Source organism: Acinetobacter sp. Li1LvA2 (assembly GCF_056156705.1).
The window spans coordinates 57,672-115,342 of sequence record NZ_JBSICF010000009.1 but is presented as its reverse complement, the minus strand read 5'-3'; the positions used below and the strand labels follow the sequence as shown (position 1 = coordinate 115,342).

The window sequence follows — 57,671 nt, the reverse complement described above, 5'->3', positions numbered from 1 at the left end:
CCGAACTTAGCAAACTCATCTAGCAATATCATGCGATGTTGCTGAACACGTTTTGCCTCATCATTAACATGTAAAGCCAGATTAAAGCCAGACAGCTCATGTTGATCCGTTGCTAATGCTAAAGGATGTTGAACACGTGTCTGTCCTACATATACGCCTTGAGGTAAACCTTGAACAAATTCCATATACGCGTCCTTAATATGCAGCGTTTTCTGAACGTAACACATCTACTAAATGCGTAAAATCTTCAGGCCACGGCGCTTCAAATAGCATTTCTTCACCAGTACGAGGATGTTTTAAGCCCAATTTAGCTGCATGTAATGCTTGACGTTTAAAACCACGCAAAGTATCAATGAGTAATTCAGATGCCCCTGCTGGTACACGTACACGGTTCATATAAATCTGATCACCGATCAGTCCATAACCGATATAACTAAAATGCACACGAATCTGATGAGTTCGGCCTGTTTCAAGACGAGCTTGTACACGAGTAAAATCTTTAAAGCGTTCTTTTACATTGTAATGGGTCACAGCATCACGCCCGCCCGGTAAAATCGCCATTTTCACACGGTCAACAGGATGACGTTTGATCGGTTCATCAATCGTACCGCCAGCAATAATATTTCCATAAACAACTAGGTCATATACCCGGTAAACCGATTTATTTGCCAACTGTTTACTTAAAGAAAACTGTGCTTCAAGGCTCTTGGCAACGACTAATAAACCGCTTGTATCTTTATCAATACGATGTACTAAACCCGCACGAGAAAGTTCCGACAATTTTGGGAAATGATAAAGCAAGGCATTCACTAAAGTTCCAGAACTATTGCCTGCCCCTGGATGTACAACCATGCCTACTGGTTTATTAATGACTAAAATGTCGTCATCTTCATAAACAATATTAAGTGGAATATTTTCAGGTTGACTTGTGGTCTGTGCTTCGAGCTCAACTTCGAGTGTAAGCAGCTCTGTCCCTTCACAACGGTGCTTCGGCTTGACAATGTTACCATTCACCAACAGATGGCCATCCTTCAACCATTGTTTAAGCTTTTCACGTGAAAACTCATTCCACACCAAGGCCGCAACCTGATCGATACGTTGTCCCAGATAGGTTTCATCTAACTGAACTTGCAACGATAAACGTGTTGCAGTTGTATCAGAAGTATGGTTATCTGCATCCTCAGAATCTTCAAGTAAATTGAAGTCGGTTTCAGATAAGTTTGTGTTTGAAGATTGTGCTGAAGTCATTTGATCATTGAGATAAAAGTGGTTTAATAGCGCAATTGTAGCTCATTGCCCAACATAACAGAGGAGTTTTTATGTCGCTACCACGTTATAAAATTACGATGCTTGCCTTATCTTTAGGTGTAGCGTCTGCATTTGTGGGCTGTAGCAGCAATCCAAGTAAAAAAGAAGTGGTCGATAGTGGCCCACAATCTAGTGAACAAGCTTACTTCGAAAAGGCCCAAAAGTCGCTTGACCGTGGTCAATATCTTGATGCGACCAAGTCTTTAGAAGCAATCGATACTTATTATCCGACTGGACAATACGCACAACAAGCACAACTTGAACTTCTATATTCAAAATTTAAACAAAAAGATTATGAAGGCGCGATTGCCTTAGCAGAACGTTTTATTCGTTTAAATCCTCAACATCCAAATGTAGATTATGCTTACTATGTTCGTGCTGTATCGAATATGGAGCAAAACTACGACAGTTTGATGCGCTATACATCTCTGCAACAATCTCATCGTGATGTGAGTTATTTAAAAGTTGCTTATCAGAACTTTGTTGATTTAATTCGTCGTTTCCCAAGTAGCCAATACTCTGTTGATGCTGCTCAGCGTATGAAGTTCATTGGGCAAGAACTTGCTGAAAATGAAATGACTGCTGCACGTTTTAACGTTAAACGTAAAGCTTGGATCGCAGCTGCCGAACGTTCGCAATGGGTAATTGAACACTATCCACAAACTCCTCAAGTTCCAGAAGCATTAGCGACTTTGGCATATAGCTATAACCAATTAGGCGATAAAGCGACTTCACAACAATATATTGAAGTTTTAAAGCTGAATTACCCTAACTTGGTGAAAAAAGACGGCACAATTAACATGCGTGCTGCTCGTAAAGAAGGTAACTGGATTAACCGTGCGACTCTGGGTATTTTCGGTCGTGAATCTACGGCTGCAACTCCAGAAAGCACAGCTGAAGCAGAAGCTCCAAAACGTGGTTTCCTCAATCGCGTAAGCTTTGGTTTAATTGGTAATTCAGATAAAGAAGAAACTGAAGAACCAGAAAAAACAACTGTTGAAGCTCCAAAGTCAGAACGTAGTTGGACAAATCGTTTAAGCTTCGGTTTATTAGATAAACCTGAGCCACAACCAGCAGAAAATACAACTGTTGCTCCAGCTGTTAGCTCTACAGATGTATCGACTGACACTCAGTCAGATGATGCAACGCAAGGTACTAGCGACGCTGCTCAATAAGTTACAAATTTTAAAAAGCACCAATAAACAGGCAAGTGATACCACTTGCCTGTTTGTTTTTATAAAATATTAAAATATTTATTGTGTAGATCTTGCCTCATCATGTCAGAATATTCTGACTCACTCTCTCATCAGTTTTAATACGGTTATCTGAATTATGGCAATTCCACAACATACGATTGATCAGATTTTAGATCGCACAGATATTGTCGATCTGATTGGTCAACGTGTGAAATTGAAAAAGACGGGACGTACATATTCCGGCTGTTGCCCTTTTCATCAAGAAAAAACGCCATCATTCCATGTCTATCGCGACAAGCAGTATTATCACTGCTTTGGTTGTCAGGCTAACGGGAACGCGATCCGTTTTCTTATGGACATCGATAACCGAAATTTTATAGATGTCATGAAGGAGTTATCGAGTAGCGCTGGAGTCGAACTACCGAAAGATAATACTGAAAATAAAAAGCTATCTTATACCCGTCAGGTTACGAAACCACCAGTTGCTAAAACAAATACGGCGGAGCCTGTAACTCCAACTCCACAACAACCAATTGATGAAAGCTATAACACGCTTGAACCTGTATTTTTTGATGACCCATTTGCTCAGTTTGAGCAGCCTTTTAGTTTTGATGAACCAGTTCAAGAAGGTAATTTATATGACTTACTGGAAAATGTTGCTCAATTCTATGAGCACCAATTACCTAATAGTCAAAAGGCAAAAAACTACTTTAAACAACGTGGCTTAACTAATCAGACTATTCAGTTTTGGCGCTTGGGCTATGCACCAGAAGACTGGCAACACTTAGAAAAAGCTTTTCCGTATGATATTGATGGTTTAAAACAACTTGGACTTATTCGTTCAAGCGATAGTGGTCGTGATTTTGACTTATTACGTGACCGTGTCATTTTCCCGATTCGAGATCCTAAAGGCCGCGTCGTTGGTTTTGGTGGACGTGCCTTAAATGATGAAATCAAACCTAAATACATCAACTCACCTGACTCAGAGGTCTTTCACAAGAATCAGCTACTTTACGGACTTTATGAAGGTAGAAAACTTAAGTCTAGCGACTGGTTAATGGTTGAAGGCTACATGGATGTCATTGCACTTCAGCAATATGGCATTACAGGGGCTGTCGCAACTTTAGGGACTGCAAGTAATACAGAACATCTTAATATTTTATTTAAACAAAATAGCCGGATTACCATTGCTTTTGACGGTGATGCTGCGGGTCAAAAAGCAGCACGCAGAACATTAGAAATTGCTTTACCACTTCTCAATGATGGCCGTGAACTCAAATTTTTTGTTCTACCAAATGACCACGATCCGGACTCTCTTATCCGTCGTGAAGGGCTTGAAAATTTCCAGAAACTATTACAACAGGCCCCTCTTTTGTCTGATTTTGTGTTTGCCCATTTAACAGGTCAGCACGACATTAGCACTCCTGAAGGCAAAAGCTTGGTCATGGGTGAACTCAGGGAACTAACTGAACTATTACCCAAACAGGGCTCTTTTCGTTATTTACTTAATCAATCTTTCCGTGAAAAACTCGGACTAGGTAAACGTTTTACCCCACAAGTTAGTCACGATGCATCGTTATCATTTAATATTCAAACGAAAGATGAAGACTTTGCTGTCGCAATTTTGATGAACCATCCATTCCTTTATATTCATTTTGAAGGATTACGTGCCTATATTCCCCAAGATGAGTTATTGGCAAAAATATTAGCAACTTTAAACCGTATATTTGATGAATTGCCTGATGACCAAGAGCTAGCGACTTATTATGTTTTAGGTGCATGCAGCAGTTATTGCCATGAAATTGCAGATATTATGCAAAGAACCAATATACAGGCATTAACTCAAGCACCTGAAGTGGCTGACAAGTTAGCTCAAGAATATGCGTTAGGCTTAAAAGAAAGATATTTACGTCAAAAGCTTAAGTCACCGATTTCTCTGATTGAATCAAGAAATCTAAGGCAGCAACTCAATGAACTAACCAAACAGATTAGCTTAAGACTGTTATCTTAATGTTTTGGCTTACGCTCATGATCAAAGACATCCTGTAAATGCTGTTGTAGCCATTCTAAATAATCAGGATTTTCTGCCTTGGCAGCTTCGCGTAGCAAAATAGATGTCGGATGCATAAGCTTTTGCGTCAAACGATGCGCGAATTGCTGTAATACTTGTTCAGCATTTTCACCATGATGCAAAGCCTCTAATGCGTGCGTAAGCTCTTGTTGACTAATTTCTTCACTATGTTGGCGGTAAGCATGAATTGTACTACCTGCCTCTTTAACTTTTTGATGAGTAATAAGCTGGGTAGCTAACTGATTAACCATAACTTCTGCTTCAACAGCGGCCTGACGTCGTTGAGCAAGGTTTTCATCAATCACACTTTGTAAATCATCAACCCCATACAAATAGACCCCATCAAGCGCTTCAACTTTAGGATCTATATCACGAGGTACAGCTAAATCAACCATTAACATTTGTTGATAGCGACGTTTCTTTAATGCAGCCTTAACATCTGGATAGGCAATAACTTGATATAAGCTACCAGTACAACTCGACACAACATCAGCACGATATAAGTTTTCAGCCAATGCTGAAAAATCAATAATTTCAACTTCAACTTGATGTGAAATCTCTTGAGCCAATTGGTCAGCACGCTCACGGCTACGGTTACAAATAATAATTTTGGCAACACCCATTTCAGCCAGATGCTTAGCAACCAAACTATTCATTTCACCTGCTGCAACGACCATTACAGTAAGTTTTTCGGGCTTACTAAAGACTTGTAAAGCTAATTGTGCAACGGCATACCCCATCGAAACGGCATGACTACCCACTGCCGTTTCGGAACGTACACGTTTAGCAGCATAAAAAGCATATTCAAAAACACTGTTTAATTCAGGAGAAACAGTTTGAGCTTCTTTAGACAATGCTAAAGCACTTTTAACCTGCCCTAAAATTTGCGGCTCACCTAACATGAGAGAGTCAAGACCACTCGCTACTCGCATTAAATGTGTAATTGCCTGCGTGTTCTCGTAACGATAAACATGATGAATTAAGTGCTGTACATCAATATTATTGGCATCGGCTAACCATTTTAGAAGGCTTTCAGCATTTTCTGCCATGGCATACACTTCTGTTCGGTTACACGTCGAGACGACCACCAAATCCTTTAAGTTCTGGTGATGGTTTTGTTCGGCAAGCAAACGACTTAATCGCTCTGCATTGAAAGCAATTTTTTCGCGGAGTTCGACAGAAGCTGTTTGATGGTTGACACCCAATGCAAAGAAAGACATATCAGATCATCATTTCGCTAAATTTATGCTATTGTGCAACATCGGTGTCATAAAAAGCATTACTTTGGATCAATAAAAATTGCGTCAAATGAATAGCCGTATTAATTTTAACGGTGCTTCGATAAGACAGTATTCTACCACATTCTTATTGTTAGGTAGCATGTCCTCGCATGTCTATGCACGTCCTGTGCAAGAGACCTATGCCGTGCATTCATTTGATCAGGCCTTAGAACAAACTATGGTCGCTGAATTTGCTCTGGCTTATGATGATATTCCTAACGCTTTGCACAATTACACAGTCCTCGCAATTAAAAGTAACTCTACTTCAATTAAACAGCGAGCTTTAGACGTTGCTCTTGAATATAATGACTTACAAGCCGCTTTAAATATTGCTACACATTGGGTAGCTCAAGAGCCTAAAGATGTGCCAGCTTTATTCTATTTGTCACATATTGCTTTAAAAACACATGAATACCAGCTTGCCGCTGAAACATTAGATAAAATTTTAAAAATAGATCCGACTGCTGATTTAGAACAAATTTTAGCAAGTATTGCTCCGGAAAATGCTCAAGATCGAGATGTACTATTAACAGCTTTACGCTCTAGTGCTGAAAAAGACAACCCTTCTATTTTAGCACTCATCGCCAACTTAGAAGCCCAAAATGGCCAATTGGAATCTGCTCTAACCAACATCAACAAGGCATTACGCCGACGCCCTAAAGTGACGAGCTTTATTTTAATGAAAGCGAACCTACTCATTGCTCTTAGCGATCAAGAAGGTGCGCTTAAATGGTATGCAAAGTCCAGCCGTAAATATAAGAAAAATTTAGATATTCGTTTAGCTGAAATCCGCTATCTCATTCAAATTAATCAATCTCAACTTGCGTTAGAAAAGCTCGAAAATGTTATAGAAGCTAATCCTAAAGCTGAAGAAGCATTATTTATTGCAGGCTTAACCAGTATCGATTTAAAGCAATATGACAAAGCAGAACAATATCTTGTTGATCTACGAAACTCTGCAAAATATCAAAATGAAGCCTATTACTACTTGGCAATTAATGCAGAACGTAAACAACATTATGAAACCGCAAAAGCTTACTATCGTTTAGTTGATGGCAGCTTATATGTCGTTTCCAGACGCAATCTGATTGCAATATATGATAAACAAGAAAATTTACATGATGCTTTACGGTTCCTCACGCAAGAACGCGTAAATTATCCCCAACATGCAAGTTTCTTATATCAAGCTCAAGCTGAAATCTTAAAGAAAATGGGCAATAAAAAAGCTGCATTAAATTTATTAGATGAAGCGATAAAGAATTTACCCGATGATCCGGAACTCATTTACGCAGAAGTTTTACTACTCGATCCATATACTGACCGAGATAAACTCGACAAAACATTAAAGCAATTATTACAACTTGAACCTAACAGTCCAACTTACCTCAATGCATATGCTTATACACTAGCCCTACAAAACCGTCGGCTAAAAGAAGCACGTCAATATGCAGAGCAAGCTTTAGAATATGCGCCGGAACAGGCCTCAATTCTTGATACGCTGGGCTATATCGCATTTTTGCAGAATGATTATGAAGCCGCGGCAGAGGCTTTAGGCAAAGCCTATGAACTTAGTCACAATATAAATATTGGCGTTCGCTATGCTAAAGCATTGTATATGCAAGGATCATTAACTCAATTTAGCGCTGTGTTACAACAACTGAAACAAAAACATGCCAATGATCCACAATTACAACAGCTTGATGCGTTAATTTTACCTACATCTGCAAAAAAGAGTTAAATATATGAGCAAATTTGCCCAACTGTGCACAGCGATCTGTGGATCAAGTGTATTATTTCTAACCGGTTGTCAGCATTTTACTCAACCAAAACCTGCGGTTACCCAGCAAGTTCAAGATGAAAAACACTTTAATTTACAAGGTAAAATCGGGGTTCGCACACCACAGCAAACTGGTAGTGCTTTTTTCACATGGGTTCAACAACAAGATAATTTTGATATTGAATTAAGCGGTATTTTAGGTGTAGGAAAAACCCAAATTCAGGGCAAACCCGGTGAAGTGAAGTTAAATAGTGCGAAAACTGGATTAATTACTGCTGCCTCTCCAGAAGAGCTTTTAGAGCGTGCAACGGGTTGGCAAGCACCAATTACTCATTTAACGAGTTGGATTTTAGCCAAACCCGCAACTTTAAGTGCTCAGATCAGTAAAGATAATGAAAATCGTGTAAACCAACTGATTGAAGATGGCTGGACTGTTAATTTTAGCTATGATGGCGAACAAACTTTGCCAAACAAACTGGTTTTAAAGCAAGCTCTTGCTGAAGATAAAGAAAACCGTATTACAATGGTCATCCAAAACCGCTAAGTCTAATTATATAAATCTATGATTCGAGTTCCTTCTCCAGCTAAGCTCAACCTGTTTTTGCATATTACAGGCCGACGCGAAAATGGTTATCATGAGTTACAAACCATTTTCCAACTTATTGATTTATATGACTGGATGATATTTACGCCGACTTTGGATGAACAAATCGAAATTGATGGATTGAGTGAAGTCAAACCTGAAGAAAACCTGATTTATCGGGCTGCTCAAATACTAAGACCGCATGCAAAAAAATTCTGCGGTCTACACATCAAAATTGAAAAAAATATTCCAATGGGTGCAGGTCTGGGCGGAGGTTCATCCAATGCTGCCACAACTCTGATTGTGTTAAATCAATTATGGGAATGTGGTCTAAATCAAGAACAACTTGCAGACTATGGCGTGAAGCTTGGTGCCGATGTTCCTATTTTTATTTATGGTAAAAATGCATGGGCTGAAGGTATTGGTGAACATTTATCATTCATAGACTTAGATCAAAAACAGTTCATTATTTTAAAACCTGATTGTTTTATCAGCACTCAATTGCTTTTTTCACAAAAAACATTGACAAGAGACTCTAAGACCACTAAATTTTGCGCCTATCAGTTAGAACCTTCTAATTTTGGAAATAACTTTGAGCCATTAGCTCGGCAGTTATACCCTGAAGTAGAAGAAGCAATGCGATATTTAGACCAGTTTGGTCAAGCAAAGCTTACAGGTACAGGTGCTTGTGTTTTTATTGAAGTAACGAATGAAATGAATATTGATGAAATTCTTAACCATTCACCTTGTAAATCTTACTTGGTAAATAGTTTAAAAGAATCTCCTCTTAATCATTTTAAGGTTACACGTTAGGGGCGTCGCCAAGTGGTAAGGCACCGGGTTTTGATCTCGGCATCCGTTGGTTCGAATCCAGCCGCCCCTGCCAACCTCACCTGTAATGATGATTATATTAGGGGCGTCGCCAAGTGGTAAGGCACCGGGTTTTGATCTCGGCATCCGTTGGTTCGAATCCAGCCGCCCCTGCCATCATATATATCATCGAATTTAGGGGCGTCGCCAAGTGGTAAGGCACCGGGTTTTGATCTCGGCATCCGTTGGTTCGAATCCAGCCGCCCCTGCCATTCTCTTATTTTAAAGACAGACTTAATTGCTATGCTTTTTGTTGATTAATCTTGACATTGCATTGCAAAAATATTAAAGTTCTGCCGCATTAGGGGCGTCGCCAAGTGGTAAGGCACCGGGTTTTGATCTCGGCATCCGTTGGTTCGAATCCAGCCGCCCCTGCCATCTATTTAATTACATACCAACCGCCAAGGGTGCTTCATGCCCAATCTTGTCGTTTTTAGTGGAAATGCTCATCCACAGTTCGCTCAAAAAGTCGTAAGTCACTTACATATCCCTCTAGGTGCTGCATCAGTCGGTCACTTTTCTGATGGAGAAATTTCAGTAGAAATTACTGAAAATGTTCGTGGTAAAGACGTATTTATCGTTCAGCCTACTTGTGCCCCTACCAATGATAACCTTATGGAAATCTTGGTTATGGCAGACGCTTTGCGTCGTGCAAGTGCTGGTCGTATTACCGCTGTTATCCCTTATTTTGGTTATGCTCGCCAAGACCGTCGTCCACGTTCTGCACGTGTACCGATTACAGCTAAAGTTGTTGCAGACATGCTTACCACTGTTGGTATTGATCGTGTCGTAATGATTGACTTACATGCTGACCAAATTCAGGGTTTCTTCGATATTCCAGTCGACAACATCTACGGTACTCCTGCTTTGCTTGCTGACTTACGTCAACAACAGCATGACAACCTTATGGTGGTTTCTCCTGACGTTGGTGGTGTAGTACGTGCTCGTGCCGTTGCCAAACAGATGGGTGACATCGATTTAGCAATTATTGACAAACGTCGTCAAAAAGCCAATGAGTCGCAAGTTATGCACTTAATTGGTGACGTTAAAGATCGTGATTGCGTTATCGTAGATGACATGGTTGATACTGCCGGTACATTGTGCAAAGCAGCTGATGCGCTTAAGCAATTTGGTGCACGCCGTGTAGTTGCATACGCAACTCATCCTGTACTTTCTGGCAAGGCTATTGAAAACTTACGTAATTCAGTTATTGATGAATTGGTTGTCACTGACACTATTCCTCTTTCTGAAGAAGCATTAACCTTGGGCAAAATCCGTCAGGTTTCTGTTGCTAGCATGGTTGCTGAAACGATTCGTCGTATTAATAACGAAGAATCTATCAGTGCGATGTTCGATAGTTTATAATACCGCAGCTTTTATGAACCCTGGCCTTGGCTGGGGTTTTCTATCACTAAACTGGTCGCAAGTTTAGTATATTTAAACTTTAATGAGGATTTACTCATGGCAAACTTCGTATTAAACGCTCAAGCGCGTGCTGAAGACAAACAAGGGAAAGGTGCGAGCCGCCGCCTTCGTCACGAAGCATTAATTCCAGCTATCATTTATGGTGGCAATGCTGAGCCTGTAGCTATTACTTTAGAACTTCGTGAGCTTGTAAAAGCTTTAGAAAACAATGCATTCTTTGAAGAAGTTGTAGAAATCAAAGTGGGCGACAAAGTTGAAAACGTTAAAATCCAAGCGTTACAACGTCACCCATCTAAAAACACTCCTATGCACGCTGACTTCAAACGCGCATAAGTGTTGAAAGGCGTAGATTAGTGTCAAATATTTCGCTAATTGTTGGTTTGGGCAATCCTGGTTCAGAATATGCCCAAACCCGCCATAATGCAGGCTTTTGGTTCATTGAACAGCTTGCTAATAAATATGGCATTACATTAAAAAATGATCCGAAATTTCACGGAATCAGTGGACGTGGTAATATAGAAGGACACGATGTCCGTCTACTTCTACCTACTACATTTATGAACCGTTCTGGACAAAGTGTAGTTCCATTTGCAAAATTTTATCAAATTGCTCCCGAAGCAATTTTGATTGCTCACGATGAACTTGATATGAACCCTGGTGTAATTCGTCTTAAAACAGGCGGTGGACATGGTGGTCATAACGGTTTACGTGACATTGTCCCTCATATTGGTCCAAATTTTCATCGTTTACGTATTGGTATCGGACATCCTGGCTCAAAAGAAAGAGTTTCAGGTCACGTACTTGGAAAAGCACCAAGTAGTGAACAAAGTCTGATGGATGCAGCAATTGATCATGCCCTTTCTAAAGTGAAACTACTTGTTCAAGGACAAGTTCCACAGGCCATGAATCAAATTAATGCATATAAACCCACTTAAATTGTTGAACAATCATGCTTGCTATCTTGCTTTTTTAGGAGCAAAATGCGCATCAGCCACTTTGCCAACCGCAAAAGCTAAAGATTTCACCATAAGATCTACCTCTTAGATCTACTCAGGAGACGCTAGCCATGCTATCTCGTTTATTAAAATGCAAAATTCACCGTGCAGTTGTAACCCATGCTGAACTTCACTATGAAGGTTCTTGTGCAATTGATGGCGTATTGATGGACTTAGCTGGTATTCGTGAATATGAAGAAATTCATGTTTGGAATGTAACCAATGGCAAACGCTTCACGACTTATGCGATTCGTGGTGAAGATAACTCTGGAATTATTTCAGTAAACGGCGGTGCTGCACATCAAGCAGACGTTGGTGATCTAGTCATTATTGCTACATTTGGTGATTTTACTGAAGCTGAAGCAAACATTCATAAACCACGTTTGGTCTATGCAAACCCAAATAATACAGTCAACCATACAGCGAATTGTATCCCTGTTCAAGTTGCCTAATTTCTTCTAAGAATAAAAAAGCCCGCATTGACGGGCTTTTATAATTTTATAAATCCTAAATTTTTCCTTCCCACCAGTTCTTTTGCTGTTTGCAATTTAATGGTTGAAGCCCCTCTCCTCGCAAATCAAACAGAATCGCCTCTCCTTTTGTATTTACCTTAAATTCAGCATACTTTGCTTTCTGATAGCATTGAGCTAGACCTTCGGCAAACAAGAAACTTCGTGAAGCAGGATATAAAGCCTGTAAACGATTTTCAGGATTTTTTAAAATTAAACTTTGCCCAACAAATGAATTGTTATTATCCAAAATTGTACGGACTACTCGATTTTGTGAATCCAAAATAACTTTTGCTGGAACAGAAGAATGATTAAAAATTACCTGATCTAGAGCCTCACTCTCACTTCCTGCAAGAGCTTTAAGCGATTGTAAATTTAACTCATAAGCCAGTGCCATATAGTCACCTTGTAAAATTGAACGAGGATCAACTGGTCTAAGTTCAATAAAAATACTTTTGCTATGATGCAAATGCCATTCGTTTTTTGCGACTAATCCTACAAAGATTAATATGGTGGTTAATGCAAGAATAAGAGAAAAATACTTTTTCATTCTTTCTCTCCTTCAATAAGACCATCTTTATTTTCACGATGAAGTAGCCATGACAGAGCCAAGAGAACAGCACCAGAAATAAAAATTGAGGCACTTTTGGCTAGAAAAGTTATTTGTAAGTTGTAGTAGAGCTGCCAGAACACTAAAACTAATACAGCCAAGCTAACTCCATAAACAATATAATCTTTCTTTTTTAATGCCCACGTTAAAATAATGAACAGGATAAAAATTTCAAAATAGCCAAGTGTAATAAGCAATATGCCAAAAATTAAAAAAGCGAAAAAAGTGATTCCCTGAAGTTGTCTATATAAATGAAAAACACTAAAGCAAAGTAACCAAACACTAGGCAGAAAATATAGAACCCACCTATGTTGATCTATCGAATTTTCTGGAACGAGTCCCATAAAAGTATCGAAAAAAGAAGCGACTAGAATGACGACTAGCACACATAAAAAAATACTACGCTCATATAGAGCTAGTGACTTTCTCTTAGGTAAGAGCACCAAACTAAAAACAAAATAATTGAGCAAAGTTAAATTTAAATAGGTTTGAGTAGAATGTATTGACCACAACGAATGGTCTAGTTGTAGCAAATAGACAAAAGCGATGCCATATGTAGCAAGCATTTGAATTAAAATGAAGAACCAATGCGGTTTAAGAAAATAACTGATACATAGAATAAAAATCTGTGCAATTAAAACCCATAGAATTTGATCTGTTTCTGAACCAAGATGAAATAAGAAAGCAGTCTGTCCACTAATAAATAAACAATAAGCAAATTGTCGAAGGAAATAGCTTTGTGATTTCTTTAAAAGAATAAAAGCTAATCCAACAAAAATAATTCCAATGACTAAAGAAATCGCCTCCCAAAACACTAGTGTAAAAGCTGCAAGTGCTAGACCTGCAAGCCAAGCACCAATTGCCAATGGAATGACATAAAAGCGGCTTTGACGAAAAATTTTTATTAAAAGATAACTAATCAGTGCAAACCAAATAAAAATAATGCCCGCAATTAGTAAAAAGATGAACTCATTAGAATCTTTAAATAAGTTATTAATCCCATCTACGAGCCATATTGTTGCCGTCACACCAAGAACAGCAGCCATTAAACTGGCACATAACTGATCGTCTTTTTTGAAGAAATAATAAAAAGCGATTAGTCCTGAAAAGAAAGCCGAAATCAGATAAGGAATATTTTCATTCGATAAATATTGAATCATTCCAATGATTGAAATAACGGCTAACCAAGCGATAAAGACAAACCTTAAAGCACGATATTTCTTTATACATATCCAAAATTCTATAAGGCTTAATAAATTTAGAATGAATAGGTATAAATACGGAAATTTTTCTGACCAAAAAGTCTGCTTAAAAAATAAAAAAAGTGTAAGTTGGCTGGTAATACAAATTAAAGCGAAGATGCCAATATTCGGGCGGTATAACCACGGTAATAAAAGCAATGTCCAAATTAAAAAAAGCAAATAACTGTCTGCCCCAGTTTGATAAACTTGTCCAATTACAGCCAGACTTAGGCCTATCATCAAACCACAAACGCTATATAAGGTCTGCCTAACCCCATCACTTAAAGTATCTTTTATGCTAAACCAAGCTGTGACAACTAATATAGCGGGCGGGATAGCGAGTTGAATACTGTCTGGAAGCATCAACCAGTTAGCAGCGATTAAGTACAGAATACTTACCGCCATAAATACATAACTAAAAATATGGAGATGCTGAATAAATGAGCTACTGGTAAGAGGGTAATCATCTCTTATGTGCATGAAACACCTATTTTATTTATAATTTTCTATAAAAAACATAGCATTCCATTTTCATATCAACAAGTAAGCTCTTGTTAAAAAGCCTAATTCTATTTATGAAAATACTTATTCATAAAGAAACTTAGCATTCTATAAAAGCATCTAGCCAATTTTATCAAGCGCGCTATAATAAAACCCATCGCTTCAGGGCGGGGTGTAATTCCCCACCGGTGGTAAAGTTAATTTTTATAAATAGATTAACAAGCCCACGAGCTTAAATTGTGTAATTTGAGCAGATTTGGTGAAACTCCAAAGCCGACGGTATAGTCCGGATGAAAGAAGACGACGAACTGGGATAAATCCGTTTTATTTCAGTGCCAGCCTGTTTTTACATCAGTCCTGAAATGTTCAACCGTATTTTTACGAGAGCGTTTCATTATGTCTAGCTTAATTCAACCAGAACTTTTTTTCTCAGCCCTCTCTCCTGCTGAGCAGCGCATTCAACAAGCATTAGAAGATATCCGTCAAGGCAAACCTGTATTGGTTATGGATGACTTTGACCGTGAAAATGAAGCTGATCTCATTGTTGCAGCCGAAACGTTAACGGTAGAAACAATGGCCCGCATGATTCGTGATGGCTCGGGTATCGTATGTTTATGCCTTACAGAAGAGCTAGCAGATCATCTAGAACTACCACCAATGGTTTCTCAAAACTCAAGCCAGTTTCATACCGCTTTCACAGTAACCATTGAAGCAGCTCAAGGTGTTACTACAGGTGTTTCTGCTAAAGACCGTGTTACTACCATTCAAACTGCAATTAAAGATGGTGCTGTACCAAGCGATCTTAATCGTCCAGGTCACGTTTTTCCATTACGTGCACGTAATGGCGGAGTGCTTACTCGACGTGGCCATACTGAAGGAACAATTGATCTCGCAAGACTAGCCGGTTTAAAACCTGCTGGTGTGTTATGTGAATTGACTAACCCAGATGGCACTATGGCATCAGGCATTCAAGTTTTGGCTTATGCGCAAACTAATCACTTAACTGTGATTACCATTGAAGAACTTGTTCAATACCGCCAACAACATGGTGTTTAAATAAAAAAAGGTTTGGCTTTATATCAAAGCCAAACCTACAAATTAGAATTTAATAATATTTAAGAAACTTTCTTTTGTGCTGCTACTTCTTCAACATAGTCCAAGAGTTCAGAGAATTGATTAATCATTGCTTTTGGCTGTGCTTGAGCAAGCTCCTCTGCTGTTCCATAACCATAAGTCACAGCGACTGCCTCAATACCATTATGACGTGCACCTAAAACATCATATTGACGGTCACCTACCATTAAGCATTCTTCTGGGTTTAATTGCTCATGCTCAAGAATATAATGAATGAGTTCAGCTTTATTGGTGCGCTCACCTGTCAATTCACTGCCATAAATATGTACAAAATATTGGCTTAATTCAAAATGATCTAAAATTCTTTTCGCATAAATCGTTGGTTTAGCAGTGGCAACAAATAAACGATACCCTTCTTTTTTCAATGCATTAAGTGTTTCTGCAACAGATGGGTATACTTCATTTTCAAATAAGCCCGTAACTGAAAAACGCTCACGATAAGCGAGTAGAGCTTGCTCAGCTAAAGCATCATCTTGAGTGGCCAACAATTTTGCGAGTGAAGGTTTTAAGGGTGGGCCAATGGTCCAGTCAATATTTAAATCGGCAGCCAATGGATAGCCTAGTTTTTCCATTGCATAGCGAATTGAAGTATGGATACCAACTTTTGGGTCTGTTAGGGTTCCATCTAAATCAATAAAAATATGTTTTATAGCCATTCAATCACTAACCCAGTAAAGTATTTAATTCAATTGGTCGAGAGTTTAATCAAACTCTCTTATACTAACGTAAATTTAAATTGAAAAGGAAATAACCGTGCGTCCAACCGTACTTTGTTTCTCGGGTTTAGACCCTTCAGGTGGTGCAGGTTTACAAGCTGATATTGAAGCGATTGGACAAAGTGGTGCTCATGCAGCAATTGCATGTACAGCGCTTACCATCCAGAACTCACAACAAGTATTTGGCTTCGAAGCAACCTCAAAAGAACTCTTATTAGCTCAAGCCAATGCCGTTGTTGGTGATTTACCAATTAAATGCGTTAAGTCAGGCATGCTTGGCACTACAGATAATATTGCTGCTCTAGCTGAATTTCTTCGCGCACATCCTGACTATCAATATGTACTTGATCCAGTTTTAGTGGCAAACAGTGGTGGCTCTTTAGGTGATCAAGCAACTCTTGTTAAAGCATTTGTTGAGCTTATTCCCCTAGCCACTATTATTACTCCCAACACGGTCGAATTGCGTGCTTTAACAGGTACTGATGACTTAGACCAAGCAACCAAAAAACTTTTTGAAATGGGTGCTAAAGCTGTATTAGTTAAAGGTGGGCACGAAGATACACCAGATCATATTAAAAATAGTTTATATATTAATGGTGAACTTGCAGCGAGTAGTAGCTGCCCCCGTCTTGAAGGCGAATATCATGGATCAGGTTGTTCATTAGCTAGTTTTATTGCTGGTCGTTTAGCTTTAGGTGATTCTTTAAAAATTGCAGTTCAGCATACTGAAACATGGTTATTCGGTGTTTTAAAGAATGCTGACACTCCAGTGCCAAATGGGCAAAAAATACCAAAAAGATTTTAAAAAGAAAAAAAGGCGCCAAAAGCGCCTTTTTTATTACCCTCAATTATTGAGGAATACGTAAAACCTGTCCAGGGAAGATCTCATCTGGATCTTTTAACATTGGTTTATTTGCTTCAAAGATTTTTGGATACTGATTTGCATCCCCGTAAAATTCTTTCGCAATTTTTGAAAGATTGTCACCAGATTTCACTGTATAGAATTTACTTTCCGGTTCAGGAGTTGCAACAGTCATCTGGTCATCTACTTGTGCCACATGATCAATGTTTCCAACAATAAGAATAATTTTCTCTTTATCTGCTTGGCTTTTTACCTGCCCTTTAATAATTGCAGTATCTGTAGCACCATTATAGGTTACAGATAAGCCCTCTACCCCTAAGCCTAAACTTTTAATTAAACCTAATAATTTATTTGCAACTTCTTGTGCAGAAGGTTCTGCTGGTGTTGCCGGAGTTGGTTGTGGTTCTGCAGGAGCGGTATTTTTCTTACCAATACCTTTTACAAAATCAAAAAGACCCATCTTTTAGTCCTCATATTATTGTTTATAGTAAAGTCATTAAACTGACCTTTATTGTTATACTTCAAAAAAGTTATGCCTCTGCTATCAATTGAGGTTGATCTTGTAAAAATATGTATCTCTTAATTTTTTTATCAAATAAAAAAAGCCACCTTCCGGTGGCCTTCTTTTTTATTCAGCAATATGCGAATTAACCAAGTTTTTTAGTTACATAGTCAATTGCAGATTGAACTGTAGTGATTTCGTTAGAATCTTCATCAGGGATAGTGATGTCGAAGTCATTTTCGAAAGACATTACAAGCTCAACTAAATCTAAAGAGTCAGCACCTAAGTCATCCATAAAAGATGCTTCGTTTTTAATCTCTTCAGCTTTAAGACCAAGTTGTTCTGCAACCGCTTGTTTAACGCGTAGTTCGATATCGCTCACAGGAATTCTCCTCATTGCTTGTGGCGTTTGATTTGCCACTAGTTTAATTGAATATAAAAATTTTTAAAAGTTTATACGTCAGCCTTAGGCCATGTATAAACCACCATTTACATGTAATACCGTACCGGTAATGTAACCTGCTTTATCACTTGCAAGGAAACTCACCGCATTTGCGATATCTTGTGGCTCACCTAAACGATTTAAAGCCACTTGATCACTCATTTTTTTGCGAATGTCTTCACTAAGTGCATCTGTCATTTCTGTTGCGATGAAACCTGGTGCCACACTGTTCACAGTGATTTGGCGGCTACCCATCTCTTTTGCAAGACTACGGCTAAACGCTTCAATACCTGCTTTTGCAGCAGAGTAGTTCGCTTGGCCTGGGTTTGCAAAGTGCGCAACAACAGAACTAATATTAATAATGCGGCCAAAGCGCGCTTTTGTCATACCTTTAAGCACACGTTTAGATAAACGATATACAGCTTTAAGGTGAATGTTGAGAATGTCATCCCAATCATCTTCTGACATGCGTAGCAATAGATTGTCTTTCGTGATACCCGCATTATTAACCAAAACAAGCACAGGGCCATAGTTCTGTTCAATATGAGAAACGACTGCTTCAATCTCATCGAGATTACGCACATCGAGAGCTAAACCTGCACCTTGCTCACCAAAGCTTTCACTTAACTTTTGTGCACCAGATTCAGATGTCGCAGTACCTACAACAAAATAACCGTCTTGAATAAGTTGCTGGGCAATTGCAGCGCCAATGCCCCGACTCGCGCCCGTTACTAATGCAACTTTGCGTTCTTGTGTCATGCAATTTTTCCTTCTGCCACTAAAACAGCATTTAGGGCATCTTCCATTTTACTCTTGCTATCAATCGCAAAAGCTTTTTCTATATTTGGTAAACGCTTCGCGAGATTACTCAATACTGTACCAGGACCACACTCAACAACGTAGTGAATACCTTGGTCTTGTAAGAACTGCATCGTGTCTGTCCATTGTACGGATTGGTACAATTGAGCAGTCAACGCCTGACGCAATTGAGCAACATCGGTAGCTATTCCCGCGTTGACATTTTGTATTACAGGTATGGTAGGCAGCTCAATGGCAGTTTGTTCCAAAGCTTCTGCAAATTTTTCAGCAGCAGGCTTCATCAATGAACAATGCGAAGGAACTGACACAGGTAAAGCAATTGCCTTAGCAGATTGCTCTTTTGCCAAAGCCATTACTTGTTGTACAGATGCTGTACTTCCGGCAATTACGACTTGGCCTTGTGAATTATAGTTTGCAGCTTCTACTGAGCCTTCACCTGACGCACTCACAGTTTGGCAAAGTTCAACCACTTTTTCATCAGCCAAACCAAGGATTGCAGCCATAGCTCCCTCCCCTTGAGGAACAGCGCTTTGCATGAGTTTGCCACGCAAATTCACGAGTTTCACTGCATCTGCCAAGCTCATAGATCCTGCAGCAACCAAAGCGCTGTATTCACCTAGAGAATGTCCTGCAAGGTACTTAGGTGCCAGACCACCTAAATCAAGCCATACACGCCATAAAGCGATACTGGCAGTTAATAACACAGGTTGGGTATTTTCTGTTTGGTTGAGACCTTCACCACTTTGCGCGATATGCCACAGATCGAATCCAAGCGCATCTGAAGCTTCCGCAAAGGTTTGCCCAACCCCACTAAACTGTTCTGCTAGTTCAGCAAGCATACCGACTTTTTGTGAACCTTGACCTGGAAACACAAACGCAGTTTTTGTGGCTAAAGCTACTTGTTCAAGACGTTTAGCAGACATAAGAAATCCTTTTTTGGGTTTTCACTCATTTCTGGAGCGGAAATTTAACATGTTATTTATATTTTTATAATTGCGAAAAACAACAAAAAAAGGGAGCTTTCGCTCCCATTTTTTCTATACTTAAGCATCACGCTTAATGCATATCATACAATTATTCAGCATCAGCTGCTTTAGCGAATAATTGACGACCACGGTAGAAACCGTCTTTAGTCACGTGGTGACGACGATGAGTTTCACCAGTTGCTTGGTCTACTGTTAATGCATTCTCGGTTAAAGCGTCATGTGAACGGCGCATGTCACGGCGAGAGCGACTTTTACGGTTTTGCTGAACGGCCATGATGGCTCCTTACAAAGATCGAAAAAATGGATCAGAACAAATTCAGTTGTCTTATCTCACAATTATATCACAAATTATGAGTTAAGTTTACCCTTCAAACCTGCCAAAATATCAAACGGGTTATCCCGTTTTTCTTCAACAACATTTTGAATGGTAGGTTGATGTTTATTTTCACAAGCATCATGCTTGGGAGATAAAGGCATCAACAATAACAGTTCATCTTCTAGTAATGCGAGCAAGTTAATCGAGGCTGGCGTATCATAATCGCCTTTCGTCGAAGACTCACTTTCACCTAAAACGATGAAATCAGCATCCTCATCCAAGCGCTCTATCAGTGACTCATCATCCACTAATGCAATATGAAAGTCTAAGACAAGAGGCATTTCAACAGGCTCCAAACAACGTTGGCACTCCATTGGAACTATCGTGTCCATATGACCATCCATCCACACAATGCGATGATATGCATCCATTGATAGCTTACAGTCTATGTTGATCAATTGGTTATCAATTGATCCAACAGCTTCACGAGCGATACGAGCAAAGCGAGACAAGGGCAGTTGACCTGACCATGTAAAGCCTTGTTCAGCCCATTTAAACGGCTCAATCTGTGCCGGAAAGGTATTTGCTGACATAATTAAGGCGGCAATTCTACAAATTCATCGGTACTCTGTCAAAGATTAAGATACAATTTTGCACTTCTTTAGACAGAACTCGGGGTAAATTAAGCAATGCACCTGTTGCAGCCGCAACCTGAAGTTAACACTTCATTACTCGTTTGCACCCATTCAACCCATCAGAACACTCTTGTACCTGACATAGTGCAACTCTCACCATGGTCAAGCTCAAAATCGGAGTCTGAGCAAGTCGATTGGCTTATTTTACACTTTAATCACTGGTTTTCCCACCATAATGTGACATTAGTTCATGGAGATTTTGAACCAGAATATTTCCCTGCAACAAATATAGAACCTGCCAAGATTCAATTTGCCCATGGTTTCTTTAATAGTGCCTTACATGAAATTAGTCATTGGTCTATTGCAGGTGAAAAAAGACGTCTATTACCAGATCTAGGATATTGGTACGCTCCCGATGGCCGTACGCAAGAACAGCAAAGTCTATTTGAACAAGTCGAAGTTAAGCCTCAGGCAATTGAATGGTTGTTTGCACAGTCTTTTGGTAGAAAGTTTAGAGTCTCGCTTGATAACCTGACAGGTGATGGTGGAGATGGCAAAATATTTAAAGATAATGTCTATGCTCAAGTACAACGTTACTTTTCAGGTGAAGCCAAGTTGCCACGTGATGCAGCAGCATTTATTGGTTTTATTTGCCAATGTACACGTTCAGGCCTAGCATTACAATTAAATGAATTTAAACGTGAACTCCTTGATTAATTGACAAAAAAACCACGTTAATTACTTGCATAGGTTGTTTAAAAAGCCTAATAATTATTTTAACACTGGCGTGATGGAGTCTCTAAAATATGATGCATTTACATGTACATCCTGAAAATCCACAGCAACGCCTTATTAGCCAAGCGGTTGAACGCATTCGTGCCGGAGATGTTGTGGTTTATCCTACCGATGCAGCCTACGCAATTGGGTGCCAAATCGGTAATAAAAATGCCATGGAACGTATTGCGCAAATCCGCGGTTTAGGACCTAAACATCAATATGCCATTATGTGCTGTGACTTATCAGATATTGCAACGTATGCAAAAGTTGATAATGCGACATATCGTTTATTGAAAGCCAATACCCCTGCTATAACGACATTTATTTTACCTGCAACAAGTGAAGTTCCTCGTAGGTTAATGCATCCTAAGAAGAAAACGATTGGCTTACGTATTCCAAGTAATCCAATTTGTCAGGCTTTATTACAAGAACTTGGTGAGCCCCTACTTACGAGTACATTAATTTTACCGGGCCAAGAAGATCCTCTAGATGATCCTTATGATATAGAAAATCAGCTAGATAAACGAATCGATGTATTTATTGATGGTGGTTTTGGTACTTTAACAAGCACAAGTATTGTCGATTTATCGGGTGAACATCCTGAAATTATCCGTCGTGGTATTGGCGATGTAAGTGCTTTTGAATAAGCACTTACAATTTTTACCAATAGTTTTAAAAAAAGTATTATCACTCAAAAAAATACTCTTTATTTATTTTGGATTTTTTTTACACTTTAGTCGTTAAGTAATTTATTAAAAGGCACAATTCATTTAGAATGATTTTCACTATCTGCTGTTCTTCTGTTTACAGCTCTCTTTGACTTGAATAACAAGTCTCATGCTTTTGAAAATTCGCGTGGCTTATAATCGTAATGAATCAATCACTTCATCAATCCATGGAAGACGCTCCACACATCCGTGTTTTAGATGAGTGGCATGACAAGATTCCTGAAGATCTCTATATTCCTCCTGCTGCATTTGAGATTTTGCTCGAACAGTTTGAAGGTCCACTAGATTTTTTAATTTATCTGATTCAAAAAAACGGTTTTGATTTAATTCACGTCGATATTGCGCCTATAGCAACTCAATATTTAACTTATATGGATAGTATGAAATCCTTAAATATTGAGCTAACCGCTGATTATATGGTGATGGCCGCTTTATTGGCAGATTTAAAATCTCGCCTGCTTTTACCAAAGCCAACAATCATCAGTATTGAAAAAGACCCTAAACAAGAACTTATTGACCGACTTGAAACCTATTTACGTATTAAACAAGCGGCTGAACGTTTGGGTCAAATGCCAATTCTTGAGCGTGATACATTCAGTGCAAATGTGAGCTTAGGTCATATTGCTCCGGTTTATGAAGGCTATGATATTTCAGCATTACATGACGCGTTGTTCTGTGTGTTTAACCGACCAGAACCTATTACGCATGTTGTGGCTCAAGAGCCTGTCTTACTAGAAGAACGCATTGCATATATTGAAGAGAAATTAGAGTCTGGTGACGTGTTAAGTTTTAAAGAATTACTCAATCCCCTGCAAGGTCGCATGGGAATGGTTGTTACATTTATGGCTGTTTTAGAGTTAACCCGACAACAGCGAATTAAAATTATTGCCTCAGGTATTGAAGCTCCGTTAGCAATTCAAGGATCTTCAATATGAGCTTTGAACAAAATAATACGGATTTGTCATTAGCTGACATTCACCACGAAGTCTTATTACAACTTGAAGCTATTATTTTTGCCAGTGAAGCGCCCGTTTCAATTGCCCGTTTAAAAGAAGCATTTAATAATCAATATAATAAACAACAGCTTCGTCAACTTTTACAACAGCTCGCGCTATTACAACATGGCCGATCTATTGAGTTGATTGAAACAGCGCAAGGGTTTCGCTTTCAGGTAAGATCTAAATATCGTAGTATTATTGCTCAAATTTGGCCAGAGCGACCAACAAAACTGTCGCCTTCATTACTAGAAACCCTGGCTGTCATTGCTTATCATCAACCGGTTACCCGCGCTGATATTGAACAAATTCGTGGTGTGTCTAATAATAGTCAGATTCTTAGAACACTATTTGACTGGAACTGGATTAAAGAAGCCGGTTTTAGAGATTTACCCGGAAGACCCGCGTTGCTAATTACAACGCCTCAGTTTCTGAATGCTTTTGGTCTAGCATCGCTAGGCCAATTGCCTCCCCTACAGAACGCCAAGGAAGCCTTTATGGCTCTCGATGCAAATGCACCGAAATCATAAAGAGGTGGACTGTTGATCATTATGTCTAAGGTTGTGCTGTCATGAGTGAAAAATTGCAAAAAGTATTAGCGCGAATCGGATTAGGTTCCCGCCGATATATGGAAGAGGTTATTGCCGCAGGACGCGTGAGTGTAAACGGTCGTGTTGCCCAAGTGGGTGAGCGCATTGAACCAGGCGATGAATTACGCATTGATGGCCGTAAAGTTCAGTTTCAAATTGAAGACGAAATTCGTCGCCGTGTATTGATTTACTATAAGCCAGAAGGCGAAATCTGTTCACGTAATGATCCTGAAAAACGCCCGACTGTATTTGATCATTTGCCACAAATTGCGAATGACCGCTGGGTAATGGTAGGTCGTCTCGATATTAACAGTACTGGTTTATTATTGTTTACAAATGATGGTGAGCTTGCTAACCGCTTAATGCACCCATCAAATGAAGTTGAACGTGAATATGCTGTTCGAGTTATGGGTGAAGTAACACCTAAAATACGCCAAAACATGGTAAATGGTGTAGAACTTGAAGATGGTCCTGCTAAATTTGAATCTTTCTCGGAAATCGGCGGTGAAGGTATTAACCGCTGGTACCAAGTTGTGGTGAAAGAAGGCCGTAACCGTGAGGTTCGTCGTATTTTTGAATCACAAGAACTTAAAGTAAGTCGCTTATTGCGTACGCGCTACGGTACAGTTATTTTACCACGCGAACTACGTACTGGCCGCTGGATGGAACTCGATAAAACTGACATCGATAATCTAGCAAAATCTGTTGAGTTAAAACCACGTCAAGGTACAGGTTTATTTGGTATGGCGAAACGTCGTACTGACCGTATGACTGAAAAGCCAATGGCTGCTCGTCGTGGCGGTTACTTACGCCAACAACGTCGTGATGAAGAAAAAGAAGCTCCGGCTAACACGGGTAACCAACGTAAATCGACTGGTTTTAACCGTGGTTCAAAGAAATTCTAAGATTGAATGATATAAAAAACCGCTCAAATTAGAGCGGTTTTTTTATAACTTTTTAACTTAATTCATTTTTTCCAGTTCAATCCATTCAGCCTCAGGGAAGTGAACTGCTAAATAATCTTTCAGATAATTTGAAGTATCTTGAGAAATTAATGGATCTTTTGATTCATCTTTTAAGTTATAAACCAATGCTTTTAATTTAAGTCCACGAGACTTAAGTGCTTCAAGACTAAGTAAAGTGTGGTTAATACTTCCCAAGCGACCCGAGGTTACTAAAATAACTGGAAATTGGTGCTGAGCGACATAATCAATAGTCAGCAGACTGCTGGTTAATGGCACCATTAAGCCTCCTGCACCTTCTAACAATACGATTTCAAAACGTTCTGCCAATGTTTGGGTCGCATTTTCAATTTTTTGAAAATCAATTTCTCGGTTATCTAGGCGTGTTGCTAGATGAGGCGAAGCAGGATAGCTAAAAATTTCAGGCATAGTGAGCTTGTCATGATCTTCTTGAAACCAGCCCTGACCCATAATTTCACGGTGCTTTTCGATATCTTCAGAAATATCAACATTACCTGTCTGAATGAGTTTTTGGGTAATCACTTTTTTACCCTGCTCAGTCCATAATTTTGCTAAAAATCCTGTTGCGTAAGTTTTACCAATTTCGGTATCAATCCCGCTCACAAAATAGATCTGGCCACTCATTTACTTCACTCTCCGGGCAATACAATAAATCGGATGATATGTTAGGGAATATCCTTCGGCATGCTTAAACCGATCATAATCTTGATAAAATTGTTGTAACGTTTGCTTAGTCCAACGGTGCTGAGCAGTTGCCGTTACACCTGTTGCTTTTAAATGCTGCAACACGGCTTTAGGCGAATCAAAATAGAGTTGAGTTTCTGACTCTGACAAATGAAAAATCTCAAAACCAGCCTGAATTAAGGCACTATTCCAATTTTCAACTGACCAATAACTTAAACCCTGTCCTGTTAGCTCTTTAATTTCTCTTAAATTCTGAGAGCCGAATGTTGAAAAGCATAACCAGCCTTGATCAACCAAAGCCTCATTACTATGCTTAAGCAAAAGCGGCAAATCTTGCATCCACTGTAAAGCTGAACCTGAAACAATCATATCGAGCTGCTGGGGAAACTCTAAAGTTTCAATGTCCCCAATTAACCATTTCAAATTTTCTTGAGAATTAAAGTGCTGCTGCACATCTGCATACAGGTCATTTAAAATTAACTCTTCAATCTGAAAAGATGCGGTAATAAGATGCGTTAAATTGCCAGAACCACAACCGATTTCAAAGACACGTAACATCTTACTCGAGCAAAACTGCTGGAGTAAACTCGTTAAATTTTGGCAAATTTGTTTTTGAACAATTGCATGCTCTGAATAGCTTTGCCCTGCTTTGGCAAAACGCTGGGCAACCAAGTTTTTATTCAAACTCACAGAAAACTCACCAATTCTTCAAGCTCATGTTGCTGTACCATTGACGTTAAAGAAATACGCAAACGCGAACTGTTTTTAGGGACTGTAGGTGGACGTACAGGCATTGCATAAAAACCACTTTCCTGAACGTGTTTCGCTTTATCAATCGCAGCCTGACTCTCTCCAACAATGACAGGAATAATATGGCTGGTCGATGGGCTTACATAACCCTTTTGCACAACAGCTTGTTGAAGATATTGGCTAATATTTTTTAAATGTTCACGCTGAGGTTGAGCAAGTAATACTTTTTGAAAAATAAAGTTTGCCCATGCCATCACAATCGGGGGCTGTGCCGTACTAAAAATAAGTGGGCGCATTTTATTAATGAGATAATCTTTAATAATTGGATCACAAATAATGTAACCACCAACTGCTGCTAATGCTTTACCTAATGTGCCAACTAAAAAATCAATTTCTTGAATGACATTATATTGTTCAGCACACCCCAAACCTTGCTGACCTCGCACACCAATTGAATGTGCTTCATCAACATACAACATGGTTTTAGCAAAATGTTTTTTGAGCTGGACTAATGCAGCTAAATCCGTTTCATCACCATCCATACTAAAAATGCTTTCTGTGACCACAATGATACGTTCAATCTTTTCATCATCATGATATTTTTGGAGAAGTTGTTCCAAATGCTGTAAATCGTTATGTCTATAACGCACATATTGCGCACCAGATAAACGGATCCCGTCAATCATGCTCGCATGGACTAACTTATCTGCCAAAATTAAAGTTTTGCTATCAGCAACAGCAGGCAAAATACCAATATTCATGTGATAGCCACTATTAAATAGCAGAGCCGACCGACCACCAAATGCTTGGCTTAGGCTATTTTCTAATTGTTCATATTCTTCAAAATTGCCCGTTAATAAACGTGAAGATGACGAACTAAAATAGCTTCTTTCTAGTGGATAGTTATCTAGAAATTCTTGGCGAAGATTGATATCAGCCGCCAACCCAAGATAATCATTTGAAGCCAAGTTAAGCATCGTTTTATTTTGAATCGTAATAAAACGGTCATGCTGCACATTTTGAGTAAAGTGTCTGAAGTTACCTTGTTGTTTTAACTCATCTAACTCGGCAGCAAAATGATTGAGCAATGACATCTTAATACGCTCCCTGCATCGTTTGCACAACCTCAACCAATTGTTCTAGCAAATCACTTAGCTCTTGTTGAGTGATGACATACGGTGGCATCACATAAACCAGTTTGCCAAAAGGACGAATCCAGATATCACGGTCTACAAATTGTTGTTGTAAAGTTTTCATATCGACATTAAAGGTAAGTTCTACGACACCAATTGCACCCAACACTCGTACATCAGCAACATAATCAAGCTGACTTAAAGGCGTTAAATATTGGCTAAGCTGCTGCTCAATTCGCTTAATATTCGCTTGCCAATCTTGCTCAATTAATAATTGCGTACTTCTCAAGGCAACAGCGCAAGCAAGCGGATTGGCCATAAAAGTTGGACCGTGCATAAATACCCCAGCCTCACCGCGACTAATGGTTTCTGCAACATGCTTTGTGGTTAAGGTAGCAGATAAGGTCATATAGCCGCCTGTTAAGCCTTTACCTATACACATAATGTCTGGCTCAACTTGGGCATGCTCCCACGCAAAGAGCTTACCAGTACGACCAAAACCAGTGGCAATTTCATCGAAAATTAAAAGCAGGTTATATTTTTCACAAAGCACTTTGGCCTGACGTAAATATTCAGGATGATAAAAACGCATGCCCCCTGCGCCTTGTACAATTGGTTCAATAATCAGTGCAGCAAGATTTTCATGATTTTGCTGAATAGCTTGCTCTAGCTCAGCAATATCTTCTTGGTTCCACTCTTGATGAAATTTGGTTTGCGGTGCTGCTACAAAAAGACGGTTTGGCAAACTTGTACCAAAAATCTGATGCATGCCTGTTACTGGATCACAGACAGACATCGCATTCCATGTATCACCGTGATAACCAGAGCGCGTAGTAATAAAATTTGTTTTTTGTGGTTGGCCTTGTGCTGTCCAAAATTGCACAGCCATTTTCAAAGCAACTTCAACGGCAACCGACCCTGAATCTGCATAAAAAATCTTATCGAGACTTGGGGGTGTAATTTTTAAAAGAATTTTACCAAGTTCAATTGCAGGATCATGGGTTAGCCCACCAAACATGATATGGGACATGTTCTGTAATTGATCTGTCACTGCCTGATTGAGTTCAGGGTGGTTATAGCCATGAATTGCACACCACCAAGAGGACATACCGTCAATTAAAGTTTTACCATCATCTAGTTCAATCGTTGCCCCATAGGCACGTTTCACTTTAAATGTGGGTAAAGGTTGGGTCATTGAAGTATAAGGATGCCAAATATGTTCTAAATCAAAATTATCGGTCATCCTATTTACCCTTTTACAGCAATTAAATCTCTCATTTAGCACATGTTAAACCTGTTAAGAATGAAAGAAAATTGCGAGATCAATCAAAGCTTATTAACTTTGCTGATGAATTGTTAAAAATTGGCAGATTTCTTCAATTGTTCGGTCTACTTCGAGGTATGGAAAAGCATGAGTAGCGCCTTTTAGCACTTTATAACTCATGTTTTCTGTCACGATTTCCTCAAATTTTTCGATAATTTTGCAAGGAATGACATTATCTTGCTCAGCAAAGAGGTGAAGTTGTCGGCCAGAATAGTTTTTTAAGTTATCTACCAAGTTTAGTTGTTCAAGCATTTGCAAACCTTCTATTAAAAGTTCATTTGAAGGCGGGCTTGCTATATTTTGTACGCTTATCCAATCTTGTTTAGCTTGGGTTGAGCCAAGTGTAATCAAATAATAAAAGCGCTTTAAAATGGCTTGCGGGTTCTGTAAAAAAAACGCTTTAAATTGACTAAATACATCAGTAGGCATTGCTGTTTGCCAATTGTGATTGGCAACGAAACAAGGGTTTGAAGCGAGCGTAATTAAAGTTTTTGTTTGCCCTGTTTGCTTGTAAAAAATATCAACCAGTTGAGTGGCTAACTGTCCACCTAAAGACCAGCCTATTACCACATCAACTTCATCCACTAAATCAAGCTGCGCTTGAAAGTTACACTCTAAAACATTAAAAATATTAATAAGTTGAGTTTCAAAACCCTCTTTTTCCAAATGCAATTTTAGAGATTGCAAAGGTTCCACGCCTACTCCCCAACCCGTAATTAATAAAATTTTATTTTGTAACTTCATATGCCTATCCAAAGCCGATTTTATAAAGATTATATAATAATATTGATTTAAAATATCCTTTAAAATCAATATTAAAAACAATTTACAAGTCACAAAATCAAGTATTTATAATACATTAATATTCTGAAATATATTGATAAATAAGACCTGCATTATTCATATTAAATATACAAAACTTTAATTAACTAAACATTGAAGCCAATCAAAAAACAACATACTCCACACTTCGCCTATAAATCCATTATGCAATGTAATTAATGTTAATACTTATGTTTTTTTATTAAAAGAAATGACTCATCAATTCATTTTAATGTTAGAAGAATAATTATTGATCAAAAAATATTGGGAAGGCTAATATGAAAAGTCAAAATACAATATCTGATGGGAGAGAAAAAGATACATATTTTGTTACACCCAATCATATTATAATTAATTTATCTTTAGATAAAAATTATTGTTTATTTTTGGATATTGATGGGACATTAGCACCCTTTCAAATTAATCCTGAGCATAGTTTTATTCCAAACACCACACTTGAAATTATAAAAAAAATTATTCAATTAAATATACCTGTTATTGCTGTAACAGGTCGTGATGTCAATACAGCTAGTAAACTCTTATATCCTATTAAAGTTCCAATTGCGGGCTTGCATGGTTTAGATATTTGTCTTAATTCAGCTCATTATATTCGGCCAGATTTAAGTCAGATTAATTTTAAACAATTAAAACAAGATATTCAAAAATCTTGCGAAAAATATCCCGAGTTATTAATTGAGGACAAAGGTTATTCTATTGCTTTACATTATCGTAAAAAACCAGATTTAGAAAATCACGCTATTAATATTATGCAACAGATTAGCTCTGATTATCCTCAATTAAAATTAAATAAGGGGAAATTTGTTATTGAATTAATTCCTCATCAAGCTGATAAAGGTAAAGCAATTAAAACCATATTAAATCATCTTAATTTACCTTCTGTTTTACCCATTTTTATAGGCGATGATTTAACGGATGAATCTGGTTTTGTATTTATTAATCAACAATCTGGTCTCACGATTAAAGTGGGTTGTGGTGAAACACAAGCTGAATATAGATTAAAAGATATTGATAGTGTCGCGAATTTTCTTTTTTTATTTCAAAACAGAATAAAAAGCTTATATGTCAAAAATAGCCAAAATCAGAATGGAGAAAAAATATGTCTAAATTAATCGTATTATCGAACCGGATAAGTATGCCCTCAGGTAAAGCTTCAGCTGGTGGCCTCGCCGTGGCTGTACAAGATGCTTTGAATGATAGTAATGGCATTTGGTTAGGCTGGAATGGTCAGCAAATTACCGATAGCGAAGCGCCAGAGTTTGAACAAGCCTCTTCTCAAGGGATTGATTACATTACCTGCCCTCTTACTCATCAACAATATGCGCAATATTACTGTGGTTTTGCAAATAAGGTTCTCTGGCCAGCAATGCATAGTCGCGAAGATCTAATTGAATATGATGCGCAAGAATATAGCACTTACCAAAAGGTCAACCGTTTGTTTGCTGAAAAGTTAAAACAGCTTGCTCAACCTGAAGATCTTATTTGGATACACGATTATCACTTTTTTAGTGTAGCGCGTTACTGCCGTGAATTAGGCATGCAAAATAAAATTGGTTTCTTTTTACATATACCATTTGCTAGTCTCAATATCTGGCGCAAAATTCCAGTGGGCCGAGAATTAATTCAAGACTTGAGTCAATATGATGTTATTGGTTTACAAACCCAAATCGATCAAAATGCATGTATGCAGACTTGTCTAAACTTACTCGAAGCTCAGAAAATACAAAGTAACAGTATTAGCTACAAGAAACGTCAAATATTAATTAAGTCATACCCAATTGGTGTTCAGCCCGAAATTATACAAAAGCAAGCCCAACAAGATTTGGCGACCTCTTCTGTGTTTAATTTTGAGGAAATACCACGTCAAAAAACAATTATTGGGGTTGATCGTATTGACTATTCGAAAGGTTTGCTCGAAAGATTTAATGCATTTGCAACCTTTTTGGAAACCAGTCCTGAATATCATGGTCTAGTTCGTCATCTTCAAGTTGCAATACCTTCTCGTACCGATATTCCAGCTTATCAGCGTTTATTCCAACGTTTTAAAACTAAGCTCGAGTTAATTAACGAAGAGTTTGCCCATGAAGACTGGCGACCGGTAGATTGCTGCTATGACACGGTTCAACACCATAATCTTATGCACATTTATCGCCATTCAGATATTTGCTGGATCAGTTCACTACGCGATGGTATGAACTTGGTCGCTAAAGAATATATTGCAGCCCAAGACCCAGAAAATCCGGGCGTACTCATTTTATCTAAATATGCTGGTGCTGCTGAGCAGATGTCTCAAGCCTTGATTGTTGATCCGCAAGATAGAGCAGCGATGATGGATGCTTTAAAAATGGCTTTAGAAATGTCTAAAACTGAGCGTATTAATCGTTACCAGCAATTGATAGAAGGTTTAACATCATCTGATCTTACCCATTGGCGAAATAATTTCTTGGATGATTTAGAAAAGACTCCAACTCTACTGACGAAGCCTCAGCGATTATTACAAGATAATTATCAATCGATCTATCAAGTTTTATAAATCTAAAAAAGAACATCGAGAAATTTAATTTCTCGATGTTCGCTAGAGAGTATCTATTATTTATAAATTAATTTGTCTTTATTAATGTAAAACGGTTAAGTAAAGCAATGACAAATAGCAATACAGCTACGCCTGTTAAAACAGTACTTAAACCTGTCCATTCACCAATTAAACCAATTAAAGCTGGGCCGCTTAATGAACCTGTATAGGCAATCGTTGATACTAAGGAAAGTGCAGCTGCTTTTGGCATATTGTTTTGTCGACCAACCCGAGAAAACATCACTGGCACAATATTAGAACAGCCTAGTCCTAACAGTGCATAGCCTAATATAACCACTTGCCAGACTGGCGCAGTCACAATAATAGCCATACCAATCGCAGCCCCAATTGCACTATAAGTTACAATATTCTTTTCGCCCCATTGCTTAAGCAAGACATGACCTGCAAAACGTCCAGTGGTCATGCTAAGTGCAAAGAAAGTATATGCGAGACCAGCAAAAGCAGGGTTAAGCTGATATTTACTTGTTAAATAAATACCACCCCAGTCCATTGCCGCACCTTCAGATAAGAAGGCAATAAAACACATCATACCAATAAGCAAAATAATGCCATCGGGACGATAGAATTTTTTCGGTGCTTGCGTTGTATCTTCATGTGGCTGTTCATCCTGTTCAAAAGACGTTAAACAAGATGGAATCGCAACACCACCAATAACAAGTAAAATCATAACAACTGATAATGTACTCATTAATGGAGAAAGCCCTACTGCCAATAGTGCTGTCACAAGCATAGCGCCTGTTAAGCCACCCAAACTACACATTCCATGGAAGCTAGACATAAGAGCTCGCAAGCTATGCTTTTCTACAACCACTGCTTGTAAATTGATGGCCACTCCAAGACATCCTGCTGCCGATCCAAAGACAAACAATGCTACAGCCATGGTCACAATGCTGCTCCACATCGTAAGACTAGGCAATAAGACCATTAACAGCATCAATGCTAAAGCAATTAATGGACGACATCCCCAGCGCTTGACTAAAGCACCTGTCGCAGGCATAGCAATCATTGAGCCAATACCCATACACAGCAAAAGTAAACCAAAATCGGCATGATTTAAGTTTAAACGCTGCTGCGCAAAAGGAATAAGAGGTGCCCAAGCTGCGGTCGCAAAACCTAAGCTAAAAAAGCTTAGTCGTGTTGCAAGACGCTGTGTGCTTAAGAGAGTAGCTGTGTCTAAAACAGCAGGTTTGGTAAATAACATATTTCGCGAACTCACCATAAAATCATTGGCGATCCATACCAACCGATTTCCCATAGAAAAACCCTTGCCTCATTAAATTTCTAGGCAAGGGTTTTGTTGGCGAAATTATATCCAATTCCATAAAAAAAACAGGGGGTGTGATACAATTTTTCTGACTTTTTTGTAACTGCCAAAGCCTTATATAGTAAGGCTTTGAATATGTTCAATTTGACAAAATTAACATTTAAGCGATGAGTTAGTTTTATTAAAATAAGCCCATAAAAAACCCAGCTTAAGCTGGGTTTTTTTATTAAATTTGAGATTGAATATAGTTTTGTAAGCCAATCAACTCAATTAAACGTAATTGCTTTTCTAACCAGTATGTATGGTCTTCTTCAGTATCTGATAATTGTTGACGTAACATATCACGGCTAATGTAATCGCCCTTCTCTTCACAAAGTTTGATCCCAGTCGCTAACTTTTCACGAACATGATATTCAAGCGCCAAATCAGCTTTTAAACAAGATACAACGTCTGTACCAACGTTGATATCTTCACGGTGCATGTTTGGTTTAGCACCTAAAAATAATACACGGCGAATGATCGCATCAGCATGAGAAGCTTCTTCTTGCATCTCATGATCAATACGTTCATAAATTTTATTTAAGCCCCAATCTTCATACATACGAGAATGGATTAGATATTGATCACGGGCAGCCAATTCTCCGCCAATGAGCATATTTAAATAGTCTATGACTTCTGGATTGCCACGCATAATAAATCTCCTATCGTATGAGAACTATTATGGGCAATCTTAAAAATGATTGCAAAATAAAAAATAGTTAAGTTTATGATTTTTATCAAATTAAAATGAGAAACATACGCATTTGCAGTTTAAGTTATTTAAATTTCCTGTGCAAAAAGAAACGCTTGTCTGATTTATAAGTTCAAACAAGCGTTAAAATATAACTTAAACCATCAATTTATAAATTTGTAACTAAAATCAATGGTTCTTATTTCGGTAGACCTATTCGCTTAAAGTCTGCCCGTAGCTCGCCATAAGTGATAAGAAATCAGTCTCATTCATAACAGCAATACCAAGTTTTGCTGCTTTTTCTAATTTCGAACCAGCCTTCTCGCCCGCAACCACACATTTAGTTTTGCTTGATACACTACCGCTTACACGCGCACCTAATGCTTGTAGCATTTGAGTCGCCTGATCACGGGTCATTTGCTCTAATGTGCCTGTTAACACCCAGCTTTCGCCATTTAATGGCTGGCGTGTTGGTGCAGTCGGTGCATCCCAATGAATTCCTGCTGCAATTAAGCGATCAAGCACTTCAATGTTGTGCGGTGCCAAGAAAAAGTCAGCAATCCACTCTGCGGTAATATCACCAACATCTGGGGTTTTCTTTAAAGCTTCAATATCCGCAGCTTTAAGCGCTTCTAAAGTTTGGAAAGTATTGGCCAACATTCTAGCTGTTGTTTCACCCACCCCACGAATACCTAAAGCATAAATAAAACGAGCAAGCGTTGTCTTCTTACTGGCTTCAATGGCATCAATCAGATTTTGTACCGATTTCTCACCCATTTTTTCAATACCGAGTAAAGTCTCTCGGTGCTCATGCAAATGGTAAATGTCGGCAACATCTTTAAGTAAATCGAGATGCAATAAAGACTCTACCCAGCGGTCGCCCAGACCTTCAATATCGAGAGCTTTACGTGATACAAAATGGCGAATCGCTTCAATTCGCTGTGCAGCACAATAAAGTCCACCAGAACAACGTGCTAAAGCTTCTCCTTCAGGCATAACTACAGGAGAAGCACAAACAGGACAACTTTCAGGTAAATGTACAATTTCAGCGTCAGGTGAACGGAATTCTGGCCAAACTTTTTCTACTTTAGGAATAACATCGCCCGTACGATAAACGCTAACCGTATCGCCAACACGCACATCTAGACGATGGATTTCACCAATGTTGTGTAAAGTTACGTTGGAAACCGTTACTCCCCCTACAAATACAGGGTTTAAACGCGCTACAGGAGTCAAAGTACCTGTACGCCCTACTTGCCAATCAATCTGATCAACTGTAGTTAATGCAGCTTGTGCAGGGAATTTATAAGCCGTTGCCCAACGTGGCTCACGACTTAAGAAACCAAGTTGTTGTTGTTGTTTTAGGTCATCAACCTTTACGACCATTCCATCAATTTCAACTTGTAGATCTGGACGTTCTTGTTGGATTTGTTCATAACGCTGCTGTACTTCTTGAATCGAATTACACAGATATTGACGCTCAGCAATTTCAAAGCCAAGTTGTGTGAGCCATTGTAGGCTGTCGTGCATGGTGGTTAAGCTATGATTTGGTTCGCACTGGGCAATACCATACGCATAAAACGCTAAAGGTCTACTAGCAGCAATATTCGGGTCAAGCTGTCTTAAACTACCTGCTGCGGCATTACGTGGGTTCGCAAACGTTTTCTCACCTTTTGCTTCCTGATCGGCATTAAGTTTTTCAAAGCCAGACTTTGGCATGAGCACTTCACCGCGGACTTCAAGCAAACGTGGAATTTCAAAATGATCTGAATGCAACACTTTAGGCAAGTTACGAATCGTTTTGACATTTTGAGTAATGTCTTCTCCAGTTTCGCCGTCACCACGTGTAACACCACGTGTTAACACACCGTTTTCATACCAAAGCGAAATCGCAAGACCATCAAGTTTTAATTCTACTTCGTACTGTACTTTTTGGTTAGGCAAACGCTCTTCAACACGGCGAGCAAATGCAAATAAGTCTTCCTGATTAAAAACATTCCCCAAAGAAAGCATCGGAACGACATGAGTCACGCTTTGAAATTTAGAGAGTGCTTGGCCGCCTACCTTTGTCGTTGGAGAATCTGATTGAACCTGATCAGGATATTGCTCTTCTAAAGCTTTTAACTGGTGAAATAAATGATCATATTCACTGTCCGAGATTGTCGGCTGATCCATCACATAATAGGCGTGGTTATGCTTTGCAATCAGTTGAATAAGCTGACGCATCTGTTCGATCACGGAAGTTGTTGCCATTATGTTATTCACCATAAAAAAGGGTGGAAATTTCTCCACCCTGAGCTGCGACTAGATATATTGCAATTATCGCAACGAACGTAAAAAATTAAAACTAGGCAGTCGCATGTGCCGGACGATAATCAATCACATGATGACGCCAGTGCTCTTTTAACTGCGGTGTAAATTCAAGATTATTTTCATCATAAACTTTGCCATCAATTTCACGAGCAATTAAACCAGCAATACTTGCCATCATGTCAAAACCAGTTACGGCTTTACTGTTTGGAAGCGCAAGGAAAAATGCCAGCCCTTGAACTTGTTCACTAGACAAGGTTTCAAGATCAAACCCAGCTGGTCCATTATCTGTCATACGTAGTACTGAAAACATCAGTACGCTCGGCTCATCCGTATTTTCATAACGATGGAAACATGACATTTCGCCATAACGTAAACCGTATTTTAACAATACTTTAAGTGCTTTATCGCCAGACAACGCGCGACGCGGGTTCGGATAAACATTAAGTGCAATAATCTGTTCAGCCATCGCTAATGCGCTTTCATCATCATAGCGTTGCTGTTCATGCAAATGTACATCCAGAATATTACTCTCGCCTTCAAATTCAGCAATTTCGGCAGTTTCAATATTTGGGTTTAGACTCAACTCAGGCTCAGTTTTTTCACTTTCAGATTTCAAGTTTTCTTCTGATAAAGCTTCAATTTCTGATTTAACAGAAACCGTATCAACTAACTCAGCTGAACTGTCTGTGTTAATGGTAGAGCTTGCTACAGTTTCTTCAGATTGAATTTCTTCTTCTATTACAGAAGTATTTTCAACAGAAGTTTGAGTTTGCTCAGATGAAGTCGTTGGAGCAGACTCTGTAACGAATGTCTTTGCTTGAGCTGTTTCACTAACTTGCGGCTCTACCGATTCATTTAAGGTCGGCTCTACTCGCGCTGCCACAGCCTCTACTTCAGGTTGCTCAAGCTGATTTCGCACGTGACGAGGTATAACTGGTTGATTACTATCAGGATTAATATGCAAATCACTATCTAATGAGGGTTCAGCATGGTTTGGCTTTTTTAAAATCATTTTTAAGCCAATTAGCATAATAATAATGGCGACAACGATGCCAATAATCGTATTGATTTCCATTCTATGACTCCGAAACTAACCCGTATTCTTTTGCCTGTTCTAAATCGACAGTGACTAATTTTGATGTACCCGGTTCAGGCATGGTCACACCCAACAAATCAGTTGCCATGGTCATCGCCAGCTTATTATGTGTAATGTAAATGAATTGTACATGTTCAGAAAGCTCTTTTACCAAATTACAATATCTCTGAACATTCGCATCATCAAGTGGTGCGTCCACTTCATCTAATACACAGAACGGTGCCGGATTTAATCTAAAAATCGCAAATACTAATGCTAACGCTGTTAATGCCTTTTCTCCACCGGAAAGTAATGCGAGAGAACTATTTTTCTTACCCGGTGGTCTTGCCATCAGTTTAACACCAGATTGCCAGTCATCTTCAAGGCTTAAACTCGCTTCACCACCATTAAAGACCTTTGGAAACAGATTTTGCAACTCTTGATTAATTTGATCAAACGTTGTCATAAACAACTTACGGGTTTCCTGATCAATGCTTTTCATCGCATCTTTCAGTTGAGTTACCGTATTTTCCAAATCTTGGATCTGGTGACTCAACTCATCAAAACGCTGAGAAACCTCTTCAAATTCTTGTGAAGCAGCAAGGTTCACCGCTCCGATTTTTTCAAACTGTTTCTGTACTTTTTCCAGTTTTTGCTGGTGCTCAGTTAAATCGATTTGTAAGCCATTTTGGACTTCGGCATTTAGCTCTTTAAGCTGATCTTGGTAATGTTCACGATCTGACTTAGCCGCTTGCCATGCCAAACGCTTCTCTTCAAGCTGTTCTCTGAGTTGTTCATCTTTTTGTTGATATTGATGACGCTGCTCTGTCAGGGTTTGTTGTTTTTCCTGCACACTATTGAGTTCAAGCTGCCATTCATTCCAGTTCTTTTGCAACTTTTCAGTTTGAGCAAATTGTTGCTGAAACTCCGACTCAAGATTTGGTAACTCTAACTGAATAGGGTCAACAAATTTTTTCGCTTGTTCCATTTGAGCATTAATTTGCTGATATTGACTCTGTAAGAACGAGATATCTTTTTCAAGCAACTCAATTTGTTGAGTGGTTTGCGTACTACTACGGCGTAAAATCTCACGTTCTTGTTGCTGATGCTGTAGAGCTTGTTGCTGTTCTTCTAACTGCTCCGTTAACTCTTCTACCCGAAATTGCATAGTTTTATAATCAGGTAAAATAGTTTCAAGTTTGATTGCTAGAGCATGCAAATCAATTTCCAGATCGTCTTTTTGCATTGCATCTTCTTCAAGCTGCATGTCTAGCTGAGCTAACTGATCTTTCAATTGTTGTTTTTGCAGTAAAAATGCTTGTGCTGCGGTTTGCTGTTTAGCAATTTGCACATCAAGCTGTTGTAAGTCTTTTTGTTTTTGTTTAACAACTTGCTGTTTCTGCTGCAAGTCAGACTGCAACTGCCCTAGTTTATCTTTTTGCTGAACTAAAATTTGATCTAATGCTTGTAATTCAGGTTGTTGCTTTTCAAGGGCTTGTTCAATTTCATCTAGACGAATGCGATGGCTCAGCATACCTTGTGCACTTTGACTTTCATCATCATACATAAGGGCAATCACCCAATCCTGCCCGACATGATAACCATCTAAAGTCAAAATAGACTGACCATGTTGTAGTTGCTTTTGCTCATTTAAAGCAACTGTCAAATCTTGTGCAATCGCTACATTCGAAAAGATTGATAGTTGCGGAGATGCAATCCAGTCATTTAAACAGGCTAAATTACCTTTAAATTGACTTGTTTGCTCTGAAGGTTTTAACTGACGAGCAATTCCTTCCTGAAAGACTTGTTCAGTTTCAAGAATATGAGCTTGTAACCATTTTGCTAAAAACTTTTCGACAATCTGTGCATGTGGCTTGCCTTGCTCTGTTAATTGTAAAGCCTGCATTAAACGTAGTGCATCTTGATGTTGCTTTGGACTTTGTTTAGCAACAAGCTGACTTAAGTTTTTCTGCTCAGATAATAAAACCTGTATTTCTGTTTTTAGCGTTTGTTGTTGATTTTTGGTTGTCTGATGCACTTGTTGAGCTTGTTCAATCAGTTGCACATACTGCTCAATTTCAGACTCTAACGTCGAGATTTCACGACGTAATTGCTGCTGTAATTGCTCAAATTCACCCTGCTCATCTTCATGAACATGCGATTGAATCTGACTTGCTTGATGTTGCAACGTTTCTTTTTGCTGTTCAATGCGTTGAACATTTTTGCCTAACTGCTCAATTTGAGCAGACATTTGCATTTTTTGCTGCTGTTGTTTTTCAACCTGAGCTTTTACTTGTTCAAACTGTTGCTGTGCTTGTTTTTGCTGAGATTGTAAATCAGCAAAGTTTTGTTCAGCTTCCGTTGCAGTATGCTCAATTCCAGTTAATGATTCAGTTTGTTCATCTAACTGATTATTCAGTGTTTCAAGTTGCAATTCTGAAAGTTGTAAACGTTCTTTAGTTTGGAATTTTTGCTGTTCTAACTGAACGAGAGTCATACTATTTTGCTGGTATAAACTCTGTTTTTGTTCCAGAGTCATTTTCAGTTCAGATAGTTTTTTCTCAGCTTGTTGCCATTCTTGTTGTAGTGGTGAAGATTGCTGAATGAGGCGCTGAAATAAAGCACTGGTTGCTTCTAAATCATGTTCAATCGTACTTAACTCTGAGCGAACCAATTTAAAAGTTTCACCCAGTTCATTCATTTGAACTGTATATTCTTCTTGTAAGCGTACGCTTTTATCTGCCTGAAAAGACAGAATTTCAATTTTCAGGGTCCGAATCTGGCTTTCCAGAGTTTTATATTGAACCGCTGCTTCTGATTGACGTTTAAGCGTCTTCAGCTGTGATTTTAACTCAAGGGCAATATCTTCTAAACGTGAAAGATTTTGCTCAGTATGTTCAAGATGTTGCAAAGTCTCACGTCGGCGAGCTTGATAGCGTGAGACACCTGCTGCCTCTTCAATAAAGATACGCATTTCTTCAGGTTTGGCATCAACCAGACGGTTAATCATGCCTTGTTCAATCACTGCATACGAACGCGGCCCCAACCCTGTTCCCAAGAAAATATCGGTAATATCACGACGGCGGCAACGTGTGCCATTTAAGAAATATTCGGACTTACCTTCACGCGTGACCTGACGACGAACGGCCAATTCATTATAAGCATTATAAGATCCGCCCAATTTGCCATAGGTATTATCAAAACGTAACTCAACACTCGCTATGCCCACTGGCTTACGCTTGGATGTTCCTGTGAAAATAACATCTTGCATGCTACCACCACGCAGCTGACGAGCATTTGATTCACCCATCACCCAACGAATGGCATCAATTACATTTGATTTGCCACAACCATTTGGACCAACCACTGCTGTGCGGTTCGCCTTAAAATTTAAAGTTGTACTATCTGCAAAAGATTTAAAGCCTGAAAGTTTTAAACTGCTTAAACGCATAATGCCCTAACTAGCGGCGTGAGCGTCTTGCCCAGGCCAATTCAATCTGTTTCATTCGTGTCAGCGATTCCAACACAAGGTTACGTAAGTGTCGACAAAAATCTTCCATAAATAAAGCGGCTTGTTGTGATTTTCGGATCAAAATTGCATCAGTCACGAGTTTAAATAATGCAAATGCTTCTTGTAGTTCCCGCTTAGAGGTATTTAAGGTCAAAAAATAACTGCGACGTAGTGAAGGTAGTAACTCTTTATAAAACTTCATTAGGTAAGGATTACCCACCATATCTTGCTGTTCAGCGAGATATTGAAAAACACCATCATAAAATTTTTCGATATCTCCTGCTTTTACATGCTCAAGAAGTTGTTCCAACAATAGCTGCAATTGATCTGCTTCATGTGCGCGCCATGTTTCACTGATGCGTTGAACAATATGCCCCAATAACATCACGTTTGTGTCAAACAGTGCTTTAACCTGCTGTGCAGACATTTCTGAAACAATTGCCCCGCGGCGTGGAAATATCTCAATTAAATGAGTACGCTCTAATAATAACAATGCTTCGCGAACTGATCCTCGGCTTACATCCAGCTCTTTGGCAATACGTAATTCTTGAATACGCTCGCCTTCAACCAGCTCACCACTAATGATCTGTTCGCTAATATATTTGACAATTTGCTCAGAAAGACTTTCTGTCTCTTCGAGATTCATAAATCACCCGCTACTTTTTATATGCATTAATCCATGCTTTTCTTTCGCATCCTTGTTTTTAACTGATCGTACCGATTAAAAACTATGTCATTGTCTGACAATTTTATTGCATTTTAAGCCAACCCATTTAAAAACAACACCAAAATCGGATGAATAAATGCCCCGAATGTTCTTATTTTACTAAATAAAAAAAGCTCGAATTTCTAAAAACTCAAGCTTTTAAATCGTAGTTCTAGCAAGATTAATATTTTATTTTCTAGTGCATAATCCCTTTATAAATAAAATAACTACCCACCACGACCAACAAACAGGCAAAGCATTTTTTCAACATTTGTGGTGACAATGCATGAGCAACTTTAGCGCCAAACTTCGCTGTAACAAAACTCATGACACTAATGCCAATAAATGCATAGATGTGCACATAACCAATCGTATTAGGTACAGAGATGTGTTCTTTAGCACCAAACCACATAAAACCAATTGCACCCGCAATAGCGATTGGCAAACCACAAGCAGCAGAAGTCGCGACTGCTTTTTGCATGACGACGCCATGACGGTTTAAATACGGAACAGTTAAGCTACCGCCTCCAATACCAAAAATTGCAGAGGCAATACCAATGCCACCACCCGCCATAAATTGCATAGGTGTTGAAGGAAGCTGACGTGTTGGGTCAACAACCACATTTGCCCCTTTAAACATGCGATAAGCCATCACAACTGCAAAAACACCAATAAGTAGCTGTAAATGCTGACCAGACATCAAATCGGCAATACCCGCCCCTAAAAATGAACCAATCACCAGTCCAGGTGCTAAATTACGAAAAACAGGCCAAAGAACTGCACCCTTTTTATGGTGGGCCGAAACTGAACTAAAAGACGTCACAATAATGGTTGCAAGCGATGTTCCGACTGCAATATGCATGATTACAGCTGGGTCATAATGCAATTGGGTAAAAACGACATAGAGGATTGGTACAATAATTAGTCCACCACCAACTCCAAACAATCCGGCAGTAAAACCAGCAATTGCGCCAATGAGTAAATATATGATTAACTCCATAAATGTTTTACCACTCTGCTCATATTCAACATGGATTTAGAGACTCGCCAACTACAACAACTTTTAAGCGCAAAAAACCAGCTTCCAGAAGTGGTTTTATTAAAAGCAACCACAACTTCGACCAATGATGATATTCGTGAAATTGCCCAAAAGGGCATTACAACAGGCTTGGTTTGTAGTGCTCAACAAACTCAAGGGCGAGGTCAACATCAACGGCAATGGATTTCACCTGAAGGAAACATTTATTTAAGCACATTGGTGCAAACTCGAACACCCTTAGATGGTCGCTTAGCACTTGAAGTTGCTCTAAATATTTTGCAAATCCTGCAGTTACAACCTCTGAATTTGCAAGTGAAATGGCCAAATGATTTATATAGTACGCATGGAAAATGGGGTGGAATTTTGGTCGAGCCGCTTTCCCAGCATCAGGCTATTGTGGGCGTAGGTATTAATTTAAAAACACCACCAGTAACTGATAGTGATCAACCGATTACCTCTCTGGAGGATTTAGGTCTAGAACAAATGAGTCGTCTTGAACTCATTTCAGAGCTTTATGTGGCGATTCAAAATGCAGCTCGTTGGTTTGATCATGGTTGCTACAACTTGGCTGGACGTTTTAACCACCACGCTGCATGGCTTAATCAGTTGGTACAGTTCGAGCATAGTCAGGGAATGGTACATGGTCGTTTCGTTGGAATTTCCAATGAAGGTGCAGTAATTCTTGAGACTCCTGAACCTCAGCAGTTTTATCAAGGTCGCTTAAGACCACAAGTGAATCAATAAACAGGTGTTCTTCCATGAAAAGTTTATGGCTTGATATCGGGAACACCCGTTTAAAGTATTGGATTACTGAAAATCAGCAAATTATTGAACATGCAGCTGAGCTACATTTACAGTCCCCTGCCGATTTATTATTAGGTTTAATTCAACACTTTAAACATCAAGGTCTGCATCGCATTGGGATTTCTTCAGTACTCGATACTGAGAACAATCAACGTATTCAGCAGATTTTAAAATGGCTTGAAATTCCTGTTGTTTTTGCCAAAGTACATGCTGAATATGCTGAGTTAAAATGCGGCTATGAAATTCCAAGTCAGCTCGGGATTGACCGTTGGCTACAAGTACTCGCTGTAGCTCAAACAGATGAAAATTATTGCATTATTGGATGTGGAACAGCCTTAACGATTGATTTAACGCAAGGTAAACAGCATTTAGGTGGTTATATTCTGCCAAATCTTTATTTACAGCGCGATGCACTCATTCAAAATACTAAAGGTATTAAAATTCCAGACTCAGCTTTTGATAATTTAAACCCCGGCAATAACACAGTCGATGCAGTACACCACGGTATTTTGCTAGGCCTCATTAGCACAATTGAAAGCATCATGCAGCAATCTCCTAAAAAATTGCTCCTTACAGGTGGAGATGCACCTCTTTTTGCTAAGTTCTTGAAAAAATATGATCCAGTCGTAGAAACAGATCTTTTGCTCAAAGGACTACAACAATATATTGCTCATTATCCTAAAGACTAAAACACAGAACAAAATAAAAGGCGCTATATGCGCCTTTTATTTTATAAGTTTATTTCTTTTGGTCATTGTTGCCAAACAGTGGGCCCATTCCGCCGCCACCGCCGCCACCAAATTGCTTTTGCATATTGCCTAATGAACGCATCATTTTGCTCATACCAGATGGATTGGCAAATTTCTTCATCATTTTAGCCATTTGTGCTTGTTGCTTAATAAGTTTATTCACTTCAGCAACATCCATACCACAACCCGCGGCAATACGTTTTTTACGACTTGGGTTCATCAAGTCTGGATTACGGCGCTCTTTAACGGTCATTGACTGGATAATAGCTTCCATTTTCTTGACCTGTTTTTCAGGATTTGCTTGCTCAATCGCCTGCTGAATTCCTGCACCGCTCATGCCAGGCAACTTATCTAAGAAGCCCATCATGCCGCCCATACTTTTCATTTGCTCAAATTGCATCAGCATATCTTCAAAGTTGAAGCTGCCGCCTTTTTGCAATTTTTTAGCCATTTTTTCGGCTTTTTCTTTGTCGATTTTACGTTCAACTTCCTCGACTAAAGAAAGTACGTCACCCATGCCTAAAATACGTTGAGCAACACGATCTGGATGGAATGGTTCTAAAGCATCAAGCTTCTCACCCATACCCAAGAACTTAATTGGCTTACCTGTAATTGCACGTACAGAAAGCGCAGCGCCACCACGTGCATCACCATCAGTTTTAGTAAGAATCACACCCGTAAGTGCTAATGCATCATTAAACGCCTTAGCTGTATTTGCAGCATCCTGACCTGTCATGGCATCAACCACAAACAAGGTTTCAGTCGGCTTAACGGCAGCATGTAATTCTTTAATTTCGTCCATCATGTCTTCATCGACATGTAAACGACCTGCGGTATCAACAATTAACACGTCAGCAAACTGGATTTTTGCCTGTTCAATTGCACGATTAACGATATCAATTGGCTTTTCAGAAGCATCTGATGCAATAAAACCTGCACCAACTTCTGCTGACACAGTTTCTAACTGTTTAATTGCTGCTGGACGGTAAACGTCCGCAGAAACCGTCATTACTTTTTTCTTTTGACGTTCTTTTAAGAAACGTGCCAACTTAGCGGCAGTTGTTGTTTTACCCGCACCTTGTAAACCAGCAAGTAATACAACAACGGGAGGCTTAGCACTTAAATCAAGTGTTTCATTCGCCTCACCCATCATCTTGGTGAGTTCGTCATAGACGATTTTTACAAATGCCTGGCCTGGTGATAACTGAGTCATCACTTCTTGGCCCAATGCCTCTTCCTTAACTTTCGCGATAAATTCACGAGTTACAGGTAACGCGACATCGGCTTCAAGAAGTGCCATACGTACTTCACGTAAGGTATCTTTAATATTGTCTTCGGTCAGCTGCCCTGAGCCAGTAACATTTCTTAAACTCTGTGTGAGTCGTTCTGTTAAGGTATCAAACATTGCAAAATCCGCTTAAAATGGCTAGTTGCAAAAAAATCTTTCTCGAAATAGAAAATTTATGCATAGAATGCTATAGGATACTTTAGTTCGCAGCGAATTTATATCTTATATAGATGAATTAATCCTGAAAAAGGTTTGACATGATTAGCCTCCCCTTGGTTTACACAATTTTGGCACTCATCGCATATACCACTTCTTTCTGGTATCTGTTTATTCGTTTAATGTCAAAACGTGAACCAAACCCTTGGTTATTTGCTTTTGTTGCGACTTTGGCGCTTCTGTTGCACGGTACAGTTTTATGTCACGCCATGCTGACACCAGCCGGAATTAACTACGATGTTTTTAATTTAGTATCGTTTACATCGTGGCTTATGCTGTTGTTAAGTTTAATTTTTAGTATTTTTCGTCCCATCGTACCGCTAAATTTATTAGGCATTCCTGTAGCGGCTATTGGTCTAATTTTAGGTTTTGGATTCAGTCGACCAGATCAATTTATTGAGCAACATTCGTTAGGCTTAGATACTCATATTATTCTTTCACTTTCTGCCTATGCGGTTTTGCTGATGGCAACCATTCACGCTATTTTGCTATGGTTCCAAAATCGTGAACTCAAAAAGAAACAAAAAAAACGCTTTTGGGTCAATTTACTTCCTCCAATTCAAGCGATGGAGTCTTTATTATTCGACCTCATCATTACTGGTTTTATTTTATTAACGATAGCACTCACATTTGGTTTCTTGACTGTCGATAGCTTCTTTGCACAGCACCTCGCTCATAAAACAGTATTTAGTATTATTTCTTGGTTTATCTATGGATCATTATTGATTGGCCATTACAAACTTGGCTGGCGAGGTCAGAAAGCGATTCGTTTTACCTTAATTGGTTTTGTGCTTTTAGCGATTGGTTTTATTGGTAGTAAATTTGTGCTTGAGATGATCTTGGGCCGTTAAATAAATTAAAATTTTAGCAATACTAGACAGCGTTATACATATCCCGTATAACGCTGTTTTCTTTTTGCTCAGGTGACACAGACTGTGAAACTCATACTCGCTCCAATGGAAGGTTTAACTGACCCGATCATGCGGGATACACTCACATCTGTTGGTCATTTCGACTGGTGTGTAACCGAGTTTATTCGCGTTACAGACAGCATTTTGCCCGACCATATTTACTATAGCTTTTGTCCTGAATTAAAAAATGATGGTAAAACAGCGGCTGGTACACCTGTACATGTGCAGTTCCTAGGCAATAATCCAGACATGCTCGCAGCGAATGCAGCAAAAGTTGTAGAACTGGGCGCACCAGCAATTGATCTAAATTTCGGTTGCCCTGCAAAGACTGTAAACCGACACCGAGGTGGTTCGGTACTTCTCGATGAACCTGATGTCGTACATATGCTGATTAAAGCTGTAAGAGATGCTGTGCCCGCACATATTCCTGTTTCAGCAAAAATGCGTTTAGGTTATCTAGATGAAAACCATACGATGGAAAATGCTCATGCTGTTGAAGATGCAGGAGCAAACTGGTTAACAGTTCATGCTCGAACTAAAGCAGATGGCTATACTCCTCCGGCTTATTGGGAAAAAATTCTACCCATTAAAGAAGCTTTAAAAATTAATGTAATTGCCAACGGTGAAATCTGGACCAATTCTGATGCTAGAGCCTGTCAGCAACAATCTGGCTGTGAAGACTTAATGATTGGTCGTGGTGCTGTGACTACTCCAGATTTAACACAATGTATTCGTGAAAATATGGACGAAGCACTATTTAGCTGGGAACAATTGGTTGACTTACAAATCCGTTTTTTAAACGGTCAAGCAAAAACAGAAATTGGTATGGTTGGTCGTTATAAGCAATGGTTAGGAATGATGACGAAAGCCTACCCACAAGCTAAAAATTTATGGGACCAAGTAAAACGTATTAAAGCTTTGGATGAAATTGTCCAACTGTTAGAACACACCAGATTAGAAAACATTTAACGCAGTATAGTCAAAAAAAGAGGGCGATTGTTTTTACAACCGCCCTCTTTCGTATTTCAGGTTAAGTTATTATTTAAAAACCGCTTACTTTCATTTTAAAGTCGGTTACAGAAACGCCAGTGACACCAAAACTCCCCATTGAGCCATTCGGTAAATTATTAAACGTTGTTGTATTTTGGGTACCCATATTTCCTAAAGTGACATTATTAAGTGAAGCATCAAATTTACTTGATACGCCTGTATTTCCAAAAGTTAATCCTGTTGGATCAACCCCTGCATAGAAACCATCAAGTACAAAACCTGTTGAGGTATTTGTGCCAGCAAATTTAAATCCAAATGTAGCACCCGTATTATCAGACACTAAAGTAATTGGACAACCTGCAGTAGCAGAACAAATAGATTGAATTGCCCCTCCAAATTTAACCATAACTGATTGAGCAGCATGGCCAAGCTGAATATTTAAACGAGGTTTATTGGTTTGTACAAAGTTAATATCTAGATTGCCAGTAGAACGGATCAGTTCTTTTACACCCGTATTTACTGTCGTTCCCGAACTAAAAATTGATTTTGGTGCATAACTTGTTAATGCATAATCGGATGGACTAGATAAAGATGCACTTGGGGCTAAATAAACTGAAAAAGGTAAAAGTCGAATACCGTTTACATCACTCCCCATAGATACAGCTAAATTTAAAAAAGGATTTCCACCACCCGCGTCGGTATCCATAGCAATATTAAAAGAAGGATTACTCGATACAGCAGCTTTAATAAACTCTATGCCAGGAACCGGATTCGTAGAATTTCCTGCAATGACAAAGCCAGCCTTACTGTTATAAGACGTTGAAGCAATACCATTAGTATCAATCAGAGCGACTTGATTAAATTTAACTTTATCAGCCTGAATACCTAAGGTTAAACCATTTTGGCCCGTCGCTGCTGCAAGGCTTTGATCATCTAAAGGCTGCATTGCAAAAACACTTGAACTACTGGCAAGTAGCAACCAGCACCCTATATTTTTATTCTTCATGTCGCTCTAATCCTTAAGAGACAAACGCTTATTATTTGTTCAGACTATCAGAATAATATTCAAGTACAAAGCAATTATCCCTATAACCCGACGAATGCAAATCCAATCACATTCAAAATAAATTTTTTATAAAAAGTGGCGATATCGATACTTTTCTTTATTAGTTAAAAGCACCATTTCTAGGAACAATACTAAAGCTACTATTTAAACGTCCACCAGTAATCGCAAGCTCACCTAAGCGTGCACCGGCACCAGTTGATGGAGGATAGAAGTTAATATCTTTAACACGTAACGCGCCGTCGATACTCTTATCGGGATTAAAATAAACCGCCGTATTTACGCCAACTTTACCTAAACCACTTGCACTGTCTTTACCAACAACTAAAGCAGTATTAAACGCAAGCTTTCCAGTAATATTATCAAAGCCAATCGCAGAACCATCGATCGGATCACTAATTTGAACCGTATTTCCAGTTGCTGTGGCAGGCATGGTGAAATCACCAAGTACTGTTAGAGCACTACCATCTGCAATTGAACTGTTTGGCACGATTGATAAGTTAAGATCTCCGCCTAAACGCAGTTTTAGACCAAATAAAACATCATTATTTCTGGCAAAGTTATCAATTGGTGAGGTACATGAACCAGTAGCTGGACAAGTTTTATATTTCGCCCCTGGTAAATAACCTGCTGCAATTTCAGTTGATAAAGCAAGTAGCATCTCTTTTAAACTAATATTAAGACTGCCATTTTCTAAGCCAATGCTTCCATTGCCTTTGACAAACATATCAATATTACGTAAACCCATATAATAATCAGTTGGGTTACCCGCATTATTGGCATTTGGAGAACCATCAATTAATAAAATTGAGGTTGTTTTGGTTCCAGTTGCATCACGTCCTGTAGTTCCAGCTGCAACACCAAAACCTAAACGTGAAGTCGTTCCAGATGTCGCAACAACATTCTGAACAGGTTTACCATTAGCATCTTTCGTGTAGTAATAAGCACTATTTGCTGGCGCATCTAAACCATATACAGCAGCATTAGCATTTAAATTATAAAAAGGTAGTGCTAAGCCCCACTGGTTGTTTGCACCATTATCTGCAAACTGATTGGCAGGAGCGACATTCGCACTTGTCGTAAAACGACCACGTCTTGAAAATGCTTGAAACTCTGCTCCACGCATTGCAAGAATCAAGCTAAACGGATTAGTAACCGTATCACGGTGAATATTATGCTGATAATCAGCAGCTGTGGTTAAAGTGCCCGATCCTAAACGAATTGCATTTAAAGTCGTGTTGTTTGGCATTAATAATGTTTTGGTATCAGCAAGATTTAGATAAATATTTCCGCTGTCGAAATAACCGCGCGTAGCTGAGTTAAGACCTGTTAAATTGCCGAACTCGAAACCATAAGCATTTAGACCTGCTCCACCAATTTCTAAAGTTGTCGCTTTGCCATCTGCACCTAGCATTGAATCATTATCTTTGGTGAATTCACCTTTCATACGAAAGGCAATTCCAGAGTTACCTAAAATGCTATTACTTGAAGCTGTTCCCGAAGCTGTATTTGCCGTACCTAAAATTGTTGTATCTGACGTACCATCCATACCACGGACTTGTAAATAACTATTTACCATACGTCCGCTAGCACCTAAACGAATCAAACCTTTCGCATTTTGTGGGCTATTAGTTGCATCTAAAGCATAAGGGTTAGACTTATCGACATTAGAGCTGAGCATCACCTCAATATTCAGGCCTGAATTGGTTACTTTGCCACTACTGTCAACATATGTACCCGCAGTTAAACCAGAAGCTGAATCTGCTACACGGTTAAAATCAACATAGCCATAGGTAGTATTCGGAGTTTGCCCTACACCAGCAACATTAGTTCCAGTATTTGTCTGTAAAACTAAGCCACGAGTTGGGTCAATCAACATGGCCCCTTTACCAACAAAATTAAAGTTAAAATTTCTTAAAATTAACTGATTTAGCTGGCTGCGCGCATCCACTTGCCCTAGATAAATATTGGCATTATTAATACCAAGTGTCATGCTTGACTGGCTATTTGCATTAAATAGCCCATCTTGGGTTGTAAGTGCCAAATTTAAAGGAGAGGTCGTTTGAATAGCCAACTGCCCTAAAGTTGGCGAGCATGTAGCTGAACTATTACAAACTTTAACGCTATTTACGGTAATAAGTGATGGACTACTTTGCATAGAAAAGTCGAGTCCAGTTTTACCCGTAGTTGGGTTACTCCCTACATCTAAACGGTAATTAGTGCTTAAAGTTTGGCTAGATGCATTACTTTTTTGGACTTTTACACCACTTGCTTGAGCTCTTAATACCTGATCAGCACTTGTTGGTGTGCCTGCATGGTCATCCCAGTAAGCATTATCAATATTAATTTCATTAAACGTCGTTTGAATAGAGATCCCATCTTGTCCATTGACGGCACTCAAATCAGCATCTGTTAAAGCTTCTAAAGCATAAATTTGACCACTCACTAACAACATGCTGGTTGCTAATGTATTTAAAATAAACTTTGAGCTGTGATTTTCTTTATTTTTTTTCATCACTTCAGTTCCTTTGAAATCTACATTAACCCTTAACAACGAGGATGGCTACCATCACAGCTAAAGACCATGACTTTTCCTTGGATAGCCAAGTTTCCGTTCATCATTAAGCCCATAAAACCAGTTTCACGTCCATAGTCATAGGCAGATGGAGTTGCTGGAGCAACTTGCTGGCTCCCACTATTAGCAGTCGCAGCATATGTTGGTTTTTTGAAATATGCATAATCATACATATTTGAACTCGACCCTTGCGTTGTTGTCGAGCTGGTAAAGTTATCTTGCTCAATTGATAAAGCATTAAATCCAAAATTACGAATTAAAATTGGCTGTGCTGCACTAAAACTAAGCTGAATAGCTGGCTTAATAATTTCAGTATTACTTTTATCAAGATACTTTAAATCAGCGCCATCCAAACCCATTTTTTGAATATTTAAAGTTCCTTGTACACCTTTAAACACGAGCCAAAGTTTATTACCACTATCACTATTTTCAGCCCAACCACTTGGTTTCGTCGCATCGGCTTGTACAAAACGCTTATTAATTGCCAAACCAATATGACAGAATTCGACGTTTTGACAAACACCACCACTACCATTGTCAAAGACACCGTTAGCTGTCTGGTTTAAATTAAGCATTAAAGATAAATCAGCACCAGCTTGACCATTAATCGCCTGTAATGCTTCATTATCTAAAGTTTGTAGCTCTGCATGAGTGACCGTTGCACAAAGAGCGAGGATCAAAGTACTTATTTTTTTCATATCAATCTCCTCCTCTTATAGACCTTTAGTTGTCAGTTTTAAGTGCTGGATTAAAACACCATCAATTGAAGCAGAACCCAAGTTATTTAAAGGACTAATGTTAGACAATGCTGGAGCTTGATTGGCAGTTGGAATAACATAACCTGTTGTACCATTACTACTACCAATTAAATCATTGACTACAGCATTTCTTGAAGTTAACCATGGAATAGCAGCATTGCTCCAATCACGATTGGAGGTTGTTCCGTACATTGGAGTTGAACCAGATGTACTTGTACATCCTAATGCGCCAGAACAAGTTGGTGCATCAGCTGGTTTTGCTGTTGGATTGGTGATAACCCAAGCACCAGTTCCTTTATTATATTCCCACTGATATAAATAACCAGCAGTCTTATAGCCACAGTTTGAATTAAACAAACCACAGCTATATGTTTGGTTCCATATTTGGGTATTTTGTTGTCTTTGCTTAAAACGAACTTCTGTCATGGTGGCAGATGTAGTGCCAGATACAGAATTGGTCAGTGACACCAAACTACCTGCTGAAGTTCCGGAAACCTGTGTTGCAGTTGAAACTAAACGTCCAAAGGAGACTCCAATTGCACCTTCACTTGTATTTGCTAACAAGGTTTTTCCATTATCAGGACTATAAACCGTACCAATTGCGATACTACTATGTGTTGGGTTAACGCATGAATAAACGTTACAAGTAGATCCTTTATAAGTCGTGTCAGCACCAGTGTAATCAGTATAAATCTGTTTATATATTTCTGGTTTATTTGCAATTCTCGCAATTTCAATACTAAAGTTTTTGCCGTCGGAACCTAAAATAAGTGGTTGATATAAATTACCTAATACCAAGTTAATATTTGGGTTATAGAGATATAAGCCTTCACTATCAGCAAACTTTGGTGCTACGGCGCCTGCAGAGTCAAATGCAGGAGTATATAAATTGTTTGAGGCATTTGGTGAGTCTGAAGTTTCACGTGTACTAAAACGTAATACCTTGCTCGTATCATTAAAGGCAATACGTGTTTTATTTGATGTTTTTGTATCTGTTCGGGTTCGATTTTCTACATAGTAACGGCAACCACGTAATGTACTAAAACTTCCAGTACCACTGTTACCACAATCTCCAGTAGTATTTGTGCTTAAAGTAGAGTTTGCACCTGCATGTACTGTTTGCCATCCATTATTACTACTTGTGGCGTATGTCTGGGTCTGGCTCGTAACATTTTCAGTCACAATACTGGTATTTTTGCTATCTCCAGTATTGAGACGAACTAGACCAGACATTCCTAAAGTATTGTTATAAAAAGGGCTCATCCCCCCAGAGGAAGTGGCTCCCCCTAATGTCTGAAACATACTGATCTGGCTACCATTTAAACTAAAGCCATTTAAAATGCCTTGTAATCGTAATCTGTTAGCGCGCGTTGTATCAATACTTGTCCCAATTAATCCGTTACTATTGCCATATTGAAACTGAGCTAGAGAACCATTTGTTGTAGCTAGAACATTGGGGTTCCGTACAAATGCGTCAGCCCATAAACCTAATTTTAAATTATATGCATCTGCGCCCTCTACACCATCAACTGTTGGCTGGTACAAGGGCGCTTCTAAAGATAAATATGTTACAGGGTAAAGAGAACTATCTGTTGTACTAAAATTAGGAACATTGGTCGCAGTTTTTACTTTGAATATCCAAGGGTTCGCACCAGTTCCCCAACTTGAAATTGCTGCTGCAGCTGAAGTATTAGCAATACGCGAATTTGCATCACCATCAGACTTAGATAGTGCTAAACCATAAAGGAAGATATCAGCTTTACCTACTGCGCGGTCTTCTGGCCCGACACTACCATTACCGCTCGTATCAGCAGCAGCAACGCTCAAAGGACCAACAGGTACATAGTTAATGTAGCCAGTATCTTTACTACGATCGGTAATAATTTGATTTACAGATTCATTTGGACCAGCACCACGAAATACCATGAATGTATTTTGAGGTAATATTGCAATACCCTCACCCGTAGTTTCACTTAAACCAGCATCAGAAAGTTCTTCAAGAGCAAAGCTAGACTGACTTAAAAAAAGTCCAATTAAACTTGCTAAAACGGTTTTTTGAAAACATACCGTATAATTAAGTGTAGTCATCGTGACCTTCCTGTTTTATACGATGCTGTGCACCATATTTCTTTTTCTTTAACAGTCCTTGATACAAGATGAAATTTTTCCGTTTTCATCTCACAAGTGGCAAACATTAAAATTGCCAACCTTTCCACATTTCCATTATGCTGAATATTTACTCAAATGCAAAATTAAATGAACAAAAATAAATTTTTCCGATGAATGAAAAATAGTCAAAGTACTTAAATTAATCAGCAGAATTTTAAAGAACCATAACAGTTAGCCGAAAAACTCTGCTTTTGTAATACAACATTAGTTAAAGCCATAGAAGCTGGTGTTTTTCCTGTTAAATCAACATTTCCAACAGGAAGATTACCTGCTATTAAACAGCTACTTGCTAAAAATCCACAATCCACAGGATTTTTGTCTAAATACGCACTTACCTGTCCTAAAGCATCAACAATTGTAGAGAGCGCAATATCAACGTTACCAGCAGGAGTAATTTGACCAATATCAATCGGGTTTGTAAGCTCTAGCCACCATCCTGTTTGTGCAGTAGATGCCGCCTCTGGCCACAGAATATTTACGCCTTGTACAGATAAGTAACCAGCAGATCCATTTAATTGCGCAGCATGGAAGTAACCTAAGCTTTGCTTAATCGCCACATTTACATCAAGATTATTCACTGTCCCAGTTACATTACCAGAAATAGGAATAGGAAGTCCTAGTACAGAAGCCGTAGCATCGAGAGTTCCTGTAATAGCCAGCCCCCCAACTCTTGCCGTTGCACTCAAGTTAGCGGTATTAATACGTTTACCCGTAATAATTTGTTGTCCCATAGACAAAGTTCCACTACCTGCTCCTAGGTTCAAGTTATAACCAGTAGATGTAAATGGAACAGTGTATAACTTACCTAAGACAGTTGCCTGACCAGTAATCGCCGTATTTGTTTCATCTTGAGTAATGCCATAGTAAGGATTCGTGGTAACGGTTCCCCCGGTTGGTTTAGTTACCATATATCCACTTAATGAATTAATACCACTGGAGGCATCACCATTTTCTAAACCAAAAGTAAGTAGACCCGAAAGCGACTTAGCACTTAATCGAAAACCCTGAATCTCACGAGTGGAAGCTGAATCTGGATTTTTAACTGCGAACTCTAAAAATGGATTGGTGATAATAGCGGAAGAAGAGGCACGTTCAGTACTCGTACTATCTACTGTACCACCACTTAAACTGAGATAATCAATGTCAATGTCACAAGCACCTGCCCCATTTACGCCACCGCAACCTAACTGTAATTTTTTAATATTGGCATTAAGTTCTAATTGAGCATCTAGCGCAAGTCGATAAAAACCCATATTTCCATTTGAACTTGAATTGCTTGCAGAGTCTGTAGGTGCAATATAAGACATACCCATTAAGGCTTGCCCACGAGTTGCAGATAATTCAGCATCTGACATAGGCACTAATGTAGAAGCAGCGTAAGCTGAAGAAAAGCATAAGCTTCCGAGTGTCAAAAGTGCTACTCGAAGAGACGTAAACTGTCGCATGGCCGACCTCCGTATCCGTGGGGGCATAATCCTGTTTAATTTCTTTTTATTTGGTTTGCCTAAATTTAGTAGATATCTAAACAATTACTACCAAATAGACAACCTATATCCAATACATTTGCTTTTTAATTCTGTGATGCAGAACAAAAAAACAAATCAATTATTGATCATATTATATTATTTTTTACAAAAGGAAACTGTCATTTATCACTATTCCGATAAACGCATCTCATGTAAATTTTACCCATAAAATTGGGCCACCTGAGTGACCCACAAATTTTAATACTATTCTCAATATCAAAAGAATTAGGTTTTAGGTAGTGTTACACCTGTTTGACCTTGATATTTACCACCACGATCTTTATAAGATGTTTCACAGACTTCATCACTTTCAAAAAATAGCATTTGTGCTACACCTTCCCCTGCATAAATACGGGCAGGTAAATTAGTAGTGTTTGAAAATTCTAAAGTTACGTGACCTTCCCATTCAGGTTCTAACGGCGTCACGTTCACAATAATACCGCAACGAGCGTAGGTAGATTTACCTAAACATACGGTCAATACATTACGAGGAATACGGAAATATTCAATTGTACGTGCTAAAGCAAATGAGTTTGGCGGAATAATGCAAACATCAGACTCAATGTCGATAAAACTTTTATCATCAAAATTCTTTGGGTCGACAATTGCAGAATGTACGTTAGTAAAAACCTTGAATTCACGGGCACAGCGTACATCATAACCATAGCTAGAGACCCCGTAGGAAATCAACTTTTCACCATTTTGATCAAAACGGACTTGATTCTCTGCATAAGGTTCAATCATGCCGTGTTTTTCGCTCATCTCGCGAATCCAACGATCAGACTTAATAGCCATGTATTTTCTATCCAAAAGGTAATTTCATTGATTGCGACGTACTTTAACGTAAAAAAGCAATTATGAAAACAACGCTTGAGCTACTCTTCTCGATAAGAATAGCTCAGCAGTACTTTTATAGGCTAAGTAAAGCAGAATAACTGATAGGAATTGAAAAACTGACTAAAACGAGTGAAGCAGTTTTTTGCAAATTGGTCTGATTTAACCACGCAACCTTCTTAGAAGCTAAAAGTGATCCCAGGAAAATCCAGAATAAGGCAATTGGCGTAATAAGCGCTAAGTAAGCCATCATATGAATAAAATAAATATGAAAATCACTCCATGCAGCCACAGGAAAAATTGCTGAAGCAAAGAGCAAGGCTTTAGGATTCAATAAGGTTGCGCAAAATAATTCACGAGTACGGATCGTAGGCTGATTTAATTCAACCTCTTGATTTGCCGTATGCCACAACTTAATGGCTAAGAAAATAATATAGCAAGCACTCAATAGCTTAAGAATAGGCGGTAGCAATGGCAATGTGGTGGACACTTTCCCAATCAGCATTCCCCATGCAGAAATAGAGATCACATAGCCCAAAACTTCTGCTGGAATAAGTTTTACTGACTTCCGTAATCCTACTTGCACGCCTGAAGAAGCAAGCAAAGTGTTAGTTGGACCAGGGGTAAGTAAAATTGTGGCTACTAAGCCAATAAAAAGCCATGAAATCATTGAATGACCTCACAATATAGTCATCTCAGATTAATAGATATCTTATTACATGGCAAAAGGTAATTGTAAGACAAAGTTTTTAAAATCATTTTTAAAAGCTAAATAAAAATATTAAAAACATATACTTATAAAATTATCACAAAAATTAATAAAGAAAACTTTACGGTCAGTTGTTATGGTTTCCAAATCGTTTCTTACTTAAGTAACATAAGTATTTTTATTTTAAGTCTATTTTTCCATCAAAAGCCTTTATAATAAAAAATATATAGTGATGGTAAGTTTAAATTTTAAGCTTTTAATAAGTT

General features: G+C 38.8%; 54 protein-coding genes, 4 tRNA genes and 1 riboswitch (1 of these 59 only partly in view). Of the genes, 26 read left to right on the top strand and 32 right to left on the bottom strand.

Features of this window, described 5'->3' with window-relative positions:
• Together pgeF and rluD are read right to left on the bottom strand one after the other, a co-directional pair.
• On the bottom strand, positions 1–185 hold the 5' portion of the coding sequence (gene pgeF / locus ACS604_RS16475) for a peptidoglycan editing factor PgeF (protein WP_238612696.1). Its footprint begins 553 nt before the window's first position; only the first 185 of its 738 coding nucleotides appear in the window; the start codon lies at positions 183–185; the stop codon falls past the left edge of the window.
• A gap of 10 nt (positions 186–195) precedes the next feature.
• The gene (rluD, locus tag ACS604_RS16470; protein ID WP_005303089.1) at positions 196–1,248 is read right to left on the bottom strand and encodes a 23S rRNA pseudouridine(1911/1915/1917) synthase RluD; all 1,053 of its coding nucleotides are present in this window, start codon (positions 1,246–1,248) and stop codon (positions 196–198) included.
• Positions 1,249–1,319: 71 nt separating this feature from the next.
• On the opposite strand from rluD, the gene ACS604_RS16465 reads away from it, so the two are divergent.
• Together ACS604_RS16465 and ACS604_RS16460 are read left to right on the top strand one after the other, a co-directional pair.
• A complete protein-coding gene (locus ACS604_RS16465) occupies positions 1,320–2,483 on the top strand; it encodes an outer membrane protein assembly factor BamD (RefSeq protein ID WP_474772277.1) in 1,164 nt (387 codons plus the stop codon).
• 157 nt (positions 2,484–2,640) lie between these two features.
• Positions 2,641–4,515 carry a DNA primase gene (locus ACS604_RS16460; protein ID WP_353158303.1) on the top strand — a complete coding sequence of 625 codons (1,875 nt, stop codon included), beginning with the start codon at positions 2,641–2,643 and terminating at the stop codon, positions 4,513–4,515.
• On the opposite strand, the gene hemA is transcribed toward ACS604_RS16460, so the two are convergent.
• Complete coding sequence (hemA, locus tag ACS604_RS16455) at positions 4,512–5,795, bottom strand: glutamyl-tRNA reductase (protein ID WP_004794195.1); 1,284 nt, start codon at positions 5,793–5,795, stop codon at positions 4,512–4,514. The two genes, ACS604_RS16460 and hemA, sit on opposite strands and share 4 nt — an antisense overlap.
• An 88-nt stretch (positions 5,796–5,883) precedes the next feature.
• On the opposite strand from hemA, the gene ACS604_RS16450 reads away from it, so the two are divergent.
• The 11 genes from ACS604_RS16450 (at position 5,884) to panD (ending at position 11,957) form a co-directional block, all read left to right on the top strand.
• Positions 5,884–7,593, top strand: a complete 1,710-nt coding sequence (locus tag ACS604_RS16450) for a tetratricopeptide repeat protein (RefSeq protein ID WP_004794196.1) — start codon at positions 5,884–5,886, stop codon at positions 7,591–7,593.
• 4 nt (positions 7,594–7,597) lie between these two features.
• The gene (lolB, locus tag ACS604_RS16445; RefSeq protein ID WP_003653326.1) at positions 7,598–8,176 is read left to right on the top strand and encodes a lipoprotein insertase outer membrane protein LolB; all 579 of its coding nucleotides are present in this window, start codon (positions 7,598–7,600) and stop codon (positions 8,174–8,176) included.
• 18 nt (positions 8,177–8,194) lie between these two features.
• Entirely contained in the window at positions 8,195–9,028 is an 834-nt protein-coding gene (ispE, locus tag ACS604_RS16440) for a 4-(cytidine 5'-diphospho)-2-C-methyl-D-erythritol kinase (protein WP_353158307.1), read from the top strand.
• A tRNA-Gln gene (locus ACS604_RS16435) sits at positions 9,027–9,101 on the top strand. Before ispE ends, ACS604_RS16435 begins: the two co-directional genes overlap by 2 nt.
• A 26-nt stretch (positions 9,102–9,127) precedes the next feature.
• Positions 9,128–9,202 (top strand) — tRNA-Gln (locus ACS604_RS16430).
• A 20-nt stretch (positions 9,203–9,222) separates the two neighbouring features.
• Positions 9,223–9,297: transfer RNA gene (locus ACS604_RS16425), tRNA-Gln, on the top strand.
• A 91-nt stretch (positions 9,298–9,388) separates the two neighbouring features.
• Positions 9,389–9,463 (top strand) — tRNA-Gln (locus tag ACS604_RS16420).
• A gap of 36 nt (positions 9,464–9,499) precedes the next feature.
• Positions 9,500–10,450, top strand: coding sequence for a ribose-phosphate pyrophosphokinase (locus ACS604_RS16415; RefSeq protein WP_002120445.1), 951 nt, complete (start codon positions 9,500–9,502; stop codon positions 10,448–10,450).
• A gap of 96 nt (positions 10,451–10,546) precedes the next feature.
• Positions 10,547–10,843 (top strand): 50S ribosomal protein L25, encoded by a 297-nt coding sequence (gene rplY, locus ACS604_RS16410; protein ID WP_004794199.1) that lies wholly within the window; start codon positions 10,547–10,549, stop codon positions 10,841–10,843.
• Positions 10,844–10,863: 20 nt separating this feature from the next.
• Positions 10,864–11,445 carry an aminoacyl-tRNA hydrolase gene (pth, locus tag ACS604_RS16405; RefSeq protein WP_003653332.1) on the top strand — a complete coding sequence of 194 codons (582 nt, stop codon included), beginning with the start codon at positions 10,864–10,866 and terminating at the stop codon, positions 11,443–11,445.
• Between the two features lie 131 nt (positions 11,446–11,576).
• Positions 11,577–11,957, top strand: coding sequence for an aspartate 1-decarboxylase (panD, locus tag ACS604_RS16400; protein ID WP_002120296.1), 381 nt, complete (start codon positions 11,577–11,579; stop codon positions 11,955–11,957).
• 55 nt (positions 11,958–12,012) lie between these two features.
• Here panD and ACS604_RS16395 read toward each other — a convergent pair whose 3' ends face one another.
• Together ACS604_RS16395 and ACS604_RS16390 are read right to left on the bottom strand one after the other, a co-directional pair.
• A complete protein-coding gene (locus tag ACS604_RS16395) occupies positions 12,013–12,564 on the bottom strand; it encodes a GDYXXLXY domain-containing protein (protein ID WP_474772276.1) in 552 nt (183 codons plus the stop codon).
• A complete protein-coding gene (locus ACS604_RS16390) occupies positions 12,561–14,345 on the bottom strand; it encodes a DUF2157 domain-containing protein (RefSeq protein ID WP_474772275.1) in 1,785 nt (594 codons plus the stop codon). Before ACS604_RS16390 ends, ACS604_RS16395 begins: the two co-directional genes overlap by 4 nt.
• 176 nt (positions 14,346–14,521) lie before the next feature.
• Positions 14,522–14,672, top strand: a riboswitch (FMN riboswitch).
• Between the two features lie 90 nt (positions 14,673–14,762).
• On the opposite strand from ACS604_RS16390, the gene ribB reads away from it, so the two are divergent.
• Complete coding sequence (ribB, locus tag ACS604_RS16385; RefSeq protein WP_474772274.1) at positions 14,763–15,422, top strand: 3,4-dihydroxy-2-butanone-4-phosphate synthase; 660 nt, start codon at positions 14,763–14,765, stop codon at positions 15,420–15,422.
• Positions 15,423–15,481: 59 nt separating this feature from the next.
• On the opposite strand, the gene ACS604_RS16380 is transcribed toward ribB, so the two are convergent.
• Complete coding sequence (locus ACS604_RS16380) at positions 15,482–16,156, bottom strand: HAD-IA family hydrolase (RefSeq protein ID WP_474772273.1); 675 nt, start codon at positions 16,154–16,156, stop codon at positions 15,482–15,484.
• Between the two features lie 97 nt (positions 16,157–16,253).
• Between ACS604_RS16380 and ACS604_RS16375 the strand changes: the two genes are divergently transcribed.
• Complete coding sequence (locus ACS604_RS16375; protein WP_474772272.1) at positions 16,254–17,021, top strand: hydroxymethylpyrimidine/phosphomethylpyrimidine kinase; 768 nt, start codon at positions 16,254–16,256, stop codon at positions 17,019–17,021.
• 43 nt (positions 17,022–17,064) lie between these two features.
• On the opposite strand, the gene lysM is transcribed toward ACS604_RS16375, so the two are convergent.
• From lysM to ACS604_RS16345, 6 genes are all read right to left on the bottom strand, one after another.
• Positions 17,065–17,538 (bottom strand): peptidoglycan-binding protein LysM, encoded by a 474-nt coding sequence (gene lysM, locus ACS604_RS16370; RefSeq protein ID WP_151964547.1) that lies wholly within the window; start codon positions 17,536–17,538, stop codon positions 17,065–17,067.
• A 187-nt stretch (positions 17,539–17,725) separates the two neighbouring features.
• Positions 17,726–17,962 carry an acyl carrier protein gene (acpP, locus tag ACS604_RS16365; RefSeq protein WP_004641570.1) on the bottom strand — a complete coding sequence of 79 codons (237 nt, stop codon included), beginning with the start codon at positions 17,960–17,962 and terminating at the stop codon, positions 17,726–17,728.
• 84 nt (positions 17,963–18,046) lie between these two features.
• Positions 18,047–18,781 carry a 3-oxoacyl-ACP reductase FabG gene (gene fabG / locus ACS604_RS16360; protein WP_004794212.1) on the bottom strand — a complete coding sequence of 245 codons (735 nt, stop codon included), beginning with the start codon at positions 18,779–18,781 and terminating at the stop codon, positions 18,047–18,049.
• On the bottom strand, positions 18,778–19,764 hold the full coding sequence (gene fabD / locus ACS604_RS16355; RefSeq protein ID WP_004794214.1) for an ACP S-malonyltransferase: 987 nt from the start codon (positions 19,762–19,764) through the stop codon (positions 18,778–18,780). The genes fabG and fabD overlap by 4 nt, the downstream gene beginning before the upstream one ends.
• 151 nt (positions 19,765–19,915) lie before the next feature.
• On the bottom strand, positions 19,916–20,101 hold the full coding sequence (gene rpmF / locus ACS604_RS16350) for a 50S ribosomal protein L32 (protein WP_000290730.1): 186 nt from the start codon (positions 20,099–20,101) through the stop codon (positions 19,916–19,918).
• A 74-nt stretch (positions 20,102–20,175) separates the two neighbouring features.
• The gene (locus ACS604_RS16345) at positions 20,176–20,736 is read right to left on the bottom strand and encodes a YceD family protein (protein ID WP_474772268.1); all 561 of its coding nucleotides are present in this window, start codon (positions 20,734–20,736) and stop codon (positions 20,176–20,178) included.
• 96 nt (positions 20,737–20,832) lie between these two features.
• Between ACS604_RS16345 and ACS604_RS16340 the strand changes: the two genes are divergently transcribed.
• The 5 genes from ACS604_RS16340 to rluB all read left to right on the top strand — a co-directional run bounded on the left by ACS604_RS16340 (position 20,833) and on the right by rluB (position 24,773).
• Positions 20,833–21,495, top strand: coding sequence for an elongation factor P hydroxylase (locus ACS604_RS16340; protein ID WP_474772267.1), 663 nt, complete (start codon positions 20,833–20,835; stop codon positions 21,493–21,495).
• 89 nt (positions 21,496–21,584) lie between these two features.
• Complete coding sequence (locus ACS604_RS16335; protein ID WP_004794219.1) at positions 21,585–22,202, top strand: L-threonylcarbamoyladenylate synthase; 618 nt, start codon at positions 21,585–21,587, stop codon at positions 22,200–22,202.
• Positions 22,203–22,426: 224 nt separating this feature from the next.
• Positions 22,427–23,218 (top strand): segregation and condensation protein A, encoded by a 792-nt coding sequence (locus tag ACS604_RS16330; protein ID WP_034590956.1) that lies wholly within the window; start codon positions 22,427–22,429, stop codon positions 23,216–23,218.
• Entirely contained in the window at positions 23,215–23,808 is a 594-nt protein-coding gene (gene scpB / locus ACS604_RS16325) for an SMC-Scp complex subunit ScpB (protein ID WP_004794223.1), read from the top strand. Before ACS604_RS16330 ends, scpB begins: the two co-directional genes overlap by 4 nt.
• Before the next feature lie 41 nt (positions 23,809–23,849).
• Positions 23,850–24,773 carry a 23S rRNA pseudouridine(2605) synthase RluB gene (gene rluB / locus ACS604_RS16320; protein WP_004794225.1) on the top strand — a complete coding sequence of 308 codons (924 nt, stop codon included), beginning with the start codon at positions 23,850–23,852 and terminating at the stop codon, positions 24,771–24,773.
• A 57-nt stretch (positions 24,774–24,830) separates the two neighbouring features.
• Here the strand turns inward: rluB and bioD are convergent, their stop codons facing one another.
• The 5 genes from bioD to ACS604_RS16295 form a co-directional block, all read right to left on the bottom strand.
• Positions 24,831–25,475 (bottom strand): dethiobiotin synthase, encoded by a 645-nt coding sequence (bioD, locus tag ACS604_RS16315; protein WP_174766001.1) that lies wholly within the window; start codon positions 25,473–25,475, stop codon positions 24,831–24,833.
• On the bottom strand, positions 25,476–26,225 hold the full coding sequence (gene bioC, locus ACS604_RS16310; protein ID WP_174766000.1) for a malonyl-ACP O-methyltransferase BioC: 750 nt from the start codon (positions 26,223–26,225) through the stop codon (positions 25,476–25,478).
• Positions 26,222–27,379, bottom strand: coding sequence for an 8-amino-7-oxononanoate synthase (locus ACS604_RS16305; protein WP_174765999.1), 1,158 nt, complete (start codon positions 27,377–27,379; stop codon positions 26,222–26,224). The genes bioC and ACS604_RS16305 overlap by 4 nt, the downstream gene beginning before the upstream one ends.
• A 1-nt stretch (position 27,380) precedes the next feature.
• Positions 27,381–28,661, bottom strand: coding sequence for an adenosylmethionine--8-amino-7-oxononanoate transaminase (bioA, locus tag ACS604_RS16300; RefSeq protein ID WP_474772265.1), 1,281 nt, complete (start codon positions 28,659–28,661; stop codon positions 27,381–27,383).
• Between the two features lie 93 nt (positions 28,662–28,754).
• Positions 28,755–29,486 carry an alpha/beta hydrolase family protein gene (locus tag ACS604_RS16295; RefSeq protein ID WP_474772264.1) on the bottom strand — a complete coding sequence of 244 codons (732 nt, stop codon included), beginning with the start codon at positions 29,484–29,486 and terminating at the stop codon, positions 28,755–28,757.
• 356 nt (positions 29,487–29,842) lie between these two features.
• On the opposite strand from ACS604_RS16295, the gene otsB reads away from it, so the two are divergent.
• Both otsB and ACS604_RS16285 read left to right on the top strand, forming a co-directional pair.
• Positions 29,843–30,694, top strand: coding sequence for a trehalose-phosphatase (otsB, locus tag ACS604_RS16290; protein WP_474772262.1), 852 nt, complete (start codon positions 29,843–29,845; stop codon positions 30,692–30,694).
• Positions 30,682–32,115: an alpha,alpha-trehalose-phosphate synthase (UDP-forming) gene (locus tag ACS604_RS16285; RefSeq protein ID WP_474772260.1), complete on the top strand. Its 1,434-nt coding sequence runs from the start codon at positions 30,682–30,684 to the stop codon at positions 32,113–32,115. The genes otsB and ACS604_RS16285 overlap by 13 nt, the downstream gene beginning before the upstream one ends.
• Before the next feature lie 67 nt (positions 32,116–32,182).
• Here ACS604_RS16285 and ACS604_RS16280 read toward each other — a convergent pair whose 3' ends face one another.
• The 7 genes from ACS604_RS16280 to ACS604_RS16250 all read right to left on the bottom strand — a co-directional run bounded on the left by ACS604_RS16280 (position 32,183) and on the right by ACS604_RS16250 (position 42,774).
• Positions 32,183–33,376: an MFS transporter gene (locus ACS604_RS16280; RefSeq protein ID WP_474772291.1), complete on the bottom strand. Its 1,194-nt coding sequence runs from the start codon at positions 33,374–33,376 to the stop codon at positions 32,183–32,185.
• A gap of 289 nt (positions 33,377–33,665) precedes the next feature.
• Positions 33,666–34,130, bottom strand: a complete 465-nt coding sequence (gene ftn, locus ACS604_RS16275) for a heteropolymeric bacterioferritin subunit Ftn (protein ID WP_001214863.1) — start codon at positions 34,128–34,130, stop codon at positions 33,666–33,668.
• 252 nt (positions 34,131–34,382) lie between these two features.
• Entirely contained in the window at positions 34,383–36,422 is a 2,040-nt protein-coding gene (ligA, locus tag ACS604_RS16270) for an NAD-dependent DNA ligase LigA (protein ID WP_151989099.1), read from the bottom strand.
• Between the two features lie 94 nt (positions 36,423–36,516).
• On the bottom strand, positions 36,517–37,557 hold the full coding sequence (locus ACS604_RS16265; protein ID WP_174728036.1) for a cell division protein ZipA C-terminal FtsZ-binding domain-containing protein: 1,041 nt from the start codon (positions 37,555–37,557) through the stop codon (positions 36,517–36,519).
• Position 37,558: 1 nt separating this feature from the next.
• Entirely contained in the window at positions 37,559–41,008 is a 3,450-nt protein-coding gene (gene smc / locus ACS604_RS16260) for a chromosome segregation protein SMC (RefSeq protein WP_474772256.1), read from the bottom strand.
• Positions 41,009–41,018: 10 nt separating this feature from the next.
• Complete coding sequence (locus ACS604_RS16255; protein WP_004794249.1) at positions 41,019–41,714, bottom strand: GntR family transcriptional regulator; 696 nt, start codon at positions 41,712–41,714, stop codon at positions 41,019–41,021.
• Positions 41,715–41,970: 256 nt separating this feature from the next.
• On the bottom strand, positions 41,971–42,774 hold the full coding sequence (locus ACS604_RS16250) for a sulfite exporter TauE/SafE family protein (RefSeq protein ID WP_004794252.1): 804 nt from the start codon (positions 42,772–42,774) through the stop codon (positions 41,971–41,973).
• 30 nt (positions 42,775–42,804) lie between these two features.
• On the opposite strand from ACS604_RS16250, the gene ACS604_RS16245 reads away from it, so the two are divergent.
• Both ACS604_RS16245 and ACS604_RS16240 read left to right on the top strand, forming a co-directional pair.
• Complete coding sequence (locus ACS604_RS16245; protein WP_004794255.1) at positions 42,805–43,557, top strand: biotin--[acetyl-CoA-carboxylase] ligase; 753 nt, start codon at positions 42,805–42,807, stop codon at positions 43,555–43,557.
• Positions 43,558–43,571: 14 nt separating this feature from the next.
• Positions 43,572–44,306: a pantothenate kinase gene (locus ACS604_RS16240; RefSeq protein WP_004794256.1), complete on the top strand. Its 735-nt coding sequence runs from the start codon at positions 43,572–43,574 to the stop codon at positions 44,304–44,306.
• Between the two features lie 49 nt (positions 44,307–44,355).
• Here ACS604_RS16240 and ffh read toward each other — a convergent pair whose 3' ends face one another.
• The gene (ffh, locus tag ACS604_RS16235; RefSeq protein WP_004794257.1) at positions 44,356–45,771 is read right to left on the bottom strand and encodes a signal recognition particle protein; all 1,416 of its coding nucleotides are present in this window, start codon (positions 45,769–45,771) and stop codon (positions 44,356–44,358) included.
• Between the two features lie 140 nt (positions 45,772–45,911).
• On the opposite strand from ffh, the gene ACS604_RS16230 reads away from it, so the two are divergent.
• Together ACS604_RS16230 and ACS604_RS16225 are read left to right on the top strand one after the other, a co-directional pair.
• On the top strand, positions 45,912–46,721 hold the full coding sequence (locus ACS604_RS16230; protein ID WP_151964535.1) for a cytochrome C assembly family protein: 810 nt from the start codon (positions 45,912–45,914) through the stop codon (positions 46,719–46,721).
• Positions 46,722–46,805: 84 nt separating this feature from the next.
• The gene (locus ACS604_RS16225; protein WP_474772253.1) at positions 46,806–47,750 is read left to right on the top strand and encodes a tRNA dihydrouridine synthase; all 945 of its coding nucleotides are present in this window, start codon (positions 46,806–46,808) and stop codon (positions 47,748–47,750) included.
• A 73-nt stretch (positions 47,751–47,823) separates the two neighbouring features.
• On the opposite strand, the gene ACS604_RS16220 is transcribed toward ACS604_RS16225, so the two are convergent.
• The 7 genes from ACS604_RS16220 to ACS604_RS16190 all read right to left on the bottom strand — a co-directional run bounded on the left by ACS604_RS16220 (position 47,824) and on the right by ACS604_RS16190 (position 57,366).
• Entirely contained in the window at positions 47,824–48,777 is a 954-nt protein-coding gene (locus ACS604_RS16220) for a DUF6160 family protein (protein WP_474772252.1), read from the bottom strand.
• A gap of 160 nt (positions 48,778–48,937) precedes the next feature.
• Complete coding sequence (locus ACS604_RS16215) at positions 48,938–51,349, bottom strand: DUF6160 family protein (protein WP_474772251.1); 2,412 nt, start codon at positions 51,347–51,349, stop codon at positions 48,938–48,940.
• Between the two features lie 32 nt (positions 51,350–51,381).
• Positions 51,382–52,107 carry a DUF6160 family protein gene (locus ACS604_RS16210; RefSeq protein ID WP_312821703.1) on the bottom strand — a complete coding sequence of 242 codons (726 nt, stop codon included), beginning with the start codon at positions 52,105–52,107 and terminating at the stop codon, positions 51,382–51,384.
• A 15-nt stretch (positions 52,108–52,122) separates the two neighbouring features.
• On the bottom strand, positions 52,123–54,255 hold the full coding sequence (locus ACS604_RS16205) for a hypothetical protein (RefSeq protein WP_440202993.1): 2,133 nt from the start codon (positions 54,253–54,255) through the stop codon (positions 52,123–52,125).
• Between the two features lie 224 nt (positions 54,256–54,479).
• The gene (locus tag ACS604_RS16200) at positions 54,480–55,781 is read right to left on the bottom strand and encodes a hypothetical protein (protein ID WP_296523794.1); all 1,302 of its coding nucleotides are present in this window, start codon (positions 55,779–55,781) and stop codon (positions 54,480–54,482) included.
• Positions 55,782–56,087: 306 nt separating this feature from the next.
• A complete protein-coding gene (gene dcd, locus ACS604_RS16195; RefSeq protein WP_004794269.1) occupies positions 56,088–56,657 on the bottom strand; it encodes a dCTP deaminase in 570 nt (189 codons plus the stop codon).
• 115 nt (positions 56,658–56,772) lie between these two features.
• Positions 56,773–57,366 (bottom strand): LysE family translocator, encoded by a 594-nt coding sequence (locus ACS604_RS16190; RefSeq protein WP_004794271.1) that lies wholly within the window; start codon positions 57,364–57,366, stop codon positions 56,773–56,775.
• Between the last annotated feature and the right edge of the window lie 305 nt (positions 57,367–57,671).

Excerpts from the sequence above, each read along its gene's own strand:
- ACS604_RS16280 (WP_474772291.1), bottom strand. The coding sequence starts at position 33,376 with ATGTTATTTACCAAACCTGCTGTTTTAGACACAGCTACTCTCTTAAGC.
- bioA (WP_474772265.1), bottom strand. The coding sequence starts at position 28,661 with ATGACCGATAATTTTGATTTAGAACATATTTGGCATCCTTATACTTCA.
- fabD (WP_004794214.1), bottom strand. The coding sequence starts at position 19,764 with ATGTCTGCTAAACGTCTTGAACAAGTAGCTTTAGCCACAAAAACTGCG.
- lysM (WP_151964547.1), bottom strand. The coding sequence starts at position 17,538 with ATGGGTCTTTTTGATTTTGTAAAAGGTATTGGTAAGAAAAATACCGCT.
- ftn (WP_001214863.1), bottom strand. The coding sequence starts at position 34,130 with ATGCGTGGCAATCCAGAAGTCATAGACTATTTAAATATGCTCATTGGC.
- ACS604_RS16305 (WP_174765999.1), bottom strand. The coding sequence starts at position 27,379 with ATGTCATTGCTCAATCATTTTGCTGCCGAGTTAGATGAGTTAAAACAA.
- panD (WP_002120296.1), top strand. The coding sequence starts at position 11,577 with ATGCTATCTCGTTTATTAAAATGCAAAATTCACCGTGCAGTTGTAACC.
- ACS604_RS16215 (WP_474772251.1), bottom strand. The coding sequence starts at position 51,349 with ATGAAAAAAAATAAAGAAAATCACAGCTCAAAGTTTATTTTAAATACA.
- ribB (WP_474772274.1), top strand. The coding sequence starts at position 14,763 with ATGTCTAGCTTAATTCAACCAGAACTTTTTTTCTCAGCCCTCTCTCCT.
- otsB (WP_474772262.1), top strand. The coding sequence starts at position 29,843 with ATGAAAAGTCAAAATACAATATCTGATGGGAGAGAAAAAGATACATAT.
- ACS604_RS16340 (WP_474772267.1), top strand. The coding sequence starts at position 20,833 with ATGCACCTGTTGCAGCCGCAACCTGAAGTTAACACTTCATTACTCGTT.
- ACS604_RS16390 (WP_474772275.1), bottom strand. The coding sequence starts at position 14,345 with ATGCACATAAGAGATGATTACCCTCTTACCAGTAGCTCATTTATTCAG.
- bioD (WP_174766001.1), bottom strand. The coding sequence starts at position 25,475 with ATGAGTGGCCAGATCTATTTTGTGAGCGGGATTGATACCGAAATTGGT.
- ACS604_RS16380 (WP_474772273.1), bottom strand. The coding sequence starts at position 16,156 with ATGGCTATAAAACATATTTTTATTGATTTAGATGGAACCCTAACAGAC.
- ACS604_RS16285 (WP_474772260.1), top strand. The coding sequence starts at position 30,682 with ATGTCTAAATTAATCGTATTATCGAACCGGATAAGTATGCCCTCAGGT.
- ACS604_RS16240 (WP_004794256.1), top strand. The coding sequence starts at position 43,572 with ATGAAAAGTTTATGGCTTGATATCGGGAACACCCGTTTAAAGTATTGG.
- ffh (WP_004794257.1), bottom strand. The coding sequence starts at position 45,771 with ATGTTTGATACCTTAACAGAACGACTCACACAGAGTTTAAGAAATGTT.
- ACS604_RS16200 (WP_296523794.1), bottom strand. The coding sequence starts at position 55,781 with ATGCGACAGTTTACGTCTCTTCGAGTAGCACTTTTGACACTCGGAAGC.
- ACS604_RS16295 (WP_474772264.1), bottom strand. The coding sequence starts at position 29,486 with ATGAAGTTACAAAATAAAATTTTATTAATTACGGGTTGGGGAGTAGGC.
- ACS604_RS16345 (WP_474772268.1), bottom strand. The coding sequence starts at position 20,736 with ATGTCAGCAAATACCTTTCCGGCACAGATTGAGCCGTTTAAATGGGCT.
- ACS604_RS16190 (WP_004794271.1), bottom strand. The coding sequence starts at position 57,366 with ATGATTTCATGGCTTTTTATTGGCTTAGTAGCCACAATTTTACTTACC.
- ACS604_RS16250 (WP_004794252.1), bottom strand. The coding sequence starts at position 42,774 with ATGGAGTTAATCATATATTTACTCATTGGCGCAATTGCTGGTTTTACT.
- ACS604_RS16415 (WP_002120445.1), top strand. The coding sequence starts at position 9,500 with ATGCCCAATCTTGTCGTTTTTAGTGGAAATGCTCATCCACAGTTCGCT.
- ACS604_RS16255 (WP_004794249.1), bottom strand. The coding sequence starts at position 41,714 with ATGAATCTCGAAGAGACAGAAAGTCTTTCTGAGCAAATTGTCAAATAT.
- smc (WP_474772256.1), bottom strand. The coding sequence starts at position 41,008 with ATGCGTTTAAGCAGTTTAAAACTTTCAGGCTTTAAATCTTTTGCAGAT.
- ispE (WP_353158307.1), top strand. The coding sequence starts at position 8,195 with ATGATTCGAGTTCCTTCTCCAGCTAAGCTCAACCTGTTTTTGCATATT.
- rpmF (WP_000290730.1), bottom strand. The coding sequence starts at position 20,101 with ATGGCCGTTCAGCAAAACCGTAAAAGTCGCTCTCGCCGTGACATGCGC.
- fabG (WP_004794212.1), bottom strand. The coding sequence starts at position 18,781 with ATGACACAAGAACGCAAAGTTGCATTAGTAACGGGCGCGAGTCGGGGC.
- dcd (WP_004794269.1), bottom strand. The coding sequence starts at position 56,657 with ATGGCTATTAAGTCTGATCGTTGGATTCGCGAGATGAGCGAAAAACAC.
- ACS604_RS16230 (WP_151964535.1), top strand. The coding sequence starts at position 45,912 with ATGATTAGCCTCCCCTTGGTTTACACAATTTTGGCACTCATCGCATAT.
- ACS604_RS16335 (WP_004794219.1), top strand. The coding sequence starts at position 21,585 with ATGATGCATTTACATGTACATCCTGAAAATCCACAGCAACGCCTTATT.
- ACS604_RS16220 (WP_474772252.1), bottom strand. The coding sequence starts at position 48,777 with ATGAAGAATAAAAATATAGGGTGCTGGTTGCTACTTGCCAGTAGTTCA.
- lolB (WP_003653326.1), top strand. The coding sequence starts at position 7,598 with ATGAGCAAATTTGCCCAACTGTGCACAGCGATCTGTGGATCAAGTGTA.
- ACS604_RS16460 (WP_353158303.1), top strand. The coding sequence starts at position 2,641 with ATGGCAATTCCACAACATACGATTGATCAGATTTTAGATCGCACAGAT.
- hemA (WP_004794195.1), bottom strand. The coding sequence starts at position 5,795 with ATGTCTTTCTTTGCATTGGGTGTCAACCATCAAACAGCTTCTGTCGAA.
- ACS604_RS16395 (WP_474772276.1), bottom strand. The coding sequence starts at position 12,564 with ATGAAAAAGTATTTTTCTCTTATTCTTGCATTAACCACCATATTAATC.
- ACS604_RS16265 (WP_174728036.1), bottom strand. The coding sequence starts at position 37,557 with ATGGAAATCAATACGATTATTGGCATCGTTGTCGCCATTATTATTATG.
- ACS604_RS16205 (WP_440202993.1), bottom strand. The coding sequence starts at position 54,255 with ATGACTACACTTAATTATACGGTATGTTTTCAAAAAACCGTTTTAGCA.
- ACS604_RS16330 (WP_034590956.1), top strand. The coding sequence starts at position 22,427 with ATGAATCAATCACTTCATCAATCCATGGAAGACGCTCCACACATCCGT.
- rplY (WP_004794199.1), top strand. The coding sequence starts at position 10,547 with ATGGCAAACTTCGTATTAAACGCTCAAGCGCGTGCTGAAGACAAACAA.
- scpB (WP_004794223.1), top strand. The coding sequence starts at position 23,215 with ATGAGCTTTGAACAAAATAATACGGATTTGTCATTAGCTGACATTCAC.
- ACS604_RS16465 (WP_474772277.1), top strand. The coding sequence starts at position 1,320 with ATGTCGCTACCACGTTATAAAATTACGATGCTTGCCTTATCTTTAGGT.
- rluD (WP_005303089.1), bottom strand. The coding sequence starts at position 1,248 with ATGACTTCAGCACAATCTTCAAACACAAACTTATCTGAAACCGACTTC.
- ACS604_RS16210 (WP_312821703.1), bottom strand. The coding sequence starts at position 52,107 with ATGAAAAAAATAAGTACTTTGATCCTCGCTCTTTGTGCAACGGTCACT.
- ACS604_RS16245 (WP_004794255.1), top strand. The coding sequence starts at position 42,805 with ATGGATTTAGAGACTCGCCAACTACAACAACTTTTAAGCGCAAAAAAC.
- ACS604_RS16450 (WP_004794196.1), top strand. The coding sequence starts at position 5,884 with ATGAATAGCCGTATTAATTTTAACGGTGCTTCGATAAGACAGTATTCT.
- ligA (WP_151989099.1), bottom strand. The coding sequence starts at position 36,422 with ATGGCAACAACTTCCGTGATCGAACAGATGCGTCAGCTTATTCAACTG.
- rluB (WP_004794225.1), top strand. The coding sequence starts at position 23,850 with ATGAGTGAAAAATTGCAAAAAGTATTAGCGCGAATCGGATTAGGTTCC.